At 62.8% G+C, this 56,895-nt stretch carries 48 protein-coding genes (2 of these 48 running past the window's edge); 18 read left to right on the top strand and 30 right to left on the bottom strand.

Annotation, left to right across the window (positions count from 1 at the left end):
* Together kdsA and BGO64_RS16420 are read left to right on the top strand one after the other, a co-directional pair.
* Positions 1 to 693, top strand: the 3' portion of a protein-coding gene (kdsA, locus tag BGO64_RS16425) for a 3-deoxy-8-phosphooctulonate synthase (protein WP_039039605.1). The gene continues 162 nt to the left of window position 1, outside the view; 693 of the gene's 855 nt are visible here — the last part of the coding sequence; its start codon lies beyond the left edge, outside the window; it ends in the stop codon at positions 691 to 693.
* 289 nt (positions 694 to 982) lie between these two features.
* Positions 983 to 2,266 carry a dicarboxylate/amino acid:cation symporter gene (locus BGO64_RS16420; protein ID WP_103243557.1) on the top strand — a complete coding sequence of 428 codons (1,284 nt, stop codon included), beginning with the start codon at positions 983 to 985 and terminating at the stop codon, positions 2,264 to 2,266.
* Positions 2,267 to 2,346: 80 nt separating this feature from the next.
* Here BGO64_RS16420 and grcA read toward each other — a convergent pair whose 3' ends face one another.
* Positions 2,347 to 2,727, bottom strand: coding sequence for an autonomous glycyl radical cofactor GrcA (grcA, locus tag BGO64_RS16415; RefSeq protein ID WP_286701030.1), 381 nt, complete (start codon positions 2,725 to 2,727; stop codon positions 2,347 to 2,349).
* Positions 2,728 to 3,341: 614 nt separating this feature from the next.
* On the opposite strand from grcA, the gene ung reads away from it, so the two are divergent.
* Entirely contained in the window at positions 3,342 to 4,022 is a 681-nt protein-coding gene (gene ung, locus BGO64_RS16410; RefSeq protein ID WP_010673856.1) for a uracil-DNA glycosylase, read from the top strand.
* 160 nt (positions 4,023 to 4,182) lie between these two features.
* Positions 4,183 to 4,728: a hemerythrin domain-containing protein gene (locus tag BGO64_RS16405; protein WP_041212588.1), complete on the top strand. Its 546-nt coding sequence runs from the start codon at positions 4,183 to 4,185 to the stop codon at positions 4,726 to 4,728.
* A 96-nt stretch (positions 4,729 to 4,824) separates the two neighbouring features.
* Here the strand turns inward: BGO64_RS16405 and BGO64_RS16400 are convergent, their stop codons facing one another.
* Together BGO64_RS16400 and tal are read right to left on the bottom strand one after the other, a co-directional pair.
* Complete coding sequence (locus tag BGO64_RS16400) at positions 4,825 to 5,004, bottom strand: DUF3545 family protein (protein WP_010673858.1); 180 nt, start codon at positions 5,002 to 5,004, stop codon at positions 4,825 to 4,827.
* Positions 5,005 to 5,184: 180 nt separating this feature from the next.
* Positions 5,185 to 6,135: a transaldolase gene (gene tal / locus BGO64_RS16395; RefSeq protein WP_286701029.1), complete on the bottom strand. Its 951-nt coding sequence runs from the start codon at positions 6,133 to 6,135 to the stop codon at positions 5,185 to 5,187.
* A 724-nt stretch (positions 6,136 to 6,859) separates the two neighbouring features.
* Between tal and BGO64_RS16390 the strand changes: the two genes are divergently transcribed.
* The 4 genes from BGO64_RS16390 to yidZ all read left to right on the top strand — a co-directional run bounded on the left by BGO64_RS16390 (position 6,860) and on the right by yidZ (position 12,131).
* Complete coding sequence (locus BGO64_RS16390) at positions 6,860 to 8,290, top strand: alanine/glycine:cation symporter family protein (protein WP_043155782.1); 1,431 nt, start codon at positions 6,860 to 6,862, stop codon at positions 8,288 to 8,290.
* 179 nt (positions 8,291 to 8,469) lie between these two features.
* On the top strand, positions 8,470 to 9,621 hold the full coding sequence (blaMOX, locus tag BGO64_RS16385) for a CMY-1/MOX family class C beta-lactamase (RefSeq protein ID WP_286701028.1): 1,152 nt from the start codon (positions 8,470 to 8,472) through the stop codon (positions 9,619 to 9,621).
* 292 nt (positions 9,622 to 9,913) lie between these two features.
* Complete coding sequence (locus BGO64_RS16380) at positions 9,914 to 11,080, top strand: MdtL family multidrug efflux MFS transporter (protein WP_286701027.1); 1,167 nt, start codon at positions 9,914 to 9,916, stop codon at positions 11,078 to 11,080.
* Between the two features lie 10 nt (positions 11,081 to 11,090).
* Positions 11,091 to 12,131 (top strand): HTH-type transcriptional regulator YidZ, encoded by a 1,041-nt coding sequence (gene yidZ, locus BGO64_RS16375; RefSeq protein ID WP_286701026.1) that lies wholly within the window; start codon positions 11,091 to 11,093, stop codon positions 12,129 to 12,131.
* Here the strand turns inward: yidZ and ruvX are convergent.
* The 7 genes from ruvX to metK form a co-directional block, all read right to left on the bottom strand.
* The gene (ruvX, locus tag BGO64_RS16370) at positions 12,128 to 12,550 is read right to left on the bottom strand and encodes a Holliday junction resolvase RuvX (RefSeq protein ID WP_010673863.1); all 423 of its coding nucleotides are present in this window, start codon (positions 12,548 to 12,550) and stop codon (positions 12,128 to 12,130) included. The two genes, yidZ and ruvX, sit on opposite strands and share 4 nt — an antisense overlap.
* A 109-nt stretch (positions 12,551 to 12,659) precedes the next feature.
* Positions 12,660 to 13,214: a YqgE/AlgH family protein gene (locus BGO64_RS16365; protein ID WP_286701025.1), complete on the bottom strand. Its 555-nt coding sequence runs from the start codon at positions 13,212 to 13,214 to the stop codon at positions 12,660 to 12,662.
* Positions 13,215 to 13,368: 154 nt separating this feature from the next.
* Positions 13,369 to 14,319, bottom strand: a complete 951-nt coding sequence (gene gshB, locus BGO64_RS16360) for a glutathione synthase (RefSeq protein ID WP_286701024.1) — start codon at positions 14,317 to 14,319, stop codon at positions 13,369 to 13,371.
* Between the two features lie 123 nt (positions 14,320 to 14,442).
* The gene (gene rsmE / locus BGO64_RS16355) at positions 14,443 to 15,174 is read right to left on the bottom strand and encodes a 16S rRNA (uracil(1498)-N(3))-methyltransferase (protein WP_010673866.1); all 732 of its coding nucleotides are present in this window, start codon (positions 15,172 to 15,174) and stop codon (positions 14,443 to 14,445) included.
* Positions 15,175 to 15,303: 129 nt separating this feature from the next.
* The gene (locus tag BGO64_RS16350; protein WP_039040144.1) at positions 15,304 to 15,996 is read right to left on the bottom strand and encodes an endonuclease; all 693 of its coding nucleotides are present in this window, start codon (positions 15,994 to 15,996) and stop codon (positions 15,304 to 15,306) included.
* Between the two features lie 73 nt (positions 15,997 to 16,069).
* Positions 16,070 to 16,609, bottom strand: a complete 540-nt coding sequence (locus BGO64_RS16345) for a SprT family zinc-dependent metalloprotease (RefSeq protein WP_286701023.1) — start codon at positions 16,607 to 16,609, stop codon at positions 16,070 to 16,072.
* Between the two features lie 68 nt (positions 16,610 to 16,677).
* Positions 16,678 to 17,829 carry a methionine adenosyltransferase gene (gene metK / locus BGO64_RS16340; RefSeq protein WP_010673869.1) on the bottom strand — a complete coding sequence of 384 codons (1,152 nt, stop codon included), beginning with the start codon at positions 17,827 to 17,829 and terminating at the stop codon, positions 16,678 to 16,680.
* Between the two features lie 340 nt (positions 17,830 to 18,169).
* Between metK and tkt the strand changes: the two genes are divergently transcribed.
* Positions 18,170 to 20,161, top strand: a complete 1,992-nt coding sequence (gene tkt, locus BGO64_RS16335; RefSeq protein WP_151027453.1) for a transketolase — start codon at positions 18,170 to 18,172, stop codon at positions 20,159 to 20,161.
* A 302-nt stretch (positions 20,162 to 20,463) separates the two neighbouring features.
* Positions 20,464 to 20,754: a hypothetical protein gene (locus tag BGO64_RS16330; RefSeq protein ID WP_183148792.1), complete on the top strand. Its 291-nt coding sequence runs from the start codon at positions 20,464 to 20,466 to the stop codon at positions 20,752 to 20,754.
* Between the two features lie 88 nt (positions 20,755 to 20,842).
* Here BGO64_RS16330 and BGO64_RS16325 read toward each other — a convergent pair whose 3' ends face one another.
* Positions 20,843 to 22,108: a RidA family protein gene (locus BGO64_RS16325; protein ID WP_286701022.1), complete on the bottom strand. Its 1,266-nt coding sequence runs from the start codon at positions 22,106 to 22,108 to the stop codon at positions 20,843 to 20,845.
* A 1,070-nt stretch (positions 22,109 to 23,178) separates the two neighbouring features.
* On the opposite strand from BGO64_RS16325, the gene BGO64_RS16320 reads away from it, so the two are divergent.
* On the top strand, positions 23,179 to 24,051 hold the full coding sequence (locus BGO64_RS16320; RefSeq protein ID WP_041212597.1) for a hypothetical protein: 873 nt from the start codon (positions 23,179 to 23,181) through the stop codon (positions 24,049 to 24,051).
* A gap of 375 nt (positions 24,052 to 24,426) precedes the next feature.
* Positions 24,427 to 24,828, top strand: a complete 402-nt coding sequence (locus BGO64_RS16315; protein WP_233721082.1) for a hypothetical protein — start codon at positions 24,427 to 24,429, stop codon at positions 24,826 to 24,828.
* Between the two features lie 112 nt (positions 24,829 to 24,940).
* On the opposite strand, the gene BGO64_RS16310 is transcribed toward BGO64_RS16315, so the two are convergent.
* Positions 24,941 to 26,065, bottom strand: a complete 1,125-nt coding sequence (locus BGO64_RS16310; RefSeq protein ID WP_286701021.1) for an anhydro-N-acetylmuramic acid kinase — start codon at positions 26,063 to 26,065, stop codon at positions 24,941 to 24,943.
* A 242-nt stretch (positions 26,066 to 26,307) separates the two neighbouring features.
* Positions 26,308 to 27,618: a peptidoglycan DD-metalloendopeptidase family protein gene (locus BGO64_RS16305; RefSeq protein ID WP_069784477.1), complete on the bottom strand. Its 1,311-nt coding sequence runs from the start codon at positions 27,616 to 27,618 to the stop codon at positions 26,308 to 26,310.
* A 114-nt stretch (positions 27,619 to 27,732) separates the two neighbouring features.
* On the opposite strand from BGO64_RS16305, the gene tyrS reads away from it, so the two are divergent.
* Positions 27,733 to 28,932, top strand: coding sequence for a tyrosine--tRNA ligase (gene tyrS / locus BGO64_RS16300; RefSeq protein ID WP_039040151.1), 1,200 nt, complete (start codon positions 27,733 to 27,735; stop codon positions 28,930 to 28,932).
* Positions 28,933 to 29,010: 78 nt separating this feature from the next.
* On the opposite strand, the gene ygjK is transcribed toward tyrS, so the two are convergent.
* The 4 genes from ygjK to BGO64_RS16280 form a co-directional block, all read right to left on the bottom strand.
* Positions 29,011 to 31,491, bottom strand: coding sequence for an alpha-glucosidase (ygjK, locus tag BGO64_RS16295; protein WP_286701020.1), 2,481 nt, complete (start codon positions 31,489 to 31,491; stop codon positions 29,011 to 29,013).
* Between the two features lie 184 nt (positions 31,492 to 31,675).
* Complete coding sequence (locus BGO64_RS16290; protein ID WP_286701019.1) at positions 31,676 to 32,488, bottom strand: helix-turn-helix transcriptional regulator; 813 nt, start codon at positions 32,486 to 32,488, stop codon at positions 31,676 to 31,678.
* An 11-nt stretch (positions 32,489 to 32,499) separates the two neighbouring features.
* Positions 32,500 to 33,033, bottom strand: coding sequence for a YbhB/YbcL family Raf kinase inhibitor-like protein (locus BGO64_RS16285; RefSeq protein WP_039040154.1), 534 nt, complete (start codon positions 33,031 to 33,033; stop codon positions 32,500 to 32,502).
* Positions 33,034 to 33,210: 177 nt separating this feature from the next.
* Positions 33,211 to 34,467: an adenylosuccinate synthetase gene (locus BGO64_RS16280; RefSeq protein WP_010673886.1), complete on the bottom strand. Its 1,257-nt coding sequence runs from the start codon at positions 34,465 to 34,467 to the stop codon at positions 33,211 to 33,213.
* 175 nt (positions 34,468 to 34,642) lie between these two features.
* On the opposite strand from BGO64_RS16280, the gene BGO64_RS16275 reads away from it, so the two are divergent.
* Positions 34,643 to 35,545 carry a LysR family transcriptional regulator gene (locus tag BGO64_RS16275; protein ID WP_041212603.1) on the top strand — a complete coding sequence of 301 codons (903 nt, stop codon included), beginning with the start codon at positions 34,643 to 34,645 and terminating at the stop codon, positions 35,543 to 35,545.
* Positions 35,546 to 35,608: 63 nt separating this feature from the next.
* Here BGO64_RS16275 and BGO64_RS16270 read toward each other — a convergent pair whose 3' ends face one another.
* Entirely contained in the window at positions 35,609 to 36,964 is a 1,356-nt protein-coding gene (locus BGO64_RS16270) for a TAXI family TRAP transporter solute-binding subunit (RefSeq protein ID WP_286701018.1), read from the bottom strand.
* 148 nt (positions 36,965 to 37,112) lie between these two features.
* Entirely contained in the window at positions 37,113 to 38,252 is a 1,140-nt protein-coding gene (locus tag BGO64_RS16265; protein ID WP_010673889.1) for a MalY/PatB family protein, read from the bottom strand.
* A 164-nt stretch (positions 38,253 to 38,416) separates the two neighbouring features.
* Between BGO64_RS16265 and BGO64_RS16260 the strand changes: the two genes are divergently transcribed.
* Entirely contained in the window at positions 38,417 to 39,589 is a 1,173-nt protein-coding gene (locus BGO64_RS16260; RefSeq protein ID WP_041212605.1) for an MFS transporter, read from the top strand.
* 71 nt (positions 39,590 to 39,660) lie between these two features.
* On the opposite strand, the gene BGO64_RS16255 is transcribed toward BGO64_RS16260, so the two are convergent.
* On the bottom strand, positions 39,661 to 40,545 hold the full coding sequence (locus BGO64_RS16255) for a LysR family transcriptional regulator (protein WP_049637266.1): 885 nt from the start codon (positions 40,543 to 40,545) through the stop codon (positions 39,661 to 39,663).
* A gap of 89 nt (positions 40,546 to 40,634) precedes the next feature.
* Complete coding sequence (locus BGO64_RS16250; protein WP_042880314.1) at positions 40,635 to 41,390, bottom strand: YciK family oxidoreductase; 756 nt, start codon at positions 41,388 to 41,390, stop codon at positions 40,635 to 40,637.
* Between the two features lie 224 nt (positions 41,391 to 41,614).
* Between BGO64_RS16250 and sohB the strand changes: the two genes are divergently transcribed.
* Positions 41,615 to 42,622: a protease SohB gene (sohB, locus tag BGO64_RS16245; protein ID WP_039040521.1), complete on the top strand. Its 1,008-nt coding sequence runs from the start codon at positions 41,615 to 41,617 to the stop codon at positions 42,620 to 42,622.
* Positions 42,623 to 42,786: 164 nt separating this feature from the next.
* On the opposite strand, the gene astB is transcribed toward sohB, so the two are convergent.
* A complete protein-coding gene (astB, locus tag BGO64_RS16240) occupies positions 42,787 to 44,124 on the bottom strand; it encodes an N-succinylarginine dihydrolase (RefSeq protein ID WP_041215599.1) in 1,338 nt (445 codons plus the stop codon).
* 360 nt (positions 44,125 to 44,484) lie between these two features.
* Here astB and topA point away from each other — a divergent pair, with 360 nt between their 5' ends.
* Together topA and BGO64_RS16230 are read left to right on the top strand one after the other, a co-directional pair.
* Positions 44,485 to 47,106: a type I DNA topoisomerase gene (gene topA / locus BGO64_RS16235; protein WP_010673895.1), complete on the top strand. Its 2,622-nt coding sequence runs from the start codon at positions 44,485 to 44,487 to the stop codon at positions 47,104 to 47,106.
* Between the two features lie 115 nt (positions 47,107 to 47,221).
* Positions 47,222 to 47,392: a hypothetical protein gene (locus BGO64_RS16230; protein ID WP_164882089.1), complete on the top strand. Its 171-nt coding sequence runs from the start codon at positions 47,222 to 47,224 to the stop codon at positions 47,390 to 47,392.
* 83 nt (positions 47,393 to 47,475) lie between these two features.
* On the opposite strand, the gene BGO64_RS16225 is transcribed toward BGO64_RS16230, so the two are convergent.
* The 8 genes from BGO64_RS16225 to BGO64_RS16190 all read right to left on the bottom strand — a co-directional run.
* Positions 47,476 to 47,826 (bottom strand): MGMT family protein, encoded by a 351-nt coding sequence (locus tag BGO64_RS16225; protein WP_039040524.1) that lies wholly within the window; start codon positions 47,824 to 47,826, stop codon positions 47,476 to 47,478.
* 66 nt (positions 47,827 to 47,892) lie between these two features.
* Positions 47,893 to 49,446 (bottom strand): methyl-accepting chemotaxis protein, encoded by a 1,554-nt coding sequence (locus BGO64_RS16220; protein ID WP_102983948.1) that lies wholly within the window; start codon positions 49,444 to 49,446, stop codon positions 47,893 to 47,895.
* 192 nt (positions 49,447 to 49,638) lie between these two features.
* Positions 49,639 to 51,495, bottom strand: coding sequence for a beta-N-acetylhexosaminidase (locus BGO64_RS16215; protein WP_253584543.1), 1,857 nt, complete (start codon positions 51,493 to 51,495; stop codon positions 49,639 to 49,641).
* A gap of 67 nt (positions 51,496 to 51,562) precedes the next feature.
* Positions 51,563 to 52,435 (bottom strand): glucosamine kinase nucleotide-binding domain-containing protein, encoded by an 873-nt coding sequence (locus BGO64_RS16210; RefSeq protein WP_010673900.1) that lies wholly within the window; start codon positions 52,433 to 52,435, stop codon positions 51,563 to 51,565.
* 104 nt (positions 52,436 to 52,539) lie between these two features.
* Positions 52,540 to 54,267: a glycoside hydrolase family 9 protein gene (locus BGO64_RS16205; protein ID WP_286701017.1), complete on the bottom strand. Its 1,728-nt coding sequence runs from the start codon at positions 54,265 to 54,267 to the stop codon at positions 52,540 to 52,542.
* A gap of 107 nt (positions 54,268 to 54,374) precedes the next feature.
* Positions 54,375 to 55,373, bottom strand: coding sequence for an ABC transporter ATP-binding protein (locus BGO64_RS16200; RefSeq protein WP_039040529.1), 999 nt, complete (start codon positions 55,371 to 55,373; stop codon positions 54,375 to 54,377).
* 11 nt (positions 55,374 to 55,384) lie between these two features.
* The gene (locus tag BGO64_RS16195; RefSeq protein ID WP_151027466.1) at positions 55,385 to 56,407 is read right to left on the bottom strand and encodes an ABC transporter ATP-binding protein; all 1,023 of its coding nucleotides are present in this window, start codon (positions 56,405 to 56,407) and stop codon (positions 55,385 to 55,387) included.
* Positions 56,404 to 56,895, bottom strand: the 3' portion of a protein-coding gene (locus tag BGO64_RS16190) for an ABC transporter permease (protein ID WP_010673904.1). Its footprint extends 414 nt past the window's final position; the window shows 492 of its 906 coding nt (coding positions 415-906); its start codon lies beyond the right edge, outside the window — the gene reads right to left on this strand; its stop codon occupies positions 56,404 to 56,406. Before BGO64_RS16190 ends, BGO64_RS16195 begins: the two co-directional genes overlap by 4 nt.

Here is a 56,895-nt window from a genome sequence, read left to right as displayed (position 1 = left end):
AAGGCGAGCTGGGACAAGGCCAACCGCTCCTCCATCCACTCCTATCGCGGCCCGGGTCTGGAAGAGGGGATGAAGATCTTCCAGGAGCTGAAAGCGACCTTCGGCATGCCGGTGATCTCCGATCTGCATGAGCCCCATCAGGCCAAACCGGTCGCCGAGGTGGTCGACGTCATCCAGCTGCCCGCCTTCCTGGCGCGCCAGACCGATCTGGTGGAGGCCATGGCCCGCACCGGCAACGTCATCAACATCAAGAAGCCGCAATTCCTGAGCCCAAGCCAGATGAAGAACATCACCGACAAGTTCGAGGAGTGTGGCAACGATCGCCTGATCCTCTGCGAGCGCGGTGCCAACTTCGGCTATGACAACCTGGTGGTGGACATGCTGGGCCTGGGCGTCATGAAGAAGAGCACCGGCGGCTATCCGGTCATCTTTGACGTCACCCACTCCCTGCAGTGCCGCGATCCCCTGGGAGCGGCCTCCGGCGGTCGCCGCGAGCAGGTGACCGAGCTGGCCCGTGCCGGCATGGCGGTGGGCCTCGCCGGTCTGTTCATTGAATCTCACCCGGACCCCAAGATTGCCCGTTGCGACGGCCCGAGCGCGCTGCCGCTGGAGAAGCTGGAAGGCTTCCTCAAGCAGATGAAGGCCATCGACGATCTCGTCAAGGGCTTCGAGCCCCTCGATACCTCCGCCTGATCGCGATTTTTACTATCAAAAATGCCCCGCCATGCGGGGCATTTTTATTTCCGTCATTTTCATTTGGTGCTCTTCGGCGTCCATTGCGACCATGTTTCCGTGGTGTTAATGATGTTAAATATATTGTGTGATTGATGTCTCTTATTTGCTTCTTATGACATGCAAAAGTAGCGACCGTCAGGATGGCAAAAAGGTATGAAGCGGGTGAGATAACCCTATTTCTCGCCGCAGACTGCTGCATACGTTATTTGCTGTCAGTGGAGTCACACTTATTAACAGGACGTTGAGCATGCACAAGAAAATTGTCAGTAGCCTCTATTTTCAGGTGATATTGGCAATCACCATCGGAATATGTCTGGGACATGTCTATCCGAGTCTAGGCGCAGATATGAAACCCCTTGGTGATGGCTTCGTTAAATTAATCAAGATGATCATCGCCCCCGTCATTTTCTGTACTGTGGTTACCGGTATTGCCGGCATGGAAAGCATGAAGGCGGTGGGCAAAACCGGTGCCATTGCGCTGATCTATTTTGAAGTGGTGAGCACCCTGGCCCTGATCATCGGTCTGTGCGTGGTCAACGTGCTGCAGCCAGGGGCCGGTATGAATGTGGATCCCTCCTCACTCGACGCCAGCGCCATCTCCGTCTATGCGGATCAGGCCCAGTCCCAGGGGATAATTCCCTTCCTGCTGGATGTGATACCGGCCAGCGTCATCGGTGCCTTTGCCGGCGGCAATATACTCCAGGTGTTGCTGTTTGCCGTCCTGTTCGGATTTTCCCTGCATCATATCGGGGAGAAGGGAAAACCCATCTTCAATATCATCGATGGTTTCTCCCAGGTTATTTTCGGCATCATCAACATGATCATGAAACTGGCGCCGATCGGGGCATTTGGCGCCATGGCATTCACCATAGGGAAATACGGTATTGGTTCTTTGGTTCAGCTGGGACAATTAATTGCTAGCTTCTATCTGACCTGCCTGCTGTTTATTTTTCTGGTGCTCGGCAGTATCGCCAAAGCCAATGGCTTCAGCATTGTGCGCTTTATTGCCTATATCCGGGAAGAGCTGTTGATCGTGCTCGGAACATCCTCGTCGGAATCCGTATTGCCGCGCATGCTGGTGAAAATGGAGGCGCTGGGCTGCAAGAAATCGGTGGTGGGTCTGGTGATCCCGACCGGTTACTCATTCAACCTGGACGGCACCTCCATCTATCTGACCATGGCCGCCGTCTTCATCGCCCAGGCGACCAACACCCCGCTGGACCTGTTCCATCAGCTCACCCTGCTGGTGGTGCTGCTTATCTCCTCCAAGGGGGCGGCCGGAGTCACGGGGAGTGGCTTCATCGTGCTGGCAGCCACCATCTCGGCGGTAGGGCATCTGCCGCTGGCCGGGCTGGCGCTGATCCTCGGGATTGATCGCTTCATGTCGGAGGCGCGCGCCCTGACCAACCTCATTGGCAACGGGGTGGCGACCCTGGTGGTGGCCCGTTACTGCGATCAGCTCGACGAGGCCACCATGCAGGACGCCCTGGCGAAACCTGTGGCGGTCATGCCGGTGGACCTGCGAAGCTGACCCAGGTTCCGGCGGCGATCATCACCCATGAAAAAACGGCCCGAGGGGGCCGTTTTTTTAATCTCTTTACGCAGGGCGCCTTACAGGCTCTGGGTGAAGGTGCGGGTGACCACGTCACGCTGCTGCTCCGGGGTCAGGGCGTTGAAACGCACGGCGTAACCGGAGACGCGGATGGTGAGCTGCGGGTATTTTTCCGGGTTGGCGATGGCGTCTTCCAGGGTTTCGCGGCGCAGTACGTTGACGTTCAAGTGCTGACCCCCTTCGACCACAGGCTCTTGCTGAATCGGCAGTTCACGATATTCGAATTGACCCAGGTCGGAGAGGCTGACTTCCTGATCGGCGGCAAAGCTGTCGCCCTTGGCGCAGATGCAGCGAGCCTGTTGTTTCTCTTCGTCCAGCAGCCAGAAAGAGTTCAGCAGAGCGGCGTTGGCGGACTGGGTGATTTGGATGCCCTTGATCATGGTATGACTCCTCATAGGAAAGCGGATTCAACGGTAAGCACATTACCCTGATGTTTTTAAACCACCTCTTGGAAGGAATGATTTAACGGGGCCTTGCCTTACACCTTTACTTCGTTGGGGCCATATATACCACGACGGTAATATTACGAAAATTGATCCAAATCAATAAAACCCCATTTTGCGTGCATTGAAAGGGATTAAATCATTGAGTTGAATCAAAAACAGATCATTTTTCTGTTTTTGTAAGATATATGAATTATGCATTTTTTATTATTCGTATCTAGTAATTTAACTACACCTTTAGGGTTTATTTCTGGCGTCAGAGAAAACCGGCCTGCCCATGAGGCTTGTCCGAAGGACGTCCTGTTATTCCTGTGTCGACGCAGCCCCGGTCATTGCCCGTGAACGCCGCCGCCACTTCCCAGGCTGGCAAGGCTGAGCCTGACCTCCATGCGGTTGCGTCTTGGGGGCGAGGACCCTATCCTGAGCCCCTTGCTCTATTGACCGAGGAGATAGCGGTGCCAAGCTGGACAGAAGGCGGGGAGTGGGGAGAGGGAGAGGCTGGCATGCCAGCCAGGATGGAAGGAGTGGATTCGCAACGAGAGGAGACGGGTGTGCTGACCTGGAAAGATGTGATTGGTTCGGAGAAAGAGCAGGCGTATTTCATGGACACCCTGGCCACCGTCAGGGCTGAGCGGGAGGCGGGCAAGGTGATCTATCCCCCGGCGACCGAGGTCTTCAATGCCTTCAAACTGACCGAGCTGGATGACGTCAAGGTGGTGATCCTGGGGCAGGATCCCTATCACGGCCCGGATCAGGCGCACGGCCTCTGTTTCTCCGTCTTGCCCGGAGTGCGCACGCCGCCGTCCCTCGTCAACATCTACAAGGAGATGCAGCGGGATCTGCCGGGTTTTGTCACACCCAATCACGGATTCCTGGAATCCTGGGCCAGACAGGGAGTGCTGCTGCTCAATACGGTGCTGACGGTACAGGCGGGCATGGCGCACTCTCACGCCCACCTGGGGTGGGAGACCTTTACCGATCGGGTCATCGAGCGGATCAATGCCCATTGCCAGGGAGTTGTCTTCCTGCTGTGGGGCGCTCATGCCCAGAAGAAAGGGCGCTTCATCGACCGGTCGCGCCACCATGTGCTGAGCGCCCCCCATCCCAGCCCGCTCTCTGCCCATCGCGGTTTCATCGGTTGCGGCCACTTCTCCGAGGCCAATCGCCTGCTGGTCCAGCAGGGACGCAGTCCCATCGACTGGCTCTCGGTCTGCGCCGATCCGGCGGCCTGACGCCGTAAATGCACAGGGGAAATGGTCTCCCCTGTGCCCCCTGTGGTGAGAGGCTGGTGCAGCCGCTGTCTGCATCCGACTTGATTGAGTGCAAAGTTCAGGCAATAAATGACCGTATACTCGAGACAGACGTTTTCTCATTTCAGTGCAAGGAGTGCCCATGTTATCCAGTCTGCATAAGGACCACCTCAACATCACCCGGTTGCTGACGCTGCTCAAGCAAAAGCTGGCGGCCATTCGCAATGAGCAGCCGGTGAGCTACTTCCTGCTGCGGGATGTGGTGGATTATCTGCGCGAGGTATCCGACAAGTACCACCACCCGAAGGAAGACATGATTTATGACTACTACCTGAAATACAGGGTGGTGGAGGGGGAGGTGGCCAACCGGCTGCACGAGGAGCACGCCCGTCTGCTGGATGCAGGGACCGAGCTCAAGGAGATGGTGGAGATGATCCTGATGGATGCGGTCATCCCGCTGGATCAGTTCGTGGCCCGTCTGGAGCAGTTCATCGAGCAGCAGGAGGCGCACATGAACTATGAGGAAGGGGTCATCTTCCCCCATCTGCGCGACTCCCTGACCGAGGATGACTGGCGTCATCTCGAACAGCTCTGGCAGAACCGGGCCATCAATGATCCCCTGTTCGGGGCGGAGGTGAGCCAGCATTTCCAGGCGCTGGCCAAACAGCTCTCGCTGCCTGCAGCCTGACAGGAGGTTCACCCATAAAAACAGCGCCCCGGTCAATCCGGGGCGCTGTTTTTATGGCTCCACTCGCTGGAGTGAAACATGGGCGACGTGGGCGTATCAGAGCTCCAGGTCGTCCGATCCTTCATAGGCGATGTCGATGGCCTGCAGCTCCTTTTGCAGGCGGTGCTTGTCTTTAAGCGCCTCAATCTCACGCCATTTGCGTTTTTTTCCCGTTGTCCCGCGGCTACGTGAACCCAGCTCAACGACCTCGTCAAAATCGAAGTTGAACATGTCCATGGCTCCCTCCTTGGTTTTATGGTTTTCACCATCCGTATAACACGACGCCTTTGAAAATAAAACGTTTTTATGACGAAGTTGTGACAACCGGAAACAGGCACAAAAAAACCGGGCTGCCCTTTCGGGAGCCCGGTTTTTGCGGCGCCACTTCGCTCTGTGAGAGCCGTGTGGCGAGCGGCCTTACAGGTGGCTTGCCAGCATGGTTTCCAGCTTGCCCTGGTCGATGGCGAACAGGCGGATGCCTTCCCCCAGTTTCTCGACGGCCATGGCGTCCTGGTTCAGCTCCCAGCGGAATTCGGCTTCGGTCATCGGGGCCGGTTTGGCTGTGCGCTCGCCGGTGTAGTCCAGCTTGCGCACCACGGCGCCTTCGGCCTTGCTCAGCTCTTCCAGCAAAGCGGGGCCAATGGTCAGGCGGTCGCAGCCGGCCAGTTCCAGGATTTCGCCGGTGTTGCGGAAGCTCGCGCCCATGACCACGGTCGGGTAGTCGTGCTGCTTGTAGTAGTTGTAGATGGCGGTGACGGAGACCACGCCCGGATCTTCACTGGCGGTGTAATCACGGCCGTTCTTGGCCTTGTGCCAGTCGAGGATGCGACCGACGAAGGGGGAGATGAGGAAGGCGCCGGCTTCGGCACAGGCACGGGCCTGGGCGAAGGAGAACAGCAGGGTCAGGTTGCACTGGATACCCTCTTTCTCCAGCACCTCGGCGGCACGGATCCCTTCCCAGGTGGAGGCAAGCTTGATCAGGATGCGATCATTGCTGATGCCGGCTTCGTTGTAGAGGCGGATCAGCTTGCGGGCCTTGGCGATGCTGGCATTGGTGTCGAAGGAGAGGCGGGCGTCCACTTCGGTGGAGATGCGGCCCGGAACGATTTTCAGCACTTCGAGGCCGATGTTGACCGCCAGCTTGTCGCCTGCGTCGATGATTTGCTGTGCCTTGTCCTGGCTCTGGGATTTGGCCCAGGCAATGGCGTCCTGGATCAGGGCTGCGTACTCGGGGATCTCGGAGGCCTTGAGTACCAGAGAGGGGTTGGTGGTGGCATCGATGGGCTGGTAGCGCTTGATGGCTTCGATGTCGCCGGTGTCGGCAACCACTGTGGTCAGGGCTTTCAGCTGGGTCAATTTATCGGCCATGGCAAATATCATCTCTTTATGAGGGAGCAATCCCAGGGTGGTGGGCATGAGACGGCAGTTCTGAAATTAAATTACAAGATCCCGGCGGCTCAGGCTCAGAAAGGGGCGATGGGCAGGCCCCATCGTCATTGCCTGCCTAATTAATACGGATGTGGCGCATCCTGCAATAGGGGGGCTTGTATGCGAATCAGCCAGGTGGTGAAAGCGGTACCGGCTGTCGAGTGAAAGTGTTTGATAAAAAACGAGTTTTATTCATGGTGTGGCGGCTGGCTCCGACATGGAAAAGCGCAATTATTTTGGTGGATTCATGAATTTGTGCGGGAGGTCACATAAATAGTTCTGTCAGCTACTTGAAATTTAATTACGTGTAAAACGTTTTGCGTTACAACCCCTTGCCGATGAGGCATGAGAGGCAAACGCTTGTCTCCCTGATGTCGTTTCACTCAGCGGTTTTTACCCCCATGGGATGAGTTGTAAAATGGTTCTCTATTGGCTCTAATTTGTGAGGGGCTGGGTTGCACATCAATTTTTGTTGATTTATTGCGTGCTAAATGAAGCTTTTTTGCATCAAATTGCTCGTTTTTTGTCTCCCCAGTGAGCCCTGTCACTATTCTGAATTCCCTCGCTATGCTAGATTCCGCCCCTTCGGCGCAATGCTGGTTCGGAAATTGACAGAGAGCGGTCAGCGCAGACTGGCCATGGATGTGATAACAACGAGAGAATTATGGACACCTTGATTGCAATGATTAACGACCTGATGTGGGGAGCCGTGCTCATTTACCTGCTGATCGGGGTCGGTATCTTCTTTACCTTCCGCCTGGGCTTTATCCAGATCCGCCACTTCGGCCACATGTTCTCGGTCCTGCGCAACAGTCGCAAATCCGACAGCGCTGGCATCTCCTCCTTCCAGGCTCTGTGTACCAGCCTGGCGGCTCGCGTCGGGACGGGCAATCTGGCCGGTGTGGCCGTCGCCATCTATCTGGGTGGCCCTGGCGCCGTCTTCTGGATGTGGCTGATCGCCTTCATCGGCATGGCCACCGCCTTCGTGGAAAGCACCCTGGCCCAGCTCTACAAGGTCAAGGATGAGGATGGCAACTATCGGGGTGGCCCCGCCTACTACATGGAGCGCGGCCTCGGCATGCGCTGGATGGGGGTGGTCTTCTCCCTCTGCCTGCTGCTGGCCTTCGGTCTGGTGTTCAACGCGGTGCAGGCCAACTCCATCAGCCTGGCCATGAACGTCGCCTTCGGCATCCCTGACTGGGTGAGCGGTCTGGCCCTGGTGGTGCTCTCCGGTCTCATCATCTTCGGCGGCATTCGCGGCATCGCCCGCTTTGCCGAGCTGGTGGTGCCCTTCATGGCGATCGCCTATATCCTGATGGCGCTGTTCGTGGTGTTCATGAACATCAGCGAGCTGCCGGGTATCTTCGCCCTCATCATCAAGTCTGCGTTCGGCATCGAGCAGGCAGGTTCCGGCGCCATGGGCTATGCCATCTCCCAGGCGATGATCAACGGCATCAAGCGCGGCCTCTTCTCCAACGAGGCGGGCATGGGCTCTGCCCCCAACGCTGCTGCCACCGCCACCCCCTATCCGCCGCACCCGGCCTCCCAGGGTTATGTGCAGATGCTGGGGGTCTTCCTCGATACCATCGTCATCTGTACCTGTACTGCCGCCATCATCCTGATGTCCGGCCAGTTCGAGCCGGGTTCCGGCGTGACCGGTGTCGAGCTGACCCAGCGCGCGCTCTCCTCCCAGGTGGGCGGCGGTGGCAACATCTTCATCGCAGCGGCCATCTTCTTCTTCGCCTTCACCTCCATCGTGGCGAACTACTCCTATGCGGAGACCAACCTGGTGTTCCTCGAACACAACCACAAGGGTGGCCTGATGCTGTTCCGGATGTTCGTGCTGGGCATGGTGATGTTCGGATCCGTGGGCGAACTGCCGACCGTGTGGGCTCTGGCGGATGTCTCCATGGGGCTGATGGCCATCGTCAACCTGGTGGCCATCCTGCTGCTCTCCGGCGTCGCCATCAAGCTGGCCAAGGACTACAACGACCAGCTCAAGGTGGGCCGCGTGCCGACCTTCGATGCCAACAAATACCCCGAGCTGCGCAGCCAGCTGGAAGAGGGGATCTGGGACAACCCGGGCAAGAAATAAGCCTGCGTTGCAAGGTGATTGAAGGGGAGCCATGGCTCCCCTTTTTCATGGGTAAAAAGAGGGGGCGGCTTCACACTGACTTCACAGAGCCTCATCGGCAGCACACCTCGCGGGACTATGCTGGGTTCATCACTCGCCGCCATGGCGATACCTTGCTAACGACAGTCAGGAGACATGCAATGCAACAACGACAATCCATCCTGTGGGGCGCTCTGGCCACCCTGATGTGGGCCGGTCTGGCTCATGCCGGTGACAAGGCGGCGACCGATCCCCTGCGCCCCGTGGTGGATGCCAGCATCCGGCCGCTGCTCAAGGAGCACAGGATCCCGGGCATGGCGGTGGCCGTGCTCAAGGATGGCAAGGCCCACTATTTCAACTACGGTGTGGCCGATCGGGAGCGCGCGGTCGGTGTCAGCGAGCAGACCCTGTTCGAGATAGGCTCCGTGAGCAAGACCCTGACCGCGACGCTGGGGGCCTACGCCGTGGTGCAGGGGGGCTTCGAGCTCGATGACAAGGCGAGTCTGTTCGCCCCCTGGCTCAAGGGATCCGCCTTTGACAACATCACCATGGGGGAGCTGGCTACCTACAGCGCGGGCGGCTTGCCGCTGCAATTCCCCGAGGAGGTGGATTCGCTCGAGAAGATGCAGGCCTACTACCGCCAGTGGACCCCAGCCTACTCGCCGGGTTCCCATCGCCAGTACGCCAACCCCAGCATCGGGCTCTTTGGCTATCTGGCGGCGAGCAGCATGAAGCAGCCGTTCGATCGCCTGATGGAGCAGACGATCCTGCCGGGGCTTGGCCTGTACCATACCTACCTCAATGTGCCCGAGCAGGCCATGGGGCACTACGCCTACGGCTACTCGAAGGAGGACAAGCCCATCCGCGTCACTCCCGGCATGCTGGCGGACGAGGCCTACGGCATCAAGACCAGCTCGGCGGATCTGCTGCGCTTTGTGAAGGCCAACATCAGCGGGGTGGATAATGCGGCCATGCAGCAGGCCATCGATCTGACTCACCAGGGCCAGTATGCGGTGGGGGAGATGACCCAGGGACTGGGCTGGGAGCGTTACGCCTATCCCGTCAGCGAGCAGACGCTGCTGGCGGGCAACTCCCCGGCGATGATTTACAATGCCAACCCGGCGGCGCCCGCGCCCGCTGCGGCAGGGCACCCTGTGCTCTTCAACAAGACCGGCTCGACCAATGGCTTCGGGGCCTATGTGGCCTTCGTGCCGGCCAAAGGGATCGGCATCGTCATGCTGGCCAATCGCAACTACCCCAACGAGGCGCGCATCAAGGCGGCCCACGCCATCCTGACGCAACTGGCCAGGTAATGGAGCGCCTTCGCTGAGCCTTGAGGGCACGTCGCATCGCGGCGTGCCCGTTACTTCGGACCCGACCCCTCAAGGGCGACCTGGCAGGGGGCGGGTCGATGAGCATGCCAATCCGGACCTCTCCTGCGGGAGATGTCCGGATTGGCATCCACCGAGTGCCATCTCGTCACTAGGCCCCGGCAGGCCGCCCGCTCTATAGTGCCTGGCATCTTCCTCTGCTTTTGCAGGATTGAGTTGTCCATCTCGCTGACAGCGCACCTGTGATGGTGAAACCTGCTGCTATGGAGCCTTCATGGGTATGTTTCTGCTGTGTACTTTTCTGATGATCATCCTCTATCCCCTCGGGATCGATCTCTATCTGGTGGCCGTCCCCCGCATTGCGCAAACCCTGCAGGGGAGCGAGGCGCAGATCCACACCGCTTTTTCCATCTATCTGCTGGGCATGGCGGCTACCGTGCTGCCGGGGGGCATGCTGGCGGATCGCCATGGCAGGCGCCCCGTGGTGCTGGGGGGCGCCCTCATCTTCGTGGTCGCCTCCCTGGTGGCGGCGGAGGCGACCGGCATCGCCCAGTTTTATCTGGGGCGTTTCTGGCAAGGGGTGGGCGCTGGAGCGCTCTACATCATGACCTTCACCGTGCTGCGGGATGTGCTGAGCCAGGCGCGCCTCGCGATGGCTCTCTCCCTCATCAACGGCGTGATCTGCGTCATTCCGGTGCTGGCTCCCGTACTCGGTTATCTCATCCTGTCGCACTTCGAGTGGCGCGGCATCTTCGTGGGCATGGCGCTGGTGGCCGCCATCAGTGCCCTGGTCAACCTGCGACTGCTCAAGGAGACCCGCCCCGCCCGCCAGCCTGCGGGGGCATCGCCGCTGGCCCTGCTGGGCACGGCCCCCTTCATGCTGCGCGCCTTGCTGACCAGCGCCAGCGTGACCGCCATCCTAGTCTATGTGAGCGTCTCGCCCCTCGTCCTGATGACCACGTTCGGCCTGTCTCCCGAGCAGTACACCCGGCTGATGATGGCGATGGCCGGGGTGAGCATGTCCGCTTCCTTCCTGACCCCCTTGCTGCTGCGCTGGCTCGGCAAGGCAAGGGTACTGGCGCTCTCCCATCTCGCCTACCTGCTGGCCTTGCTCGCCCTGCTGTGCAGCAGCGGGCCCGAAGGCGGCCTGCCCTGGCTGCTGGCGGGGTGTGCCCTGGTCTGTATCGGGTTTTCCTGCGGGTTCGGGGTGGCGATGGGGGAGGCGCTGGATGTGTGCGGTGATCAGGTGGCATCGGCCAGTGCCCTGCTCTGCATCATGCAGATAGGGTTGTCCGGGCTCTTCATCTGGGGGATGGGCCATCTGGGGATGCCTGCGCTCTGGATGCTGATCCTGGCACTCCTGCTGGCGCTGCTCGGTTACCTGGTGGTCAAGGTGCTGCTACCATGGCGTGCGATCCGGCGAGTACGGGCTCGGGGATAGGAGAGAAGCGATGCGCAATCTGGGTGAACTCGATTTGAACCTGCTGGTGGTCTTCAGGCACCTGATGCAGGAGCGCAGCGTGGCGGGGGCGGCCAAGAGGCTGTGTGTCACCCCGTCGGCGGTGAGCAAGGCGCTCGGCAAGCTGCGGGACTGGTTCGGGGACCCCCTCTTCGTGCGCGTGCGTCAGGGCTTGCAGCCGACCAATCTCTCCCTGACCCTGGCAGAGGAGCTCAAGACCTGGTTCCAGCTCACCGAGAGCATCAGCACCCTCAACAGCGAGGCGATCCCCGAGGGGGCCCGCTTCAGTCTGGTGATGGAGTCCCCCTTCGGCATCAGCTTCCTGAGCGAGCTGCCCACGACCATCTACCAGAAGTACCCCCACTCCGTGGTCAGGATGCTGGGCTGGGATCACCACTCTCTCAACGACATCGTCAACGGGGAGGCGGATCTCGGCTTCTGTGCCCGGGAGACCCACGGCCGCTCCCATGCCAGGGTCAACCGGCTGCCCTATTACATCGATCACGAGGTGCTGTTCTGCGATCGTCCCGTGGTGTTCCTGCGCAAGGATCACCCCTTGCTCGGGCAGACGTGGTCGCTGACCCGCTTTCTGGCCTGCCCCCAGGTGAGCGTGGTGTGGGAGGCCAGCGACAGCTGGGCACTGGATGATCTGCTGGAGGACGAAGGCCACAGGCGGCAGGTGCCCATCATGGTGGCGAGCTTCGAGCAGGCGCTGCACATCGCCGCCCAAAAGAGCCACGAGCTGATCGCCGTGGTGCCTTCATATTGCGCGGACTATGCCGCCAGACATCACCCCGGCCTCATCCCCATGCCGTTGCCGCTGGAAGAGTCTCTCTATGCCCAGCTGGAGATCGCCTTCATCCTGCTGTGGCACAAGCGCCACAATCAGGATGCCAAGGTGATGTGGTTGCGGGGGGAGATCCGGCGGCTCTATGGCCTGGCCGCGGCGGGGATGACGCGTTTTGCCTGGGGCGGGCCCATGGAGAGCGGGGAGGCGAAAGAGAAGCAAGGTGGAGGAGGCACCCCGGTTTAGTCGTACTGCTCTTCCATCCAGGCTTCGACGATGAGCTGGGCGGAGACGCCGTCCACGCTCCCCTTGTCCAGCGCCTTGTAGCCGCCACGTTCAAACAGGCGGGCGCGGGCATCCGTGGTGGTGAGCCGCTCGTCCTTGAACTCCACCGGTTTGCCGAAGCGACCGTGCAGGCGATTGCCGAACTTGCGGGCCCGCACCGTGATCTCCTGGTCCGTGCCATCCATGTTGAGCGGCAGACCGACGATCAGCAGATCCGGTTGCCACTCCTTGATCAGCTTCTCTATCTCGTCCCAGTTGGGGATGCCGTCGTTGGCCTTGAGGGAGCGAAGGGGGCGGGCGCTGCCCGTGAGCTCCTGGCCGATGGCGACACCGATGCTCTTGGTGCCGTAGTCAAAGCCCATGATGCTGCGTGATGACATGGGGTCTCCTCGAAATGGATGGATAAATGAAGGGGGAAGCCCCCTCCCTGTCTCCCCCTGCTCGTGAGGGGGGAGCGTGCCGCCTCCCCCGGAGGGGAGGGCCGGGGTGTCAGCTATGCCCCACCTGGCTGGAGAGGTGCAGGGGGTTGACCCCAATGCTCGCGGCGGCTTGCTGCCAGCGCAGGTGGATGGGGGTATCGAAGACCAGCTTGGGATTGGGGGGGATCACCAGCCAGGCGCCATCCACCAGCTCCTGCTCGAGCTGGCCTGCACTCCAGCCGGCGTAACCGAGCGCCACCAGCCAGTGGTCTGGCGCCTCGTCGGTGCCCAGGGTCTCCAGGATGTCCTTGGAGGTGGTGACCATCATCTCGTCGCTCACCTGCAGGGTGGAGTTGAACCCCGGGCGGAAGCTGTGCAGCACAAAGCCGCGATCCCCGTGCACCGGGCCCCCCTGCAACACCGGCTGTTTCATCTCGGCGGTGGCGGGGGGATTGAGGTTGAGCTTGGGCAGCATGGCGTCCAGGGACATGTCGACCGGAATGTTGACCACCAGTCCCATGGCGCCTTCGCTGCTGTGTTCGCACAGATAGACCAGGGAGCGCTGGAAATAGGCGTCCGTGAGGCTCGGCATGGCGAGCAGAAAGTGATTTTGCAGTGTTTGCATGGAGCGTATGTATCTCTTAGCGTGCAAAGGTATTTGGGGTGATTATGGCAGTTGATGGCGGCGGGCAAAACCGCTTTTTGCCGGCAGGAGGGCGGTAGTCAAAGGGGCCCTCACGGCCCCTTGTGTGTGTGTCCTCGCCGCAGCAACGAAGGGGTCAGCGGCCCAGTCGGCGCTCGATGGCGTCCATCAGCATGCCGGTGATGGAGACGTCGAAGGCCGCCTCAATCTCGCGGATGCAGGTCGGGCTGGTGACGTTAATCTCGGTCAGGCGATCGCCGATGATGTCGAGGCCGACGAAGATGAGCCCCTTCTCTTTCAGGGTCGGGCCTACCGCGCGGGCGATGGCCCAGTCCGCGTCACTCAAAGGGCGCGCCTCACCACGGCCGCCGGCCGCCAGGTTGCCACGGGTCTCACCCTGGGCCGGAATGCGGGCCAGGCAGTAGGGCACCGGCTCACCGTCCACCACCAGCACCCGCTTGTCGCCATCCTTGATGGCGGGCAGATAGGTCTGCGCCATGCAGTACTGGCTGCCGTGAGAGGTTAGTGTCTCGATGATGACGCCGACGTTGGCGTCATCCTCCTTCATGCGGAAGATGGAGGCGCCGCCCATGCCGTCCAGCGGTTTGAGGATGACGTCCTTGTGCTGGGCGTGGAAAGCCCGCAGCTTGTCTGCTCTGCGAGTGACGAGCGTGGTCGGGGTGTGCTCGGCAAACCAGGCTGTGTAGAGCTTCTCGTTGGCGTCGCGCAGGCTCTGGGGCTTGTTGACGATGAGGCAACCCTCATCCTCGGCCCGCTCCAGCATGTAGGTGGCGTAGATGAACTCGGTGTCGAAGGGGGGATCCTTGCGCATCAGGATCACGTCCAGGCTGGAGAGCGGCTGATCCACCACCGCGCCGAGGCTGTACCAGTCGGCATAGTCATATTTGACGGTGAGCGGACGCATGGTACCGAAGGCGCGACCGGCCTCCATGTAGAGATCCTTCATCTCCAGATAGAACAGCTCGTAGCCGCGCTTTTGCGCCTCTTCGAGCATGGCGAAGCTGGAGTCCTTCTTGATATTGATGGCCGAGATGGGGTCCATCACGATGCCGAGTTTAATGGTCATCCGAGTTTCCTTCCTAATGGCTCGATGGGATGTGATGACCCCCTCCCTGCCTCCCCCTTCACAAGGGGGAGGGGCCTGTTGCTCCCTCCCCTGCGAAGGGGAGGGCCGGGGTGGGGTCGGCTGTCAGGCCAGATCGCCAAAGCGGCACTGAAGCGCAGTAATCGCCGTCAGGGCGGCGGTTTCGGTGCGCAGCACCCGCGGCCCCAGCAGCATCTCCTTGAAATCTTCCTGCACGGTACGGGCGATCTCGTCGCTGGACAAGCCCCCTTCCGGGCCGATCAGCAGGCGCACGCCGTGCTCGGGGATGGGCAGGGTGTTGATGCTGTAAGGGGCGCGCGGGTGCAGGTTGAGCTTGAGCTCCTGAGTCTCTTCCGCCAGCCAGGCGTCCAGCTCCATCGGCATGCGCACCTCGGGCACGGTATTGCGGCCGCACTGCTCGCAGGCGCTGATCACCACTTTTTGCCACTGCTCGCGTTTTTTCTCCAGCCGATCGGCGGGCAGCTTGACGCCGCAGCGCTCGGAGAAGAGGGGCGTGATGCAGGTGACGCCGAGCTCCACGGATTTCTGGATGGTGAAGTCCATCTTGTCGCCGCGGCTGATCACCTGACCCAGGTGGATGGCAAGGGGGGACTCCACCGAGCGGGTCTCGCAACTGTCGATGGTCACTTCCACCGACTTCTTGCCGACGTTGGCGATGGTGGCGGGGTACTGGTTGCCGTCGCCGTTGAACAGCTCGAGCTGCTGGCCCGGCTGCATGCGCAGCACGCGGCCGATGTGATTGGCACCGTCTTCCGACAGGGCGAGGGTCTGGCCAACCTGCAGGCTGGCCGGTTCATAGATACGTGGAATGCGCATGGCTGATAGTCAGTCTCTTGCTTGGAAACCCTTCAATACCCTACTGCACGGCGGCGAGCAAGGCTCGCGAGACAGAGAGTGAAGGGATTCAGGAGGAGGGGGACGCTCCCCCTCCCTGGTCAAATGGGGTTATTGGCACTGCTTTTCAATGAAGGGATTGGTATTGCCCTGCAGCTTGCCGATACGGCGGTTGCGCTCGCACTCCCAGCGATCAGCCGGATACTGCCTGTCCCAGGCTTCGTAAAGCTTGCGCTGCTGGGCTGCCAGACGCAGTCCGTACTGCTGGCTCATGTAGAGGTAGGCGCGTGCGATCTGGCCACGCACCGGCCCCTTGGGCGGCTGCACCTGGCGCTCCTTGAAATCCACCAGCATCTGGCACTTGCCGTACTGGTTCGGTTTGCCGTTCCAGTCGCTGAAGCGGAAGTTCGCCCGATCGCCGTTCACCTCGCCGATGGCAGGGAAGAGGTTGTGCATGTCTCCCTCCATCCTGTTGAACTCGTCGCTCTTGCCGCAATTCTTGCGACCCCCGTCCTGCCAGCACTGGAGCTGGTGGCCGAACTCCCAGGCGGGCACCACGTGCTCCCATTCGATGCGGGAGGCCCGCTCGGCCTGCTTGCGCGGCAGGTAGCCGCAGCTCTCCCAGTCGGGGGCCATCTTCTTGCCGCTGAACTTGATGTTGCAGCCGCAGTAGAAGGTGACGGGGTGGCTCTGGTAGAGCTTGTTCAGATCCTGCTTGGCGGCGCGAAAGGTCTGGATGTTGTCGGCATGAGCCGGGGCGCTGACCAGCAGGGCCAGGCAGAGAGAGAGCAGAGGGCGAAACATGAATATCCTTGGCAATGAGACAGTTGAATGAAGTAAGTGCGCACCCTATCACAGGAGCGCGACACGGGGTGACTCAATCCGCCGTCGTGTCGCGCTGCCACACCAGGGGCTGGCGACAGCGGCGGCAGTGATAGCGGGCCTCGCCGCGCATCACCTTGTTGTGGCGGCGCACCGAGAGGGGATGCTGCTGGCAGGCGCAGGCATACGCGAAGGTGCGCTGGGCCAGCACCCCCAGATCGAAGCTGTGGGTGGTGCTGGGTACGAGATCGAACAGCTCCCGCATCACCGACTGCCACTGGCGACCGTGGGGCAGTACCCGGCTCTTGCCGCGCCCCTCTCCCCAGAGCGCATAGACCAGCAGGTGCGCCACCTCGTGGGGCACCACTTCCCTTAAAAACGCCTGCTGATTGGCCTGATAGAGCGCCGGATTGAAACGCAGCTCCCAGGTTTGCAGCCGCGCCGACCCTGCCGCCCGGCCCCGCATGTTGCAATGGACTTGCGGGCGGGGGAAGGTGCGGCCAAGGCGCGTTTCGGCCTGCACAAAGCAGGCTTCGACGCGCGCGAGCAGCGTCTCGATGAGGGCGGGGTCAAGCCGGGTGGCAGTGGCAGGCATGGGATCCTCGGGACAGGACACAAAAGCAAAAGGGGAGCCAGGCTCCCCTTTTATCACAACCTCGAGCCTTACAGGCCGGCGGCAGCGCGCAGCAGCTCGGCCTTGTCGGTCTTCTCCCAGGGGAACTCGTCGCGGCCGAAGTGGCCGTAAGCGGCGGTTGCCTGGTAGATCGGGCGCTTCAGATCCAGCATCTCGATGAGACCATAGGGGCGCAGCTCGAAGAACTCGCGCACCAGCTTGACCAGCAGGGCTTCGGCCACCTTGCCGGTACCGAAGGTTTCGACGCTGATGGAGGTGGGCTCGGCCACGCCGATGGCGTAGGAGACCTGCACTTCACAGCGATCCGCGAGACCTGCGGCCACGATGTTCTTGGCCACGTAGCGGGCGGCATAGGCGGCAGAGCGGTCCACCTTGGACGGATCCTTGCCGGAGAAGGCGCCACCACCGTGACGGGCCATGCCGCCGTAGGTGTCGACGATGATCTTGCGACCGGTCAGACCGCAGTCACCCATGGGGCCGCCGATGACGAAACGACCGGTCGGGTTGATGAAGTACTTGGTGTCCTTGTTGATCCACTCGGCGGGCAGCACCGGCTTGATGATCTCTTCGCGCACCGCTTCCACCAGATCGCTGTGGCTGATGGAGTCGCAATGCTGGGTGGAGAGCACCACGGCATCGACACCCAGGATCTTGCCTGCGTCGTCGTAGGCGAAGGTCAGCTGGCTCTTGGCGTCCGGACGCAGCCACGGCAGGGTGCCGTTCTTGCGCACTTCTGCCTGACGCTTCACCAGCAGGTGGGAGTAGGTGATGGGCGCGGGCATCAGCACGTCGGTTTCGTTGGTGGCGTAGCCGAACATCAGGCCCTGGTCACCGGCACCTTGCTCCAGCGGGTCGGTACGGTCGACGCCCTGGTTGATGTCCGGAGACTGTTTGCCGATGGCGTTCAGCACGGCGCAGGAGTCGGCGTCGAAGCCCATGTCGGAGTGGGTGTAACCAATCTCGCGCACGGTGTCGCGCACGATCTGTTCGATGTCGACCCAGGCAGAGGTGGTCACTTCGCCGGCTACCATCACCATGCCGGTCTTGACCAGGGTTTCGCAGGCGACGCGCGCCTTGGTGTCCTGCTGCAGGATGGCGTCCAGCACCGCATCGGAGATCTGGTCGGCGATTTTATCGGGATGGCCTTCGGAGACCGACTCGGAAGTAAACAGCTTTGCCATGTTTGGTTCTCGATTCGTAAGGGTTATCGCCTTGGCCATAACCGGATAATGACAGGATGACTGTAGAGGTATCTACATCTGGACGTCTATTTTAAATAGGTCATCCGGTGATTGCCAGCACTATTTGGGGGTGGAGCCGCCCGGGGCGGGATGGGGAAGGGATCCACCTCCATGGAGGTAAGGCAGGGGGTGGATTGAATCGTTTTCCCCGCCCAGAAAAGCGATTGTGCTCCCAAAGCCACTTTATTCGCCCAGATAATATTTGCACGCCGCGCCCCCTGCTGGGACAATAACGCGCCTTAATCTTGGCCATCAAATGAAGCAATCGCAGGAGATACAGATGCCTTCTCGTAAAGAGCTTGCCAATGCCATTCGTGCATTGAGTATGGATGCCGTTCAAAAAGCCAACTCCGGTCACCCGGGCGCCCCCATGGGAATGGCGGATATCGCTGAAGTGCTGTGGCGCAGCCACCTCAAACACAACCCGAACAACCCCAAGTGGGCCGACCGCGACCGTTTCATTCTCTCCAACGGCCACGGCTCCATGCTGCTGTACTCCCTGCTGCACCTCTCCGGTTATGACCTCTCCATCGACGATCTGAAAAACTTCCGCCAACTGCACTCTCGCACCCCGGGTCACCCGGAGTATGGTTATGCGCCGGGCGTTGAAACCACCACCGGTCCGCTGGGTCAGGGCATCACCAACGCCGTGGGCATGGCGATCGCCGAGAAGGCCATGGCTGAGCAGTTCAACCAGCCGGGTCACGACATCGTCGACCACTACACCTACGCCTTCATGGGCGACGGCTGCCTGATGGAAGGTATCTCCCACGAAGCCTGCTCCCTGGCCGGCACCCTGGGTCTGGGCAAGCTGATCGCGTTCTGGGATGACAACGGCATCTCCATCGACGGTCACGTAGAAGGCTGGTTCACCGACGACACTCCCAAGCGCTTCGAAGCCTACGGCTGGCACGTCATCCCGGCCGTTGACGGTCACAACCCGGAAGCCATCAACGCCGCCATCGAAGCCGCCAAGGCCGAGACCGGAAAGCCTTCCTTAATCTGCTGCCGCACCATCATCGGTTACGGTTCCCCGAACAAGTCCGGCTCCCACGACTGCCACGGCGCACCGCTGGGCAATGACGAGATCGCCGCCGCCCGTGCTTTCCTGAAGTGGGACCACGCGCCGTTCGTCATCCCGTCCGACATCGCCGCCGAGTGGAACGGTCAGGAAAAGGGCGCCAAGCTCGAATCCGACTGGGCTGCCAAGTTCGCCGCCTATGAAGCCGCTCACCCGGCCCTGGCTGCCGAGTTCAAGCGCCGCACCACTGGCGAGCTGCCGGCCAACTGGGCTGCTGAATCCGCCAAGATCATCGAAACCCTGCAGGCCAACCCGGCCAAGATCGCGACCCGTAAAGCGTCCCAGAACTCCCTGGAAGCTTTTGGCAAGCTGCTGCCGGAATTCATGGGCGGCTCTGCGGATCTCGCGCCGTCCAACCTGACCATGTGGTCCGGCTCCAAGTCCCTGACTCCCGAGAGCGCCGCAGGCAACTACATCCACTACGGCGTGCGCGAGTTCGGCATGTCCGCCATCATGAACGGCATCGCCCTGCACGGTGGTTTCATCCCCTACGGCGCCACCTTCCTGATGTTCATGGAGTACGCCCGCAACGCCCTGCGCATGGCCGCCCTGATGAAGCAGCGCGCCATCTTCGTCTACACCCACGACTCCATCGGTCTGGGTGAAGATGGCCCGACCCACCAGCCGGTGGAGCAGATCGCCTCCCTGCGTCTGACCCCGAACATGAGCACCTGGCGCCCGTGTGACCAGGTAGAGTCCGCCATCGCCTGGAAACACGCCATCGAGCGTACCGACGGCCCGACCTCCCTGATCTTCTCCCGTCAGAACCTGGCCCAGATGGACCGCACCGCCCAGCAACTGGCCGATGCCGCCAAGGGTGGTTACGTGCTGAAGGATTGCGCCGGTACCCCGGAACTGATCCTGATCGCCACCGGTTCCGAAGTGGAGCTGGCCGTGGCTGCCTATGAGCAGCTGACTGCCAAGGGCCGTGCCGTGCGCGTGGTCTCCATCCCGTCTACCGACGTGTTCGACGCTCAATCTGCCGAGTACAAAGAGTCCGTCCTGCCGGCCGCCGTCACCAAGCGCGTGGCCATCGAAGCGGGCATCGCCGACTACTGGTACAAGTACGTCGGTTTCGGCGGCAAGATCATCGGCATGCGCACCTTCGGTGAGTCCGCCCCGGCCGAGCTGCTGTTCAAGGAATTCGGCTTTACCGTGGAAAACGTGGTTGCGACCGCAGAATCCCTGTAACAGCCCCTGTAATCGCTGAATATTGGGCCGCCCAGGCCCAATAGCCAGAACGATAAAACGCCCTCCATCGCAAGATGGGGGGCGTTTTTTATATTTTTTTCGTTGTTAACTTGAATGAGATCGGACTTTTAAGTAAAACGCATATTCTGTAAGCAGAATTGCCTTTATATCAATTAACTCATTGAATTCATAAATTAATATTTTTCTCCATGAAATACATTTCAAATTCTGTGATTATGGTCACCATTGAGTCTTTTGGGATGGAGTAGTATTCCTGCTTATTTTATCAAGGAGAGATATATATGATTCGTGACTTGATTGATGCAATAAATAGCCGAAAAGAAATAGAGTTTACATATAGTGGTTATGTTCGAAAAGCTAAACCTGTTGCTGTAGGGGTGTCCCGTAAAGACAATGTCGTATTACGTTGCTACCAAACTGAGGGAATGCATGTAACTCCAGGGCATGAGTGGGATTTATGTCTGGTCGATGACATATCTAATCTCGTAGTTACAAACAATGTTTTTCATGTCGACCCTCCCGGCTATAAGAAAGGAGATAAGCACATGAAAGATATATACGCTGAGTTATGACACTATCAGTGTGCATGTGTGCATGAATGGGGAATAGAAAAAGACACCGGCCTGAAGCCGGTGTCTTTTTTACTATTAGCAACAACCCTTACACCTGCGGCGGGGTGCTTTCGGCGTTGGACATCACCGCATCAATCTGCACCAGGGCGCCGGCGGGCAGCTCGCTCACGCCAATCACGGTGCGGGCAGGCAGATAGGCCGGGAAGTACTTGGTGTATATGGCATCCACCTCCGCCAGATCCGCGATGTTGGCAAGCTGGATATTGACCTTGACGATATCGTCCATCACATGGCCGATGCTCTCGACGATGGTCTTGATATGGCCGAGGCACTGGGCGGTCTGCTCACGGACGCAACCGGTCAGCACCTTGCCGGTGGTCATGTCGAGCGGCAACTGGCCGGCGATATGGTTGTAGTGGGAGAAGGCGACGCTCTGGGTATGCAGCGGGCTGCGCGGCGCCTTGTCGGTATTGCGGGCACGGATCACCAGGTTGTGCCTGTCTTCCACCAGCTGGGGCGGGGTGCCGTCACCGTGGGAGATGACCGCATCCATCTGCACCCGGGCACCCAGCGGCAGGGCAGAGGCCGCGATCACGCTGCGGGCCGGCAGATAGGCGACGGCACGGGCGATGGCGGAATCCGGGAAGAAGGTGGTGTAGACCTCGTTGACGGCGTCCAGATCGACGAGGTGGGTCAGATAGACAGTCACCTTGACGATGTCGTCGAAGGGCACGTCGATGCTCTCCAGCACGGTTTTGATATTGCGCAGGCACTGGGCCGCCTGCTCGCGAATGCCACCGTCAACCAGAGCGCCGGATGCGGGGTTGAGGGGCAGCTGGGCACCGATATTGTTGTAATGGGAGAAGGCGACGCTCTGGCTGGAGAGCGGATCCTGCGGGGCGTGGTCGCTATTGCGGGCGAGTTTGAGCAGCGGGCAGGGAGCCTGGGGGAAGGTGCCTTCCCCGTTGGAGAGCAGGGCGTCCATCTGCACCCTGGCGCCGAGCGGCAGACTGGCGACGGCGAGCACTGTGCGGGTCGGCAGCGAGTGGGGGAAGAATGCCCGATAGACGGCGTTGACGGCATCGAGGTCGGCGATGTCCGCGAGGAACAGGGTCACCTTCACCATGTCCTCCATGCCGTGGCCAATGCTCTCGACGATGCCCTGGATATTGGTGAGACACTGTCTGGCCTGCGCCTGGATATCCCCTGCGACCAGCGCGCCCGTTTTCGGATCGACCGGGAGCTGGGCGGCAATATTGTTGTAGTGGGAGAAGGCCACGCTCTGGGTATAGGGCCCCAGATCCTGAGGCGCATTGGGGGTATTTCTGGCTGACTTGATGATGGTACCACTCATGGCGATACTCCTTTTTCGTTTTTGATGTAGGGTCCGGGCCGCATTGTTCTTCCCTGGCCGAATACGGCACGCTGATGACTCGTGATATTGCGGCAACAGTTGCCCGTTCCCGCCGCAGGGCGACGGAGAAAAGGAGAACGATCATCACAGTGTCGAGCCCTGTTTCGATGCAGACAGCGCGTGCAACAGACAAGGGAGAGAAGTTGGCCTGGTGATTCAGACGGGAGAATTCTAGGGGGCGGTTATCCGGGGATGCAAACCGGGATCCTGTTTCTATGAAGTGGCTCAACAGAGTGAAATATATTCATTTTGCGATTCAATTCATGACGGGTATGGCAAATAAAGGTGATGATGATCCCGCTTTACCATGAAAGTGGAACCAGATAGCGCCATATTGTCGCGCATCAGGGTTACAGCCTGTGAATCCTCCGTTAATACTTTTGGCGAAATTGCAGCTTATTCTCCCGGTTTTGCATAGCTATCTATTTATCGCTCTCTCGACGCCCTGTTCAGCGCCGCCAAAATATGCTGTGGCGAGCACACTGAAATAACATTCACCCTCTTTGCATGGCCACAGGTCATGACATAAATACGGGAGAAAGAGAGGGCGCATTTTAGCCCCTGCGGCGGAGGCTGACATGGGCGGGTCGCCACATCGCCTATGCCATATCTTTTCAGCGGCGCGAACGCACCCCGCCAACAAGGCTCATAAGCAAGGGGAGGGGGCCTTCCCCTTGCCTGCCCCGACTTGCCGCCCCCCGATGCATATCACTCCTGTCATGACCCTCCCTGTGAGGGGGCCCCGGAGTCCGCCCTGCTTTGCCGCCCTGACGTATCCCGCACTCCTTGCGATGCAGCCAGCTCATCTTCCCCGCACCACCCTTATTTGTGCTTTTTGTCATCAACTGCCGTTATTGCGACCTGGGTCGGGGTTTGGGTGGATTATTAACTTTATGATTAATAATGAAATCAGGGACCCTGCCGACGAGCAGCACGGATCGGCACTCATCTGCCCGGGAGTGGCACATGCGATCGCATCGCGATCCCCGTCATCTGACTTCGGAGGTTTTATGCTTGGATTCATTCTGGGTGACATGTACAGCCGCACCAGCGGGTTTCGGCCACCCCCCCGCCTAGGCAAGCACTTCCCCCTCGCCCCCGACTATCAACTGCGCGGTCGCACCGGTGCCGCCATCCTGACCATGGAGACCCTGCTCGATACCCCCTATCCCCAGAAGAAGTTCAGGGCCCTGATCTATGGCGCCTTTATCGAGCGCCAGCGTCGCCTCTTTGCCGAGCAGGTGGTCATCGGCCGGATGGAGGAGGGCCAGGACCTGGCGATCGCCATTGACCTCGCCTTTATCAGCACGGCGGTGCCCATCGGTCTGCTCGCCATCTCGGAGGAGATCGCGCTGCTGACCACCCCCCGTCCCACCCAGACCCATCCCCATCAGGCGGCCTTGAGCCAGGCGCTCGACTGTACCGCCATGCTGATGTTCTATGCCAAGGTCATTCGCCAGCGCAATGCAGTGCTTGAGCACATCGGCCACCAGTTCGGCTACAGGCCGCAGGCCGGGCTGGTGGCCAGGGTGGGCCACGGCGGGGAAGATGACTATGCCGCCTTCATGGTCAATGTGATGACCTGCATCGCCCATTCGGGCTCCTTCAAGGAGGCGCTGGAGAATGGCGTCAGGATGGGCATGCACGAGCCCGCTTTCTTCTGTATCGTCGGCGCCCTGGCCTCGACCCTGTGGGGAGTCCCCAAACCCTGGGCCCATGAGATCTCTCGATTCATCCAGCGCCAGCACCCCCACTATCTCCAGATCCTGCTGCGGGGCGAAGCCAGGGTGGGCCGCAGACAGATCAACCTGGAGCCTCCCAAACCGCCGCTCTGTGCACCGGTCAAGCGCCAGGTAAACCGCTTCCTGAAGTGGGCCTTCTAGGGCCATGGGAGTGCTCTCGAGGGGCGGGCCTATGGCGCCATCCCATCGGCCCGCCCCTCCTGAGGGTCATCACGGGGCTGTAATCTCACTGACCCCTGATCCCCCGGCTACCTTGCCCATGAGAGGATGGCCAGAAAAGCCAACGGCTGCACGGGGGACAAGGGGTGGATAGAAGGTGATCCACCTCGCCTTTTGATTTGAACGTCTTTTGATGTTTGGCGCCATACGATACCATGCGCAGCGTGTGTTCCTGTTGGGGGAGGTGCCGCCCATCACCCCGTGGCTGGCTGCTGGTCCGTCATGATCATGGGATGCACAATCCGGGGCCGCCACGGCAACCCCTTATCGCCATAGCCAACAGGACGGAGTATCAGGATGGCCATTGCCATTGAACAGTCGGACAACACACTGAGGGTGAACAAGGATCGCTACGATCTGGACCGCATCGTCGGCGTGCAGGTAAAAGCACTCGGCTGGATGGATAGGCTCAAGAAGACCTTGTTGCTGGGGGTGGTCACCTCCAGTGTGCTCTTTTACTTCACCCCTTCCTACGAGCAGGCGGGCAACTGGCTCATCGTGCTCTTCCTGCCCCTGGTGGGTTTTCTGTCTGGTGCGCTGATGGGGCTGCTCTCCAGCGCGAAATATGAGTTTTGCATCGAATTTTCCCACGCCGACGAGACGGGCGTGCAGTGGATCACCGCAGCCAGGAGCCGGCATGTCGCCGATTATGAGACCTTCAAGGCGCAGGCGGCCAGGTTGAAAGATCGGCTCGGGTAGGGAGCACAGAGTGACGGGTCTGCGCCATCTGGCGCCAGGCATAACAACAAGCCCGATCAGGTGCACCTGTTCGGGCTTGTTCCATTAGAGGGGAGGGCGCTCGGGAAGCGGCTCAGGCGGGATAGAGGGCGCCCAGCACCGCCGGGCGGCTCGCACCGGTCACCGCAGGCAGGTTGCCCGGCTTTCGCTGGATAAAGCGTTGTGCCAGCCAGGCAAAGGCGGCCCCTTCCACCCAGTCCGGTGCAAGGCCGAGCTGGGCGGTGCTGGTCAGATGCCAGTCGGGCAGCAGGGCAGCAAGCTCCGCCAGCAGCGGGGCGTTGTGGGCGCCGCCGCCGCAGACAAACAGCTCGGGCCGGGTTGGCGCATCACGGTGGGTGGGCAACTGGCGGGCGATGCTGTGGCAGGTGAGGGATTGCAGGGTACGCTGCACATCAGCGGGGGCGTATGCGCAGCCGTCCAGCTCGCCGTCGAGCCAGTCGAGGGTGAACATCTCACGCCCCGTGCTCTTGGGGGCGGGGGCGGCGAAGTAGGGGTGAGCCAGCAACTGCTCCAGCAGCGCAGGAATAAGCTTGCCGCTGGCGGCCCACTGGCCACCGTCGTCATAGCTGTCACCGTGTGGATGGTGGCGGCGATACCAGCCGTCGAGCAGGGTGTTGGCGGGGCCGGTATCGAAGCCATATACCCCTGAACCCGCCCCCCCGTCGGCCTGGCCGGGCAGCACCGAGATATTGGCAATGCCGCCGAGGTTCAGCACCACCCGCAGGGCACCGGGGCGGGCAAAGAGCGCCTGATGGAAGGCGGGCACCAGGGGCGCCCCCTGACCGCCGAGGGCCATGTCCATGGTGCGAAAATCGGCCACCACGTCGATGCCGGTCAGGGCCGCCAGCAGGGCCGCGTTGCCAATCTGCAGGGTAAAACCGAGGGCTGGGCGGTGGCGTATGGTCTGGCCGTGACTGCCGATGGCGCGAATCTCCTTGGGAGTCAGCGCCGCCTTGGCGAGCAGGGCCTGGGTGGCGGCGGCAAATTCGCGGGCCACCAGGTTGTCGGCGACCCCCATGCGGTCGATTTCGTTCTCCCCCGGGGTGCAGAGGGCGTGCAGCTCGTGGGCGGTCTCCGCTGGCCAGGGATGGCACAGCGCCGCCTCTACTCGAAGCGCTTCCCTATCCATCGTCACCAGCACTGCGTCGATACCATCCATACTGGTACCGGACATCAAGCCTATATAGCGTTCAGTCATGACAACCCCTTTCAATGATGCGGGGGAACGGTTCGATACCATGCCCCGCTCTGGTACCGGACATCCAGCCTATATAGCGCTCAGTCATGACAACCCCCTTTCAATGATGCAGAGGAACGGTTCGATACCGTGTTCCGCGTTGGTCCCCGACATCAATCGGATATAAGGCCCGCTCATGACAACACCTCTTCGGTGGTGCAGAGGAACGGTCTGATACCGTGTTCCACCTTGGTCGACAGCGCTCAGCTGTCGTCGCCGTTGCCCTTGTTTCTGGCCAGTTGCAGCTCGGGGCTGTCCAGCTTGGCCAGCTGGGGCATGGCCTGGGCCTTGAAGCTGGCCAGCGCCCGCCCGCTGAGAGACTCCGCCTGGGGCAGGTTGAGGGTGCGCGGGTTCTTGTGCACGCCGCCCACCACGAATTCATAGTGCAGGTGCGGGCCTGTGACCCGGCCGGTGCCGCCGAGCAGGCCGATGGTCTGCCCCTGCTTGACTCGCTGCCCCTTGTTGACGGTGCGCTTGGAGAGGTGCAGGTACTTGGTCACGTAGTTGCCCGCGTGCTTGATGAAGACGTAGTTGCCGTTGAACTGGTTGTAGCCGGCGGCCACCACGCTGCCGCCGCCCGCCGCCATGATGGGGGTCCCCACCGGCGCCACGTAGTCGATGCCGTTGTGGGGCCGCACCTTGCCGGTGACCGGGTGAAGGCGGCGCGGATTGAAGTTGGAGCTGATGTATTTGAAGTTGACCGGCGCGCGCAGGAAGCTCTTGCGCATCGCCTTGCCGTCCGGGGTGTAGTAGTTGCCATCCTCATTCAGCACGGCGCGGTAGATGGCCCCCTGGTTGATGAACTCGGCGGCCAGGATGTCGCCGGAGGCAACCCGCTCGTCATCCTGGTATTTGTCCTGGTAGACCACCCGGAAGCTGTCCCCCGGTTGCAGGTCCTGGGCAAAGTCGATGTCCCAGCCGAAGATGGCGGCGAGATCCATGATCTGGTCTTCCGTCATGCCCGCTTCGACGGCGGCGCCCCAGAAGCTGGAGCGGATCTCCCCCTGGGCCACCTGTTCGCGGGTGTCGAGCTCGATCTTCACCGGCCTGGCCACGAAGCCGTCATCCCGGCGGTTCACCTTGAGCGCCTGCTCCAGGCTGTGGGGGTAATAGAGGCTGTGCAGCTCGCCGCCCTTGGTGAGCTTGAAGGTGAGCTCCTGACCGGGTTTGAGCAGGCGCAGGGTATCCGTGCCCTCGAGCTGGTCGATGAGGTGCAGATCCGTGGTACTGAGGCCGAGGCGCTGGAAGATGACCCCCATGTTGTCGCCGCTGCGCACCTTCACCTGTCTGGTGACATAGCGCGGTTTGGGCGGGGTGACGGGCTCGGCCCGTGCCAGCTGGGCCTCCTCGTCGACCTGCTGCTCGACGGCCAGTTCGTTGTCGTTGTCATCGACCCGGGTGGCGACTGCCTGTTCGCTCGGCCAGGCCGCCAGCATCATCACCATGATGCTCAGGATCAGCACCATCTTGCGGTGCCAGTGAGGGAGAGAGTTGAAGGCGTGCCAAAGGACCATGAGAAGCAGACAAAGTTGAACCCGGAAGAAGGTCGGAGTTTACCGCCTTTCCAATTGGCCCGCCATTCCAGTAATATGTCTGGCCCTGTGGAATCGTGATTGGAGAGTCAAAAAATGTCCCAGCTCGAGGTGGCGCTAGCCGAGATCAAGCGCGGAGCGGAAGAAATTCTGGTTGAAGAAGAACTGATCGCCAAGTTGAAGGAAGGGCGCCCCCTGCGCATCAAGCTGGGGATGGACCCGACCGCGCCGGACATCCACCTGGGTCATACCGTGATCCTCAACAAGCTGAAGACCTTCCAGGATCTGGGCCATGAAGTGATCCTGCTGATCGGTGACTTCACCGCCATGGTGGGTGACCCCTCCGGCAAGAACGCCACCCGTCCGCCGCTCTCCGAAGAGGCCATCAAGCACAACGCCCTCACCTATGCCGAGCAGGCGTTCAAGATCCTCGACCCGGCCAAGACCCGCATCGAGTACAACTCCACCTGGCTGAGTGAGCTGGGCGCGACCGGCATGATCAAGCTGGCGGCCAAGCAGACCGTGGCCCGCATGATGGAGCGCGACGACTTCAAGAAGCGCTACAGCAACGGCCAGTCCATCGCCATTCACGAATTCCTCTATCCGCTGCTGCAAGGCTATGACTCGGTCGCGCTCAAGGCGGACGTCGAGCTCGGCGGTACCGATCAGAAGTTCAACCTGCTGATGGGTCGCGAGCTGCAAAAAGATGCCGGCATGGCGACCCAGTGCGTGCTGATGATGCCGCTCTTGGTGGGCCTGGACGGTGTCAAGAAGATGTCCAAGTCCGCTGCCAACTACATCGGCGTACACGACGCCCCGGGGGAGATGTTCGGCAAGATCATGTCCATCACCGACGATCTGATGTGGAACTACTACGAGCTGCTCTCCTTCCGTCCGCTGGCTGAAATCGAAGAGTTCAAGGCAGGCATTGCTGCCGGCACCCTCAACCCGCGTGACGTGAAGATCTGGCTGGCCAAGGAGATCATCGCCCGTTATCACGACGAGGCGGCGGCCGAAGCGGCCCACGAAGACTTCACCCAGCGCTTCTCCAAGAACGCCATTCCGGACGACATGCCGGAAGTCGAGCTGGCACTGGAAGGCGAAGGGCTGGCCATCGCCAACCTGCTCAAAGACGCCGATCTGGTGGCCACCACCTCCGAAGCGCTGCGGATGATCAAGCAGGGCGCGGTCAAGGTGGATGGCGAGAAGCTGGACGATGGCAAGGCACTCATCGGTGCCGGTACCGCCGTCTACCAGGTCGGCAAGCGCAAGTTTGCCCGGGTGACCGTGAAGTAAGTCGCCACCTGTGGCGCTGCCATAAGAAAGGCCTCCCTTGCGGAGGCCTTTTTGTTGGCTCATTGCTGCAAAGAGGGATCAGCCCTCGGTTTTCAGGAAGTTGCGATAGAGCATGTAGAGGTGGGCCGAGCTCCAGCTGAAGTTGCTGGCCCCCTGCATGGCACCGGTCTCCGGGTTGTAGTTCTCGCGGATGGGGCCGCTGCCCGCCAGCCCCTCGGCATTGCTAAACAGCTTGTTGACGAGCTGTTGGGCATCGCTGCGATAGCCGTAGTTCTCCAGCCCCTTCACCCCGAAGTAGAACTGATCCAGCCAGACCCGACCGCGCCAGTAGATGTCGGGGTCATAGGCCGGGTTGGTCAGTGCCGCCGTGCCGAGCGGCACCTTGGTGTTGAACTCCTGGGCATTGAGCATCACCTCGCGCACCCGCGCCGCCTTCTCTTTGTCTGCCACCTCGGCCCAGAGCGGGCTCCACCCTTCCGGGCCGCGGCCGCGGGCTGTCAACAGCTTGCCGACGCAGCCGTTGGCGTCGGGCAGATCCCCCTGGGCTATCTGGCGGTCGTAATAGAAGCCGGAGGCCTCATCGAACAGGCAGCTGTTGATGTAATCGGCCAGCTGGGTCGCCCCTTCGCGGTAGCGGCTCGCCTCGTCCGGCTTGCCGAGCAGCTCGGCCATGTCGGCCAGGATGCGCTTCTCCTTGGCGAGGAAGGCGTTGAGCTCCACCGACTCCTGATCGATGGAGAAGCCGATGAGGTTGCCGTCGTCCTGATGGTTTTCAAAGAAGAAGACGTTCCAGTCCTGGCGCGCCTTGGCCATGTCGCCGCCATAGGTCTTGTCGGCATAGCGCTTGAGCTGATCCGGCTCGATAAAGCCGAAGCGGGCGGCGTTGTCCATGCCGGACTCCCAGCCGGCACCGTGCTGGGCGCCGATATCCATGTCGGCGTAGCCGCCAACGCTCAATACCTGCTGATAGAGCGCCATGCCGGCGCAGCCATACCAGCCATCTCCCTCATTGGTACAGCTCGACAGATCCAGCCCGACCGGTGCCCCCGTCGGGTACTGCACCTTGAAGGTGATGTTGCCGAACTCGTCGTTGTGCTCGACGTGGCGGGTGGCGCCATATTCGATGATGCCGTTGCGGTTGTTGTCCCGCGCCCGATACCACCAGTCGTGATAGGCCTGGATCTTCGGGTACATCTCGGCGATGAAGGCCTTGTCCTGGGTGGCGCTGTAGATCTCCCAGATGGCCCAGGCGGAGAGGGGCGGCTTGGTGTCCCGCTCGTTCCAGTTGCCGCCGTCGCCACCCCGATCGGCGAGCTTGTTGTAGAAGACGGCGTCGATCACCATGCCGGCATCCTGCGGCCGAACCGGGTCATCGGCCTGGATCTGGTAGTCATACATGGCGCGCACGTTGTTCTTGGCTACCTCGGGGTTGAAGTGGGCCATGGCGTAAGCGTGCTTCCAGCTGTCCCAGGCCCAGACCCCGTCGAACCAGCGGGCGGTGTTGGAGGGGGTCACCCCGTCGTGCAGGATGGCACCGGCCGGCGAGCGCCAGTTGCCGTTGAGGGTCTCCATCGCCTTGACCGCGATGCGCCGCTCCGATTCCGGGATCCCCTGATTGGAGAGGCCGCGCGCCAGGTAATCCTCCCAGCGACGGATGGCGTCGTCGAAATGGCTGGCGGGGTCGGCCAGCAGGTCCTGGCGGCTCTGCTCGAAGCGGCTCGCGTCAGCACTGCTGTGGACATAGCTCTGCAGGGTGTAGATATCCTGCTGGCCCTTGGCGGCCAGGGTGAGGCTGGCCTCGCTCACGTAGCCGAGCCCCTGCTCGTCGAGGGTGGTGCTACTCGGCAGGGTGCGATCGATGCGGTAGCTGGCGCTGCCGCTTTGCATGATGTTCCAGGTGCTGCGCAGTTTGCCGAACTGGAATGCCACGCCGCGCTCGGTCTGGCTGATGGTGCGGGTCCAGGCGGGGTACTGCTCGGCGACCGTCTTGTTGGCATCCCACTGCTTGAGCAGCTCCCCCTGCCAGTTGAGCTTGAGGGTGAGGGGGGCGTCAGTGTGGTTGATGAGGCGGGTGCGAACCAGCGCAGTGCGGGCATCGCCGTAGCGCAGCTCCAGCTCCAGGGTGAAGGGGTCGAATTCGAAGCGCTGCACCAGCGCCCCCGGGATGGCATACAGCGCCTGCTTGCTGGCGCTGGTGAGCGGGAAGGCGCGGCCGCTCTCGTCGCTCAGGGTCAGCTTGTCCAATTCGCTTGCGAAGAACAGGCTGTACTCCTCGGCGATGACCATGGGACCGGTAAAGCCGCCCCATTCGCTGTCGCTGGCGGGCAGCAGGAAGCCGTGCCAGGCGCCGAGATCGAGCAGCGGGTTGTATTTGAGGTTGGCGTAGCTGTCAAAGTCACGGAACTGGAGCGGGGTGCCGCTGCGGTCGATCACGTTCTGATACTGGTTCGCCAGGGTGGCGCTGGGGGCGGCCGGGCTGCTGGAGTCATTGCCGTTGCAGGCAGTGAGGCCGAACAGGGCGACGCTCAGGGTGATGGAAAGTAAATTTTTACGAAACATCTCTCGCTCCAATGACAGTTTTTGTAGATTAAGGAAGGTATTTTTTAGTGATTCTTTTAGTGAAAGCGTTTGCGAGAGCCATTGTAGGGCGATTTTGGCGGGATTATTGGCGCTGTGTCACAGTGCAGGAGGGGCGAGTGTGAGCCGGATCACCCGGTTACACGAGGTTACATAGTCTTGTATTTTAGTAATTATTTACTTTCGTGGTGGCAGTCAGCGAGAGAGAGGAGGGGCAGGTACGCAGGTATTGGTGGGGGGTCAGGCCGAACTCCTCCTTGAAGCGCGCGGCAAAGCGGCTGGGGGAGTCGTAGCCACAGGCGAGGGCGGTTTGAAGCGGCGTGAGCCCCTGTTGCAGCAGGGTGAGGGCGTGCCCCAGGCGTACCTGGGTCAGCACCTGGCGAAAGCTGCGCCCCTCGGCGGCCAGCTTGCGGACCAGGGAGGCGCGGCTCATGGCGAAGTGGGTCGCTACCGTCTCCAGCCGGTGATCGAGACCAGGCTCCACGCTGAGGTAACGGGCCAGCCGTTCCCCCAGGGTCATGGTGGTGGCAGGAAAGAGCAGGCCAAGGCCCCCCGCTTCCCTGAGCTCGCCATAAAACCCTTGCAGCAGCTGGGTCTGGGCCGTCTCGCAGAGCTGCCGCTGCGCCATGGTGGTGACGAGATCGAAGCAGAAGGCGAGGGCCGACGTCACCCTGATGGCCGGTGGCTTGAGGAGATCGAGGGTGCTCTCTGCCAGCCACTCGGCCGGTGGCGGGGCCAGCAGGGTGAGCGCCTGGGAGCGAAACGTGCCCTGCTCCGGCTGGTTGACGAAGGTGAGCCGGTGACCCGCCGGGATCAGCAGCCAGCTCTCCTTGTCAAAGGAGAGGCGCTGCTCCCGCCACCACAGCTGCTTGCGGCCCTGCTGCACCCAGATGAGGGTCGGCGCGTAGATGAGCACCCGGCGCAGGGGCTGCTGGCGGATCCCGAAGTAGTGATTCAGTTGCAGCAGGGGCGTGCTCATCGGGCGGGCTCCTAGGGGGTGGTGAAGGTGGCGGTCAGGGTGGCCTTGCCAAGGGCCAGGCTGTTGAGCATGTAGCCTACCATGGCGGGCGGGGTGTTGGCCTTCACCTCCAGCGCCTTGGGCAGGGCCCAGACGGTGAACTGGTAGCGGTGCATGCCGTGACCGGCGGGCGGGCAGGGGCCGCCATAACCCTGGGTACCGTAGTCGGTGCCAAGCTCCAGCCCCTGCTTGATCTTGCCGGAGGCATTGCTCGGCAGCTCGCTCTGGCTGGCCGGCAGGTTCACCACCAGCCAGTGCCACCAGCCGCTGCCGGTGGGGGCGTCCGGGTCATAGGCGGTGATGGCGACGCTCTGGGTGCCGGCGGGCAGGCTCTGCCAGCTCAACTGGGGGGAGCGGTTCTCGCCGCTGCAACCAAAGCCGTTGAAGCTGAAGACCTTGTCCATGGGTTCACCCTCGCGGATGTCGGTACTCTTGAGGGTCATGGCGCCGGCGGGCAGGGCCGCGAGGCAGAGCAGGGGCAGCAGCGGGATAATGGGGGATCTCATGATGGGCACTCCTTTGTGTGAATATGGCATTCACTCTAAGGGGGCTGGCTCAAAACAGAGTGCCCGTATGGCTCAAATTATGCCATGGAGGTGGCTTTTGTGAGCTGTTCGGGGCTTTTGAGGGGCATAAAAAAACCGGCATCCTGGGATGCCGGTTTTTGGGAGAGGCGAGGGGCCTTAGCGCAGGATCATCTCGTCACGGCCCGGGCCGACGGAGACCATGGGCACCGGCACGCCCAGCAGGGCTTCGATGCGCAGCACATAGTCCTGGGCTGCCTTGGGCAGCTCGGCGAAGGTGCGGCAGCCGCTGATGTCTTCGCTCCAGCTCTCCATCTTCTCGTAGACGGGGGTGAGGGCGGCGGTCTGCGGCCAGATCGGGTTCTCGGTGTGAGCACCTTCGTAGGCCACGCAGATCTTCAGATCCGGCAGACCGGTCAGGCAGTCCAGCTTGGTCAGGGCCACTTCGGTGGCAGCCTGCAGCTCGACGCCGTTCTTGGTGGCGACGGCATCGAAGTAACCCACGTCACGGGGACGGCCGGTGGTGGCGCCGAACTCGTTGGTGATCTTGCGGAACTCGTCCTGGTTCTCCATGGCGGTCAGCAGGGTGCCGGTACCGACGGAGGAGCTGAAGGCCTTGGCCACGGCGATGACGCGCTCCGGGCGCAGGCCCGGCAAACCGCCACCGATGCCGGCGTAGGCGCCGGAAACGTGGGAGGAGGTGACCCAGGGGTATTCGCCGTAGATGAGATCACGGCCGGCACCCAGCTGGGCTTCGAACAGCAGGGTCTTGCCTTCGGCTTGCAGTGCCTTGAGGGGCATGCTGACGTTGCAGACGGCGTCCAGCCAGGGAGCGGACACTTCCAGCAGCCAGTCGGCCATCTCCTGGGCGGTCTGGGTGAATTCGAAGTCCGGATAGAGAGCCTTCATCTGCGGCAGTTTCCAGTCCAGCATGAACTGGATGCGCTCGACCAGCACGTCCGGCTGTTTCAGCCAGCCCACCAGGATCGCCTTTTTCATGACCCGATCACCGTAAGCCGGGGCGATGCCCTGACGGGTGGAGCCGTAGGCGCCGTCACCCAGGCGTTGCTCTTCCAGGGTGTCTTCCAGCGCGTGCAGCGGCAGGCAGAGGGTGGCACGGTCAGAGATGGCGAGCTTGGGAATGACGCCGGAGGCCTTGACCTCTTCCAGCTCGACGGTGAGCTTCTCGGGGCTGATCACCATGCCGGGGCCCAGCACGACCAGGCAATCCGGGTTGAAGACGCCGCTCGGCACCTGGTGCAGCTTGAAGGTGCCCAGATCGTTGACCACGGTGTGGCCGGCGTTGTTGCCGCCCTGGAAACGAATACTGGCGCCAGCCTGGCCTGCCAGATAATCGACGATGCGGCCTTTGCCTTCATCACCCCAGTTAGCACCTACGACTACGATAGACGACATGACTCTTTCTCCTAAGACGTTAGGCGTCCATCCTAGGAGCCCCGTGAGGATTAGAAAAATTAATTATCTTTATAATTCCGATAAGGAAGCCATATAATTCCGGTGCCATTATCGACACCGCGCTCCCTTGTGTGATGCCCGTGCCCTGCCATCGACCCGGGAGAAGAGGAACCCCATGCTGGACATTCACTGGCTGCACACCTTCGTCACCCTGGCCCGGTTGCAGCACTTCGGCCAGACAGCCACCGAACTGCACATGACGCAACCCAATGTGAGCCTGCACCTCAAGAACCTGGAGCAGGCGACCCGGGTCAAGCTGGTGGAGCGCAGCCCGTTTCGCCTGACCCAGGCGGGGGAGCGGCTGCTGCAAAGCGCCGAGCGCGCCATCAACGAGTTGCAGCTCTGCCAGTCCGATCTCAATGCCCTGAGCCAGTTGAGCCAGGGGACGCTCGCCATCGCCGCCAGCGACATCATCTCGCGCCTGCTGCTCATCCAGCCGTTCCAGCGCTTCAAGCAGGCCTTCCCCGGCATCGACCTCACCCTGTTCAACACCACCTCGGATCAGGCGGCGGATCTGGTGCGGGCGGGCAAGGCGGATCTGGGCTTCGTGATGGCACAAAAGCGCAGCGAGCCGCTCTTCTACACCGAGTTGCAGCAGGTGACCTGGTGTGCCCTGGGGCACGGCCTGGCCCGCTGGCAGGCGCGGGCCAGCTCAGGAGAGAGCGATCCTCTGGACGAGCCGACCCTGATCCTGCTGGGGCACGACACCCGGACCCGGGCATTGATCGACCCCTCCCTGCCCCTGCTCGGTCTGCCGAGCTGCCGCATCATGGAGGTGGGGAGTGTGGATGCCCAGCTCGACTGGGCCGAGGCGGGCTTTGGCGTCGCCATCGTGCCGGATTTCTCCCTGCACCCCAGGCTCAAGCTGACCGCCCCGGTGACCCGGCTCACCGATTTTCCCGGTACCAGCCTGGGGTACGTGGTGCGCCAGAACCAGGTGCTGTCGCGGGCCATCAAGCAGCTGCTGCACTGGGTGGAGGAGGAGATCCAGAATCCGGCGCTGCTGCTGGCGCCGTGACAGGCCAGGCGCCCGTTCCCGATAACCAAGAGGCCACCCCTGGGGTGGCCTCTTGGTTGGTGTTCATTGCCCGGCGGGGGCTGTGGTCCCCACCGCGTGGCTGGGCGGGCTGGCCGGCATGGCCTGCGGTGATGGCGCCTCCAGTGGCGTTGCCGACGAGGCGGGCGCCTCAGGCGGGGTCAGGGGATGGCCTGGTGCCAGGGTTGCGCTGCCCGGTGTGGGCGGCTCGGTCAGGGCCGGGGCCTGGTTGGTGGAGGCCGCCCCCGAACTGGTTGAGAGGGTCGCGGCGGCCGGCTGCTCCGGCAAGGTGTCGGACCCCTCCAGTGGCGCGGTGCCTTCCTGGGGGCCTGCCCCATCGGTCGGTGTGGCCGCGCTGCTCGCCGGGGGCAAGGTTGGCAGGGCACCCGAGGTCGCCACGGCACCGGATGCCGTGAGGGTGTCCGCAGGGAGGGTGGGCACGGCATCCAGCATGCCGGGATGGAGCAGGGCGATGCTGCCCGCCTGCATGCCTTCCCAGGTGAGGGTGGTCAGTGCCGGATGCAGCCGGGTGAACTGCTTGAGCCGCTCGTTCAGCACGTCCCGCAGGGTGCGCACCTCGCTCTCGGGCAGGCTGGCCAGCGCCACCAGTTCGGCGGTGACGGCGAAGGTATTGACGCCGCTTGTCTGCCCCGGATAGAGGTTGGCGCCGATGCGGCTGCGATCGTAGTAGGGGTGCTGCTTGAGCAGCTTGTCCACCTGTTCCCCCTCGATGGGAATGAGGCGGGCCTGACAGCGGCCGGTGAGATCGCCGATGGCCTGATTGGGGTGACCGGCGACCACGAAGGCGGCATCCAGGGTGCCGTCACAGAGCCCCTCCAGCCGGTTGCCCGGGGAGATCACTGGCGGGCGGCTGAAGTCGGCGACCCGCCACCCCATGGCATCGAGCAGGGCCCGGCTGGTGACCCTGTCCCCGGAGTTGGGGGCGCCGACATCGACCCGCTTGCCCTTGATGTCGGCCAGGGTGGTGATGTTGCTGGTGGCGCTGGCAATCAGGGTCAGGGACTCCTTGTGGAGCCGCAAGAGGCTGCGCAGCTGATCGTCCGGGGCCTGGCCCGCGAAGGGGCCGGTGCCGTGCACCGCATGGTAGAGCACATCCGACTGCATCAGGGCGAGCTGTACCTCCCCCTTGGCGAGGGCCGCCAGATTGGCGATGGAGCCCGAGGTACTCTGCACCGTGCAGTGCAGGCCGTGGCGGGCACTCTCCTCGTTGAGCAGGCGGCAGATGGCCCCCCCTGTGGGGTAGTAGACGCCGTTGAGGGCTCCCGTACCGATGGTGACATAGGCGGGAGAGGCGAAGAGGGAGGGCGCCAGCACGGCCGCAAGCCAGGGCAGGGCGGTACGTGACAGACGCAACAGGGCAGAGAAGGCGAATGGGCGCATAGTGGACCGAAACCGTGGCTGAACATGAGGAGGAGGCGGGCTCATCCGGTGATGAGCCTCATCTTATCCGTATCAGACGGGAAGCTGAACGGATTTTACCGCTTTCGCGCGCACCGGGCGGCCTGGGGCCGCCGCCCGGGACGGTTCGCTAGCGGGTCTGGAGAATGGCTTTCTCCATGCGGGCCAGGGCCTCGGTGAGACGGGCCCGGGTGCAACCAAAGTTGAGCCGCACGAACTGGCCGTTGCCGAACTGGGCACCGGGGGAGAGACCCACGCCCGCCTGTTCGAAGAAGGCGACGGGATCGTCCAGGCCCAGGGCGCTCATGTCGATCCAGGCGAGGTAGGTGGCCTGGTTGCGGGCCAGCTTGACGCCGGGCCAGCGGGCCACGGCCTGCTCGATCAGGGCCAGGTTGCCGGCCAGGTAGTCGAGCTGTTCATTCAGCCATTGCTCGCCCCCCTCATAGGCCGCCTCGGCCGCCACGAACCCCAGCAGATTGACGTCGGCGCTGATGCCGCGCATCGCCTGTTGCAGCTTGAGCCGCAGGCGGGCATTGGGGATCACGGCGAAGGAGCAGCACAGTCCCGCGATGTTGAAGGTCTTGCTCGGCGCCATCATGACGGCGGAGCGCTCGGCCGCCTCCGGGCTCAGGGCACCATAGGGGATGTGGCGGGCATCCTTGTCCAGCAGCAGGTCGCAGTGGATTTCGTCGGAGCAGATCACCAGGTTGTGGCGCTCGGCGATGGCGTCGATGGCCAGCAGCTCTTCCCGGGTGAAGACGGTGCCGCCCGGGTTGTGGGGGTTGCACAGCAGCAGCAGATCCGCCGAGGGGGCCTGACGCTCAAGCTCTTCGAGATCCAGCACCCAGCGACCTTCTTCCTCCACCACGGGGACGGTGAGCAGGGGGCGGTCATTGAAGCCCGGTGCCTGCAGGAAGGGGTAGTAGACCGGCTTGGGGGTGATGATGCCGCGCCCGTGCTGGCTCCAGGCCTTGCAGGCGAGATTGAGGCCCGGCACCACCCCGGGCAGGAAGACGAGCCATTCGGGCTGGATGGTCCAGCCATAGCGGCTGGCCAGACGCGATACGATGAGTTCGATGAGCCGGGGAGAGGGGCGCGAATAGCCGAAGATGCCGTGGGCGACCCGTTTGGTGAGGGCCTCCAGTACGGCGGGGGGAGATACGAAGTCGGTGTCTGCGACCCACATGGGCAGGACATCCTGACCCTTGTATTTGTCCCATTTCAGGCTCATGGTACCGCTGCGATCTATTTCCCGGTCAAAATCAAACATGTTAAATCCTTGTACTGGCGCTGGATGGGCTTCCAATGTACGGACTTGGACGCCCCCCCGCAACCCTTGAGGTGGCTGTTGATAATGGCATAAAATAGCCGCCGCCATACGCCAAGCCCGCCCGCATCTGGCTCCTTTTTTTCTTCCATATCAATGGTATCTCTATGAGTTTGCTGTCTGCTGCCCGCAAGAGGCCGGATCCCGTCTCTCTCTCGTTTCTCGCCGTGACCTTCATGACCGGGGTGGCGGTGGCGCTGCAGGTGCCGACCTTGAGCCTGTTTTTGGCCGAGGAGGTGCAGGTGCGCCCCTTCCTGGTGGGGCTCTTCTACACGGTGAATGCGGTGATCGGCATCCTCATCAGCCAGTGGCTCGGCCACCGCTCCGACAACAAGGGGGATCGCAAGCAGCTGATCCTGCGCTGCTGCTTCGCCGGCATCGTGCTCTCCCTGCTGTTTGCCTGGAACCGGCAGTACTGGTTGCTGGTGAGCCTGGGGGTGCTGCTGGCGAGCCTGACCGCCACCGCCAGCCCGCAGCTGTTCGCCCTGGCGCGGGAATACGCCGACAGCCGCAACAAACAGGCCGACATGTTCAGCTCGGTGCTGCGGGCCCAGTTCTCCCTGGCCTGGGTGATCGGGCCGCCCATCGCCTTCGCGCTCGCCATCGGCTACGGCTTCAAGGTGATGTATCTGGCCTCGGCGCTGGCCTATGTCATCTGCGCCTTCGTGGTGTGGCGCTGGCTTCCCTCCCTGCCGCTGCCGGTGATGGACAGCGAGGTGGAACGGGTGAGCAGCTGGCGGGATCCGTCGGTGCGGGCGCTCTTCATCGCCTCCACCCTGATGTGGACCTGCAACAGCATGTACCTCATCAACATGCCCCTCTACATCACCCGTGAGCTGGGGCTGGAGGAGAAGCTGGCCGGTTTGCTGATGGGCACGGCGGCGGCCCTGGAGATCCCCTTCATGCTGCTGGCGGGCTACTACACCCGGCGCTTTGGCAAGCGGCCCATGATGCTGCTGGCGGTGCTGGCCGGGGTCGGTTTCTATGGCGGTCTCGTGACCCTGTCGAGCCAGCATGCCCTCATTGCGCTGCAACTGCTCAATGCCATCTTCATCGGCATCGTGGCCGGCATTGGCATGTCCTATTTCCAGGACCTGATGCCGGGGCGCGCCGGGGTGGCGACCACGCTCTTTTCCAACAGCATCCGCACCGGCTCCATCATGGCGGGGGCCATCGCGGGGACGGTGGCGGAGCTCTGGAGCTTCCACGGGGTCTTCATGGTGGCGGCAGCCCTGGCGCTGATGGCGCTGGCCGCCTGCTGGCGGGTCCCCAACGTATAGGGGATGCGAAAGGGAGCTGATGCCCGGATGTGCCGGCACCAGTGCCCCGGTCGTGCGGGGAAGAAGCGGCCTTACCTGGGGTTGTCTCCCTGGTATTCGATGCGCAGGCAGCGCAGCAGCAGCTCGGCCGCCGGCCCCAGCGCCTCCACCGAGGGGGTGAGCAGGTAGGTGTAGAGATAGCGCTCGCTGCCGCCGGTGAGATCGAGCTGCACCAGCGAGCCCTCGGCGAGCTCCTCCTGCACCAGGTGGCGGGGCACCCAGGCGTAACCCATGCCAAGGCGCACCATGTTGAGCACCTCATGATAGTGGGTCGCCTTCCAGCCGGTGTCGTCCGCATCGTTCCAGTCCACCGAGCGGTGGATGGGGGGATGCAGGCTTATCTGGTTGTGGCTGGCCAGCACCTCGGCGGTGATGGGCTCTCCCTGCTCCGCAAGGGGGTGGCCCGCTGCGCACAGAGGAAGCAGACAGACTTCGTCCAGCGGCAGGCCGGTGCGATCCTGGGGCAGGTGCTCGGAGAGCATCAGATCTCCCGCCTGCAGCGCATTGAAGTGGCAGTGGATCCGCTCGTGCAGGTTGATGCGGCAACCGCGGCTGCGGGGGTAGAAGTGGGCCAGCGCCCGGTAGAGGCGCTCCCGCGGCTGCACCACGGACACATAGAGGTTGATCTGCGGCTCCCACTGCCGCTCCAGGTTGTTGGCCAGGTTCTCCAGCTCTTCCACCTGCTGGCTGAGCTGGCGCGCCCGCTTGAGGAAGATCTCCCCCGCCGGCGTCAGCACCGCCTTGCGTCCCCGCACCTCCAGCAGGGCCACCCCCAGACTCTGTTGCAGCTTGGCAACCGCATGATTGAGGGAGGATTGGCTCTTGTTCAGCGCCTCGGCAGCCTGGGCATAACCGCCGCAGTCCACCACCGCCTGAAAGATCCGCCATTGCTCAAACGTGCTCTTGGGACGAAACATAGTGCAACCTGTCTGGGGCCGATGGGATTCAACAGGGCGCGCCTTGGCACCCCCTCTTCACTGTAATCCCATCCGGTTGATTTGTTGATTTATTTGGGCTGGGCCACGAAGGTCTTGCCGCTCTGGCCCTGACTGTCACGCCCCATCAGGTAGAGATAGAGGGGCATCAGATCGGCCGGGGTCTTGAGGGTTTGCGGATCTTCCGCCGGGAAGGCGCTGGCCCGCATCCTGGTGCGGGTGCCGCCCGGGTTCAGGGTGTTGACCCGCACCCTGGTGTTCTCCAGCTCGTCCGCCAGCACCTCCATCATCCCCTCGATGGCGAACTTGGAAATGGCATAGGTGCCCCAGTAGGCGCGCCCCTTGCGGCCCACGCTGGAGGAGGTGTAGACGATGGACGCCTCGCCGTGCTCCTTGGCGGTCTGGCGAATGAGGGGCAGCAGCGCCTGGGTCAGCAGGAATTCGGATTTGACGTTGACCTGCATCACCTCGTCCCACTCCTGCTCCTGAATGTGTTCGAACGGCGACAGGGTGCCGAGCAGCCCGGCGTTGAACAGCACGCCGTCGAGGCGGCCGAACTGCTGGGCGAAGGTCTCCGCCATGCCGCGGTAGTGGGCGGCAGTAGCCCCTTTCAAGTCCACTGGCACGATGGCGGGCAGGGGGTGACCGGCCGCTTCAATCTGGTCGTAGACCGCCTCCAGCTTGGCACTGGTACGCCCGAGCAGGATCACGGTGGCACCGTGGGCCGCATAGGTGAGGGCCGCTTCGCGGCCGATGCCGTCACCGGCACCCGTCACCAGAATGACCTTGTCCTTGAGCAGATCACGGGGGGCCTGATAGTCGAGCATGTGGACTCCTGTTAACAATGCCTGGCGGCTTGGCGCAACGAATCGAGTGGGCAAGTGTACTGATCCGGCCCGGCAGTTGACCAGTATGAGACGGCAAAAATGTGAATAAAACAGGGCGATAGCATCGATCCCTCCGCCCTTGGCACGGGGGGTGGCAGAGTTTTTGCGCGAGGGGGGCAAACTCCTTACTATGTGAAAAAACCGGACATTGAGCGGAGCATCAAGTGGCATTTTTGACCGAATACGGCCTGTTTCTGGCCAAGACCCTCACCTTCCTGCTGGCCATCGGCGCCGTCATCCTGATGGTGGCGAGCAGCCGCCAGCCCAAATCCCGCAAGGGGGAACTGGTGGTGACCGATCTCTCCGGCGAGCTGGAGCAGGGGCGCCATCAACTGCAGGCAGCCCTGGCGGGCAAGGCCGAGCGCAAGCAGATGGAGAAGACCCGCAAGGCCGAGCACAAGGCCAAAGCCAAGGGGGAGGATGAGCGCAGCCGGCTGTTCGTCATCGACTTCAACGGCAGCATGGATGCCAAGGAAGTGGCCTCCCTGCGGGAAGAGGTGAGTGCCGTGATCGGCGTGGCCCGGCCCGGGGACGAGGTGCTGCTGCGCCTCGAATCCGGCGGCGGCGTGGTGCACGGCTACGGCCTGGCCGCCTCCCAGTTGCAGCGGCTGCGGGACAAGGACATCACGCTGACCGTGGCCATCGACAAGGTGGCGGCGAGCGGTGGCTACATGATGGCCTGCGTCGCGGACAAGATCCTGGCGGCGCCGTTCGCCATCGTCGGATCCATCGGTGTCATTGCCCAGATGCCGAACTTCAACAAGCTGCTCAAGAAGCACGACATCGAATTCGAGATGCACACCGCAGGCCAGTACAAGCGCACCATCACCATGTTCGGCGAGAACGACGATCTGGGGCGGGAGAAGTTTCGCGAGGAGCTGGGGGCCATCCACGAACAGTTCAAGGCCTTCGTGGCCGAGCACAGACCCGGTCTCGACATCGACAAGGTGACCACCGGCGAGCATTGGCTGGCGAGCCAGGCCAAGCAGCTCGGACTGGTGGATGCGCTTTGCACCAGCGATGACTACCTGCTGGCCCAGGCCAGCCATCACAAGGTGGTCGGCATCCGCTACAGCAAACCCAGGAGCCTGACCCAGAAGCTTGGCAAGCAGGCGGCACTGGGGCTGGAGGCCGGCCTTGGCCGGCTGTGGCAGCAGAGCCCCTGGCGCTGAGGCGTCTTGTTGAATGAAAAAAGAGAGCCGGGCATTGCCCGGCTTTTTGATGGCTTTGTGGCGGCTTGGCACCTGTCTACGAGCTGTCGCGAGAAGCCGTCAGCAAGATAAAGAGCAGTGCAGGAGTCTTGAACGCGACCTGGCAGTCAGATCGTGACAGATTCTCAGCGCTGGAAGGGGTAGACGGAACCCAGTTTCAGGATCTGGGTCAGCTCGTCCAGGGCGGTGCGGGTCTCCAGCACCAGGGACGGGTCGCGCAGATCGTCAAGCGCCAGGCTGTCGCGATAGTGCTTCTCGACCCACTGATCCAGGCGGGCAAACTGGCTGTCGGTGATGAGGCAGGCCGGGTTGACCGCGGCGAGCTCGGTGTCGTTCATGGCAACCCGCAGACGCAGACAGGCGGGGCCGCCGCCGTTTCTCATGCTCTGCTTCACGTCCATGTAGTGGACGTCCTTGATGGGGGTGCCCAGTGTCACCAGCCTGGCCAGATAGGCGGACACCGCCGGGTTGTCGCGGCATTCGGTGGGGGCGATGATCGCCATCTCGCCGGATGGCAGGGTGAGGATCTGGGTGTTGAACAGGTAGGATTTCACCGCATCCTGCACCGACACTTCACTGGTCGGCACTTCGATGAAGTGCAGTTCCCCGTCGCCGAACTTGGTACGCACCTCGGCCAGCGCCGCCTCGGTATGGAGGAACGCCTGCTGGTGGAAGAACAGCACGTTCTGGTTGCCCACCGCGATGACGTCGTTGTGGAACACCCCCTGATCGATCACGTCCGGGTTCTGCTGAATGAAGACCGCACTCTCATCCCCCAGGCCATGCAGGCGGGCGATGGCCTGGCTCGCCTCCAGGGTCTGGCGGGCCGGATAGCGTTTGGGGGTGGGCTGGGAGACGTCGAAGGCGCTGCGGCCATAGACGAACAGCTCGACCCCCGCTTCGCCATAGGCGCGGCACAGCCGGGTGTGGTTGGCGGCGCCTTCATCACCGAAGTGGTCGTTCTCCGGCAGATGCTGGTGGTGATAGAAGTGGCGATCGTTGTTAAACACGGCCCGCAGGATGCGCCCGGTCACCTCGGGCTCCAGGGAGCGGTGGAACTTGTTGGTCAGGTTGGCGGGGGTGAAGTGGATGCGGCCATCCTGGGTGTCGGCGCTCGGGGAGACGGTGGCGGCGTTGGCGGTCCACATGCTGGAGGCGGAGTAGCAGGCGGCCAGCACGGCGGGGGCCTGTCTGGCAGCCTGTGCCAGGACGCTGGCATCGTTGCCGGTGAAGCCCAGGCGGCGCAGGGTCGCGAGATCCGGCCTCTCCTGTGGCGCCAGCACGCCCTGCACCATGCCGAGGTCGGTCAGCGCCTTCATCTTGCGCAGCCCCTGCTTGGCCGCTTCCTTGGGGTTGGAGGCCTCTTTGGCGTTGCTCTGGGAGGCGACGTTGCCATAGGAGAGGCCGGCATAGTTGTGGGTGGGGCCGACCAGGCCGTCGAAGTTGACCTCGAAGTGCTTCATGATCACATCCTTTCGATTTTTATATGGGGAGCGGTTCCTTCCGCGCACAAAGCTGCGGTGTGCGGCCATTATAAAGAGATTTCATCCTTTGTAACAAGCTGATAACCAGAATGGGTTTTTATGTCACAAGGGTGGCTGGATATGTCATTTCCAATCTAAAAAAGGGGGGGATATAGCATAAAAACAAAAAAGCGGTTGCTTCCCGCGCCCCGGCTTCGCATTAATAAATAAAGAAGCAGGGCGGTTCGGGCTGTCGGGCAAATTGACCCGCAAGATTGCTTTTTCCCGTCAAATCTCTTATACAGCCCCACAAAACCGCACGCCAACCCCGTCGGGTGCAATGAGGATAATAGTTACAGCATGGGCAAATCACTGGTCATCGTGGAGTCTCCGGCCAAGGCCAAGACCATCAACAAATATTTGGGCAAGGACTACGTGGTGAAATCCAGCGTAGGCCACGTGCGCGATCTGCCGACCAGCGGCAGCGCCAGCACCGAGCCCAAAAAACCTGTCATTCGCGGCATCAAGCTCAGCGAATCCGAGAAGGCGGCCAAGGATCGCAACGCCCTGTTCTCAAGGATGGGCATCAACCCGACCGCAGGCTGGCAGGCCAACTACCAGATTTTGCCCGGCAAGGAAAAAGTGGTCAGCGAGTTGCAAAGTCTGGCCGCCAAGGCCGACACCATCTATCTCGCAACCGACTTGGATAGAGAGGGGGAAGCGATCGCCTGGCACCTGCGCGAGATCATCGGTGGCGACGACAGCCGCTACAAGCGCGTGGTGTTCAACGAGATCACCAAGAGCGCCATCCAGGAGGCGTTCGCCCAGCCGTCCGAGTTGAACATTCATCGCGTCAACGCCCAGCAGGCCCGTCGTTTCCTCGACCGGGTGGTGGGTTACATGGTCTCCCCGCTCTTGTGGAAGAAGCTGGCCCGCGGCCTCTCCGCCGGTCGGGTGCAATCCGTCGCGGTGCGCCTCATCGTCGACAAGGAGCGCGAGATCAAGGCGTTCGTGCCGGTGGAGTTCTGGGATCTCAACGCCGACCTGCTCACCGCCGAGAAGAGCGAGCTGCGCATGGAAGTGGTCAGCCGCAACGGTGCCGACTTCAAGCCGGTGACCCAGGCCGAGACCTTCGCCGCCGTGGCGGCCCTGGAAGGGGTCGACTACAAGGTGGTCAACCGGGAAGACAAGCCGACCGGCTCCAAGCCGTCCGCTCCCTTCATCACGTCCACCTTGCAGCAGGCCGCTTCTACCCGTCTGAGCTTCGGGGTCAAGAAGACCATGATGATGGCCCAGCGTCTCTATGAAGCGGGTTACATCACCTATATGCGTACCGACTCCACCAACCTCAGCAAAGAGGCGGTGGACGCGGTGCGGGAATACATCGGCGAGCAGTATGGCGCCGCCTACCTGCCGAGCGAGCCGAACCTCTACGGCGCCAAGGCCAATGCCCAGGAGGCCCACGAGGCGATTCGCCCCTCCAGTGTCCAGGTGACTGCCGAGATGCTGGAAGGGATGGAGCCCGATGCCATGCGGCTCTATGACCTCATATGGCGCCAGTTTGTCGCCTGCCAGATGACCCCGGCCCAGTACGACTCCTCCACCCTGACCGTCAAGGCAGGGGAGTTCGAGCTCAAGGCGCGCGGTCGCACCCTGCGCTTCGCCGGCTGGACCAAGGCCCTGCCGCCCATGGGCCGCAAGGGTGAAGACAGCCAGCTGCCGGCGGTGACCGTCGGTGAGGTGCTGAAACTGGTCAAGCTGGATCCGCGCCAGCACTTCACCAAGCCGCCCGCCCGCTTCACCGAAGCGGCCCTGGTACGCGAGCTGGAAAAGCGCGGCATCGGCCGTCCGTCCACTTACGCCTCCATCATCTCCACCATCGTCGACCGTGGGTATGTGCGGGTCGAGAGCCGCCGCTTCTTCGCCGAGAAGATGGGGGAGATCGTCACCGACCGCCTGGTGGAAAACTTCGTCGAGCTGATGAACTACGAGTTCACCGCCAAGATGGAAGACAAGCTCGACGGCATCGCCGAGGGGAGCCTGGAGTGGAAGAAGGTGCTCGACGCCTTCTACGCCGAGTTCACCCAGGAGCTCGAGCAGGCCGACAAGCCCCATGAAGAGGGGGGCATGCGTGCCAACCAGATGGTGCTGACCGACATCGACTGCCCGGATTGTGGCCGCAAGATGGGTATCCGTACCGCCACCACCGGCGTCTTCCTCGGCTGCTCCGGCTATGCCCTGCCGCCCAAGGAGCGCTGCAAGAAGACCATCAACCTGGTCAGTGCGGACGAGTTCGTCTCCGCCACCGACGGGGACGAGGCGGAAACCGATGCCCTGCGAGCCAAGCATCGTTGCGGGATCTGCGGCACCGCCATGGACGCCTACATCATCGACGACAGCCGCAAGCTGCACGTCTGCGGTCGCAACCCGGATTGCGATGGCTACGAGGTGGAGCAGGGGCAGTTCAAGCTCAAGGGCTACGAAGGGCCGAGCATCGAGTGCGATCGCTGCGGCTCCGAGATGCAGCTCAAGAACGGCCGTTTCGGCAAATACATGGGTTGCACCAACGAGAGCTGCAAGAACACCCGCAAGATCCTGAAAAATGGCGACATTGCGCCGCCGAAAGAGGATCCGGTACCCCTGCCCGAGCTGAAATGCACCCAGTCCGACGCCCACTTCGTGCTGCGGGACGGCGCCGCCGGCCTCTTCCTGGCCGCCAGCAACTTCCCCAAATCCCGCGAGACCCGTGCGCCCCTGGTGGAGGAGCTCAAGCGCTTCCGTGATCGCCTCTCCCCCAAGCACCAGTACCTGGCGGACGCCCCGGCGTCAGATCCTGACGGAAACGCCTCCGTGGTGCGCTTCAGCCGCAAGACCAAGGAGCAGTACGTGATGACCGAGGTCAACGGCAAGGCGACCGGCTGGACAGCCCATTACGACAACGGAAAATGGCAGGAGAGCCTGCCCAAGGCGAAGAAAGCCTGATGGCGACGCCGCTCACAGCATGATGAAAGAGGCCCCTTGCGAGGGGCTTCTTTGTTGGTGGATGGCGATATACTGGAATGGCTGCATGGATGGCAGCGCAAGACAGGGAGTTGTCATGGAGATACATGAAATACGGCCGGGCATGACCTGCCTGACCCGTGAAGGGACGGCCTATGTGCTGGAGGTGGACAGACAGAGTCTGCTGGTGCTCTTGCAACGGGAGGATGAGACCATCCCGGTACAGGTGCGCAGCGATGACATTCTGGGACCCATTGCCAGCGACTAGGGAAGAGAGCGTGACGGAGGGCGATCACAGAGGCCCTCCCTTTGTTGCAAGAGCCCCCATCCCTTCGGGACGTGCCAGCCTCGTCAGAAGGGAACCAGAAAGAGCAGCTCGGCCAGGTCGGGCTGCCACTGCCACTCCCGCATCCTGACCCGCCCGCCAATCACGGGCACCCCCTCTTCCTGCAGCAGCCCCGCTTGCTTGTCAAAGCCTGCGGATCCTTTTGGCAGCGAAATGGTGCCTGCCGCCCCCAGCACCCGGTGCCAGGGCAGCACCTTGTCGGTCTCCCGCAAGACTTTTCCCACCAGTCGTGCCCGTCCGGGCAGGCCCGCGAGATCCGCCACCTGGCCGTAGCTCACCACGCGGCCGGGGGGGATCAGGGCGAGGATCGCCTCGATGCGGGCCGTCTTGTCCAGGGGGGGCGCGTTCGTTCTCATGATGATGGCTCGTCAAAAACAGCAGAAGCGCCATTGTGGCGCTTCTGTCATGGGGCTTGCAATCTGTCAGCCGAAGGTCTGGCTCAGTCCCCTGAGCTCGCGGGCCCGCCTGAGCAGCTCCTGGCTGGAGTCGTCCACCGCCTGGATCTTCTGGCTGTTGGCGCGGGAGTATTCGGAGATCTGGTGGATGTTGCGGCTGATCTCCTCCACCACCACCTGCTGCTGCTCCGCGGCGGCGGCGATCTGGGTGGAGAATTCGGTCACCTGATCGATTTCACCCAGCACCAGGTGCAGGTTGCCTGATCCCTGGCGGGTCATCTCGACGCATTCGCGGGTCTGGGCCAGGTTGTCCTGCATCATGCCCTGCCAGCGCTCCAGGGTGTGCTGGATCTGGCTGATGCTGCCCTGGATCTGCTCGGTCGCCTTGTGGGTACGGGTCGACAGGGTGCGCACCTCGTCCGCCACCACCGCAAAGCCGCGCCCTTGCTCGCCGGCACGGGCGGCCTCGATGGCGGCGTTGAGGGCCAGCAGGTTGGTCTGCTCGGCGATGCCCTGGATTTCACCCATCACGCTGCCAATGCGCTCCGACTCGCTGGCGAGCTCCACCGCGGAGTGGAAGGCCTGCTCCGCCTGGCTGGCCAGCCTGGTCATCTGCTGCTGGGTCTGGTCCAGCTGTTCCACCGTGCTCTGGCAACTGCTGCGCGCCTCGGTCACCTGGCCGTTGGTGTCCTGGATGTTGCGGGCAATCTCGTGGGCGGTGCTGGCCATCTGGGTCATGGCGGCCGCCATCTGCTGGGTCTGGGCATCCTGCTCGTTGATGTCGAGGAAGGCGCGGTGTGAGGAGTCCTGCAGATCGGTTGCCAGGGCCTGAAGCGGATGGGTGGCATCGTCGACCCGCCCCAGCACGGTGCGGATCCGGGCCTGCAGCATCTTCAGGTGAAAATCGGCGATGGCACCCGGGGCATCCCCCGAATAGACCAGCCGGGTCAGGCTGTCATATTGCTGACCGAGCTGCCTGAGATAGCGGGGCAGGGCGATGAGCTCGCGCCAGTAGGCGCCCGCGATGGCGAGGGGGGGGAGCAGCATCAGCAGCGCGGTGAGGGGGCCCTGGGTGAGGGCGGCCCACACCAGCAGCGCCAGCAGCGGCAGGCCGAGCATCAGCGGCCTGAAACGGCGCAGCGAGGGGCGGGCCGGGGTGCCCCGTTGCTCGGCCGAAAGCAGGGCCCGATAGGCCTGGGCGGCAGCCTGCTTGAGCTGGGGGTCGGGCTTGCAGCGCACCGACTGGTAGCCGCTTATCTTGCCGTGCTCGTAGATGGGGGTGACGTAGGCGTCGACCCAGTAATGGCGGCCATCCTTGCAGCGGTTTTTCACCACTCCCCGCCAGGGGTTGCCCTCCTTGAGGCGATCCCAGAGGTCGGCGAAGGCGGCCTTGGGCATGTCGGGGTGGCGAACCAGGTTGTGGTTGTGGCCGACCAGTTCATCGACCTGGTAACCGGCGATGCGGCAGAAGGCGGGGTTGGCGTAGGTAATGACGCCGCGCAGATCCGTGGTGGAAACGAGTTGCACGTCGGCGGGAAATTCCACTTCACTGTCCACGACCTGGGCGTGTTTGCGGGCCATAAGGGTAAGCTCCGATCTGTTTGCTGATTGTTATTGTGGCGGAACCGCAGGGAGGTGCATCCCCTGTCTGGTTTCATCGGGGGCCTTATTTTGCCAACAAAGGCAGATGAAAAGTAGGGGCTAGGTTGGGTTTTTGTTGTTGATGGGTAAAAAAACGGCGACCAAAAGGTCGCCGAAAAGAAAAAGATAACACTACCTCTGTGGCACCCGGTAACGCACTTGCAACTGGTCGAGGATGTGCAGCTGGCCGGGCAGACGGGCGACAAAGTGCTCCCACACCTTGCGGGCGGGAGTGCTCCAGGCCACCTCTGCCGTGGCCAGCATGCGCGGGAACAACATGTAGTCGAGACGATCGCGAGAGGTGATCAGTTCCGACCACAAGGGGCTCAGCACCCCCAGGATGTTATCGTTGGCATGGAAATCGGCCGGGGCAGGATCGCATGCATGCACCTGCGCCAGGTTGAGGGTACCCGCCCAGTAGAGTCCCGGCTCGTGGATGTCCTGACTCCAGGCGAGATCCAGATAGAGGTGCTGGGCAGGCGCCATCACCACGGGGTAACCGGATGCGGCGGCATCCAGGCCGGCCTGGAAGCTGGTCCAGGCGAAGACGGTGGCCTCCCGGCTCACCTTGTCACCGTGCAGTATCTCCTCCCACCCCAGCATCTGTTTGCCCTTGCCAGCCAGGTAGTGCTGGCAGTGGCGCAGCAGGTGGCCCTGCAGCTCGCGGCAATCCTGATACCCTTGTTCGGCCATCAGCTGCTGGCAGGCGGGACTGTCGGTCCAGACGCCGGTGGGCACTTCGTCCCCCCCCATGTGAACCTGACTCCCGGGGAAGAGATCGCACACCTCGTCCATCACGGCGTCCAGGAACCGGTAGGTGCCGGGCAGGGCCGGGTTAAGCACGTTGTCGTCGAAATATTGCACCGAGAGGTAGCGGGAGCGGTCTGCCTCTTCCACCAGCAGCTCGGGCAGCGCCTTGATGGCGGCGTGACAGTGCCCCGGGATGTCTATTTCCGGAATGATGGTGATGCCAAGCCCGGCGGCGTAGGCGACCAGCTCGCGCACCTCGCTCTGGGTGTAGTAGCCGCCGTAGGGATCGGGGCCGCCGCTCAGCTGGGGCCCCACCGCCAGGCCATGGCCGCGCCAGGCTCCCACGGCGGTCAGCTGGGGGAAGGCCTTGATCTCCAGGCGCCACCCCTCGTCATCGGTCAGGTGCCAGTGGAAGCGGTTGAACTTGTAGAGGCTCATCTGTTTGAGCAGGCGCTTGAGGGTGGCGATGGAGTGGAAGTGGCGGGCACAGTCGAGGAAGATGCCGCGAAAACCGAAGCGCGGTGCATCCCGCACCGTCAGGCAGGGCAGGCTCTCTCCGTGTTGCAGCGCCCACTGGGCCAGGCTCACCAGCCCGTGGCGCCAGCCCGCCTCGCCGGCGGCCCGGATGACGATCTCCTCAGGGGTGATGGTGAGCTCATACCCCTCGGGGGGAAGTGTCGCCTCGACGAGGTGGATCTCCGCATCGTGATCCTGGGTCAGGGCCAGGCCTGTCAGCTCGTTGAAATGGGCGAGCAGGGAGGCGAGGGGTACGGGGCCGTCGACGTGGGCCCGCTCGGCCAGCCGGAAGTTGCCTTCTGTATAAATCAGGTGGGCGGGCTGGGGCACGAGGCCGTTGACGGCCTCCACCTGTGGCAGGTCGGGGCCCGGGGAGGGCGGGTTGGTCAGGCCAAGGTCTTCCCCCTCCAGCACCAGGGGTTGCAGCTGTCCCTTGCTCTCCAGGCTCAGGAAGAAACCCTTGGGCATATCGGAGTCATGCTTGAGCGGGGTGTTGCGACAGCAGAAGCGCAGCTCGCTCACCCCCTCATGGGGCACCATGACCTTGTAACTGCCGCTCTGGCGCTCCAGGGAGCCCCCTTCGATCGAGTGGGGATCGATCTGGCGGGCGAGGCAGAAGTGGAGTTTCCAGGGGGCTGCTGGCAGTTGGCTCAGGGTGAAGCGAAACCAGACATCGTCACCGTCACGGTGATCGACCCGGGTGTGGATCAGGGGTGCGGACATGGGAATTCCTCTGATGGGGTGAAGGAAACGGGAGCCTGTCCCGTAGGTGTTGTCGGCCCGGCAAGGCTCAGGGATGCAGACATGGCAGCGCCTCCGTCCTGGCAAACAGGATGGCCCCCTCCAGCGCGTCGCGCTTGGGGGCGACCAGATGGAAGTGGCCCAGACGGGGGGCGAGGCGCGTGCCGATGCCGCCCAGCAGGGCGATCCGGTCTGCCCCGAGCTGGGTCATGCCCTCCAGCAGCATGCCGAGCTGGGCACAGGTCTCATCCAGCAGGGCGGTGGCGAGATCGTCCCCGTCGCTCGCGGCATCGAACACCCAGGGGGCGAAGCGGCCATAGTCGGCCGGGATGGCGCGCGCAGCCCAGCGCACCACCTCGGCCTGATCCCGCTTGAAGTGATCCATCAGGCGCACCGCCAGGGTGCTGGGGGGCAGGATGCCGTCGTGGCAGAGCAGGGATTGCTGGATGGCGCGCAGCCCGAGCCAGGCGCCGCTGCCGAGATCCGAGACGGGGAATCCGCGACCCGAGCAGGTGCGAAGGCGTCCCTCCCGGTAGATGAGCCCCGCCGAGCCGGTGCCCGCGATCAGGATGGCCCCCTCCTGGCCGTCGAAGGCGCCGAGGCAGGCACCAAAGGCATCGGAGGTGAGCTTCACCCGCGCAAACGGGAAGGGCATGGTCAGCATGGCGTGGTAGCAGTCGGCGAGCTCGGCGGAGGCGAGTGCGAGCCCGACTCCCATCCGCTGTTCGCTCTCCCTGGGCAGACCCGCGTCGATGCGGGCCTGATCGATGGCAGCCAGTACATGGCCGTGGGCGAGGGCGATGCCCAGCTCCAGATTGGAGCCGGCGGCGCGCCCCTCGCCGAGCAGCTTGCCTGCGTTGTTGCGAATGCGGGCCCGGGTGTGGGTGCCGCCGCCGTCCACCCCGACCCAGAACTCAATCATGGGGGCCTCCCTGCGCGCTTTGCCAGGTGATGGCCAGGGTAAACCTGGCTGGCGGTATGGAGGATCCAGGGCTCTCCCCGGTGCCAGTGATGTGTGAACCGCTCTCAATCATGGTGGCCTCCTTGTGCGCTCTGCCAGGTGATGGCCAGGGCGAACCAGGCGGCGTGCGGGATCCATTGCTCCCCCCAGCGCCAGTTCTGATCCAGCCGATCCTTGTACGCCTCTGGAATAAAGGCCACGTCATTTTCGTCATCGAAGCCTGCGGTGATGCCGTTGCAGATCCCCCCCTGCGCATTGGGGTAGCCGGCGGTGTATTCCGGGTTGTTGATGCCCTGACCCGCCAGCATGCAGGCGTTGAAGGGGTTTCTCCCCAGGATCCAGTCGAGCTGCTGCTGGCCGAAGGTGCGCAGCAGTGCGCTCTGCCCGGGCAGGTGCTGTGCGGCAGCAAATGCTATGGTGGCGAGTGATGCCAGCCGGGCGTTCTCCCCCTGCCACCAGTAACCCGACTCGTTGTGATGGGGCATAAAGAAGCTGACCCGGGGCGCCTCATCGACCCCTTTCACATACTGGCGGGCGAGGGCGAAGGGATTGCCTGCCCGGGCCGCGAGGGCCATCTCGGCCGCCAGGGCCTGCTCGGCGACGGTCCGGGCCGCCCACTGGCGCGCCGGATCCGGCTCGATGGCGAGATACTCCAGCAGCGCCAGCACCGGCAGGCCCGCCTCGGCGGCGTGGTAGTAGGGGCGAGAGCCATCGTCGTTGGCGGCCCAATGGTGGCCGAGATCGGGGTGGGCGCGCTGGCGGGCGCACAGCCGGCCGGCCCGATCCCGTGCCTCGGCGAGCCACTCGGCGCCCAGCGTTCTTGTGAGCTCGACCGCCGCCAGCAGGGCGCAATAGTCGTCGATGATGTTCTCGACCCCGTCGTCCAGGTAGGCGAGGTTGTGCTCGCGCAGGTGCAGGTAGCCGCGTCTGGCCGCTTCGGCGTACTGGCTTGTGTCAAGGTCGCCGCCACTCGGTTCCCGGGCGGCGCGGGCCAGGGCGGCGATGGCCATGCCGCCCCCCTGGCGAAAACCCGCCTGCCAGCGGGGGGACTTGATCCCCTGCTGGGTCGAATAGGCGCACAGCTCCCGCTGCTCGGGATCCTTGCTCCACTTGTCGAACAGGGTCATGTAGAAGAAGCCGCTCTCGTCCTGCATCCGGCAGAGAAAATCTGCCCCGTACAGCCCCTCGTCATTGAGCCGTTTGCACAGGTTCATCCCGTCGATGTCGCGACGTGTCGCCAGGAGTTCCCGGCACTTGAGCAGGGACCAGACCACCATGGGGGTCTGCTGGGGATTGAGGTAGTTGGCGTAGGAGAGGTGACTCAGGTACTTGCTCATGTCGCCGCTGGCGTCGAACCAGCCGCCATGTACGTCCCGGCGCTGATCGGTGCCAAACAGGCGTGCCCTGCGGTCCGCCCGATCGAAGGTGCCGCTGGCGCGTTGTCCCTTGAAGTAGTGGATCACATCGGAAAGGCAGCGGCGCGCCAGCAGCCCCCGGCCGATGGCAAAGGGGGGGGAGCGCACCAGGCGCTCCTGCGCTTCCGTGGTCACGACGGCCTCCAGCCGGTAGTGGCCGGGCTCGGTGAAGGCGGAGAAATCGGCCCGCCAGTAGTGGCGGCCCTGCCAGCCGGGGACGCATCCCGCCGCCACCAGCGGCGTCTCCAGCAAAAGGTGGTCGTCCTCCTGGCGCAGCAACCTGACGTGGCCGCGGATATCGAGGTCGGCGCCGCACTGCAGCAGGGCGCTCTTCTCCCCGTCACATTCGTAACCCACCTGGTTGATCAAAAGTTCCATCAAGGTCTTACTCCGAAGGCTCGCCCCTGGCGGGCGAAGCTCATTGCGGGGCCTTGCGGCCCCGACGCGAGGCATGGCCGGGCGACGGCGCCCGGCCGCGGGCCTGCTTACCCCTGTTCGTGGAGGTAGCAGCGCACGAAGTGGTTGTCGGCGAGACGGGTCACCGGCGGCAGGCTCTCCTTGCAGCGGGGCATGGCCTGATGGCAGCGCCCGGCAAAGGGACAGCCACGGGATTCCGGGGTCCAGAGCGGGATTTCCCCCTTGCGGCCTCCCTCCAGCTCGGCGTGGATGCTCTTCTCGGGGTCCGGCACCGCCGAGATGAGCAACTGGGTGTAGGGATGCTGGGGGTGGTGCAGGATCTCGTCCACCTCTCCCCACTCCACCATGTGACCCACGTACATCACCGCCAGATCTTCCGCCACGTAGCGGGCGGTGGCGATGTCGTGGGTGATGTAGAGCATGGAGACGCCGAGCTCGTTCTTCATCTGCTCCATCAGGTTGAGGATGCCGATGCGAATGGAGACGTCGAGCATGGAGGTGGGTTCGTCCGCCAGCACCACTTCCGCCTCCACCGCCAGGTTGCGGGCGATGTTGACCCGCTGGCGCTGGCCGCCGGAGAGCTGGTGCGGGTACTTGGCCGCGGTCGCCTTGGCGGGGGTCAGCCCCACCTTTTCAAGGAGGCCATAGACCATGTCGGGCAGATCCCGCTTGTCGCTCACCTTGCTGTGCAGCAGCAGGGGGCGGGCGATGTGGTGGTAGATGGTGTGGGTCGGATTCAATGAACCGAACGGATCCTGCCACACCATCTGCACGCTCTGGCGATAGTCCAGCAGGGCGGTGCCCTTGTTGAACTCCTCCAGGTCGCGGCCACGGTAGAGGATGCGGCCGTTGGAGAGCTTGTACATCTTGGCGATGATCTTGGCGATGGTGCTCTTGCCGGAGCCGGATTCCCCCACCACTGCCAGGGCGCGGCCCCGGTGCAGGTTGAAGGTGATGTCGGACAGCGCCCGCATCTTGCCGCTCTTGATGGCGTTGGAGTTGACGGCGAAGTCCTTGTAGAGGTGCTGGACCTCGATGATGGGCGCGTCGGTTTGGGCGATTTGCATGACAGACATCCTTAACAGCCAGCGGCCTTGTCCAGATGGATCGGAAGATCCGGTTGTTCCTCTGCTGCCTCATGAAGGTGACAGGCAGCTTGTTGGCCGGGCCGGATCTCGGCCAGCCGGGTGTATTCCTGGCGGCAGCGCGCGTGCACCTTGGCGCAGCGTGCCTGGAAGCGGCAGCCCACCGGCACCTCCAGCAGATTGAGTGGGCTGCCAGGGATCCCCTCCAGCACGGTCTTGGGCCCGTGCAGGGGGGGGAAGGAGTTGCCAAGGCCCCGGGTATAGGGGTGCAGGGGCGCGGTCAGGATCGCCTTGGCCGGCGCCACCTCCACCAGCTCTCCCGCGTACATGATGCCGATGCGATCGCAGAACTCGACCATGAGCGAGAGGTCATGGGTGATGAAGAGGATGGAGAAGTTGAACTTCTCTTTCAGGGCATAGACCTTCTGCAGGATCTCTCGCTGCACCACCACATCGAGCGCCGTGGTGGGCTCGTCCATGATGAGCAGCTCGGGGTTGAGGGCCATGGCGATGGCGATCACCAGCCGCTGGCGCATGCCGCCGGAGAACTGGTGCGGGTAGTCCTTGAGCCGGCTCGGGTGGATGTCGACGATCTCCAGCAGCTCCTGGGCGCGCTTGATCGCCTCATAGCGGGTCATGCCGGGGTTGTGGGCCAAGAGCACGTCGCAGAACTGCTCCTCCATGCGCAGCACGGGGTTGAGCGCATTCATGGCGGACTGGAACACCACGCTCGCCTGGCGCCAGCGGTAGCTGCGCAGTCGCTCGTCATCGAAGGCGAGGATGTTCTCTCCCTTGAACAGGATCTCGCCGCCGCTGATGTAGGCGGGCGGCTTGTGCAGCCTAGCCACCGAGAAGGCGACCGTGGACTTGCCGCAACCGGACTCGCCGGCGAGGCCGAACACCTCACCCGGCATGATGTCAAAACTGACCGAATTGACGGCGCGCACGTCGCCGCTCTCGGTGATGTAGTCGACGCAGAGCTGGCGCACCGACAGCAGGGGTTGTTGCGGCTTCATGCTGTCTTCTCCTGAGCAGTGATGGGAGTGGCAAGCTGCTTCCAGCGACGCAGGCCCTTGTGGGAACGAAGTTGCGGGTTGGCGATCTCGTCGATGGCGAAGTTGAGCATGGCGAGGCCCGCCCCCAGGGTGGCGATGGCGAAGCAGGGGGCCAGGATCTCCCACCAGGCGCCCACCAGGATGGCGCTCGAGGTCTGGGCGTTGTAGAGCATGATGCCCCAGCTGACCACGGTCGGGTCGCCGAGCCCCAGGAACTCCAGGGTCGCCTCGGTGACGATGGCGTAGATGATGGACCCGATGAAGCTCACCCCGATGATGGAGATGAGGTTCGGCAGTATCTCCACCAGGATGATGCGCCAGGCCGGTTCACCCAGCACCTCGGCGGCGATGACGAACTCTTTCTCCCGCAGGGCCAGGGTCTGGGCGCGGATGACCCGGGCACCATAGGCCCAGGAGGTCAACCCTATGATGAGGGCGATCACCATGGG

Source organism: Aeromonas sp. 62-46 (assembly GCF_001898585.1).
Taxonomy (GTDB): Bacteria; Pseudomonadota; Gammaproteobacteria; order Enterobacterales; family Aeromonadaceae; genus Aeromonas; species Aeromonas caviae.
This window is presented reverse-complemented; position numbering and strand designations above follow the sequence as displayed.

Excerpts from the sequence above, each read along its gene's own strand:
- BGO64_RS16420 (WP_103243557.1), top strand. The coding sequence starts at position 983 with ATGCACAAGAAAATTGTCAGTAGCCTCTATTTTCAGGTGATATTGGCA.
- grcA (WP_286701030.1), bottom strand. The coding sequence starts at position 2,727 with ATGATCAAGGGCATCCAAATCACCCAGTCCGCCAACGCCGCTCTGCTG.
- BGO64_RS16405 (WP_041212588.1), top strand. The coding sequence starts at position 4,183 with ATGTTATCCAGTCTGCATAAGGACCACCTCAACATCACCCGGTTGCTG.
- BGO64_RS16400 (WP_010673858.1), bottom strand. The coding sequence starts at position 5,004 with ATGGACATGTTCAACTTCGATTTTGACGAGGTCGTTGAGCTGGGTTCA.
- tal (WP_286701029.1), bottom strand. The coding sequence starts at position 6,135 with ATGGCCGATAAATTGACCCAGCTGAAAGCCCTGACCACAGTGGTTGCC.
- BGO64_RS16390 (WP_043155782.1), top strand. The coding sequence starts at position 6,860 with ATGGACACCTTGATTGCAATGATTAACGACCTGATGTGGGGAGCCGTG.
- blaMOX (WP_286701028.1), top strand. The coding sequence starts at position 8,470 with ATGCAACAACGACAATCCATCCTGTGGGGCGCTCTGGCCACCCTGATG.
- BGO64_RS16380 (WP_286701027.1), top strand. The coding sequence starts at position 9,914 with ATGGGTATGTTTCTGCTGTGTACTTTTCTGATGATCATCCTCTATCCC.
- yidZ (WP_286701026.1), top strand. The coding sequence starts at position 11,091 with ATGCGCAATCTGGGTGAACTCGATTTGAACCTGCTGGTGGTCTTCAGG.
- ruvX (WP_010673863.1), bottom strand. The coding sequence starts at position 12,550 with ATGTCATCACGCAGCATCATGGGCTTTGACTACGGCACCAAGAGCATC.
- BGO64_RS16365 (WP_286701025.1), bottom strand. The coding sequence starts at position 13,214 with ATGCAAACACTGCAAAATCACTTTCTGCTCGCCATGCCGAGCCTCACG.
- gshB (WP_286701024.1), bottom strand. The coding sequence starts at position 14,319 with ATGACCATTAAACTCGGCATCGTGATGGACCCCATCTCGGCCATCAAT.
- rsmE (WP_010673866.1), bottom strand. The coding sequence starts at position 15,174 with ATGCGCATTCCACGTATCTATGAACCGGCCAGCCTGCAGGTTGGCCAG.
- BGO64_RS16350 (WP_039040144.1), bottom strand. The coding sequence starts at position 15,996 with ATGTTTCGCCCTCTGCTCTCTCTCTGCCTGGCCCTGCTGGTCAGCGCC.
- BGO64_RS16345 (WP_286701023.1), bottom strand. The coding sequence starts at position 16,609 with ATGCCTGCCACTGCCACCCGGCTTGACCCCGCCCTCATCGAGACGCTG.
- metK (WP_010673869.1), bottom strand. The coding sequence starts at position 17,829 with ATGGCAAAGCTGTTTACTTCCGAGTCGGTCTCCGAAGGCCATCCCGAT.
- tkt (WP_151027453.1), top strand. The coding sequence starts at position 18,170 with ATGCCTTCTCGTAAAGAGCTTGCCAATGCCATTCGTGCATTGAGTATG.
- BGO64_RS16330 (WP_183148792.1), top strand. The coding sequence starts at position 20,464 with ATGATTCGTGACTTGATTGATGCAATAAATAGCCGAAAAGAAATAGAG.
- BGO64_RS16325 (WP_286701022.1), bottom strand. The coding sequence starts at position 22,108 with ATGAGTGGTACCATCATCAAGTCAGCCAGAAATACCCCCAATGCGCCT.
- BGO64_RS16320 (WP_041212597.1), top strand. The coding sequence starts at position 23,179 with ATGCTTGGATTCATTCTGGGTGACATGTACAGCCGCACCAGCGGGTTT.
- BGO64_RS16315 (WP_233721082.1), top strand. The coding sequence starts at position 24,427 with ATGGCCATTGCCATTGAACAGTCGGACAACACACTGAGGGTGAACAAG.
- BGO64_RS16310 (WP_286701021.1), bottom strand. The coding sequence starts at position 26,065 with ATGACTGAACGCTATATAGGCTTGATGTCCGGTACCAGTATGGATGGT.
- BGO64_RS16305 (WP_069784477.1), bottom strand. The coding sequence starts at position 27,618 with ATGGTCCTTTGGCACGCCTTCAACTCTCTCCCTCACTGGCACCGCAAG.
- tyrS (WP_039040151.1), top strand. The coding sequence starts at position 27,733 with ATGTCCCAGCTCGAGGTGGCGCTAGCCGAGATCAAGCGCGGAGCGGAA.
- ygjK (WP_286701020.1), bottom strand. The coding sequence starts at position 31,491 with ATGTTTCGTAAAAATTTACTTTCCATCACCCTGAGCGTCGCCCTGTTC.
- BGO64_RS16290 (WP_286701019.1), bottom strand. The coding sequence starts at position 32,488 with ATGAGCACGCCCCTGCTGCAACTGAATCACTACTTCGGGATCCGCCAG.
- BGO64_RS16285 (WP_039040154.1), bottom strand. The coding sequence starts at position 33,033 with ATGAGATCCCCCATTATCCCGCTGCTGCCCCTGCTCTGCCTCGCGGCC.
- BGO64_RS16280 (WP_010673886.1), bottom strand. The coding sequence starts at position 34,467 with ATGTCGTCTATCGTAGTCGTAGGTGCTAACTGGGGTGATGAAGGCAAA.
- BGO64_RS16275 (WP_041212603.1), top strand. The coding sequence starts at position 34,643 with ATGCTGGACATTCACTGGCTGCACACCTTCGTCACCCTGGCCCGGTTG.
- BGO64_RS16270 (WP_286701018.1), bottom strand. The coding sequence starts at position 36,964 with ATGCGCCCATTCGCCTTCTCTGCCCTGTTGCGTCTGTCACGTACCGCC.
- BGO64_RS16265 (WP_010673889.1), bottom strand. The coding sequence starts at position 38,252 with ATGTTTGATTTTGACCGGGAAATAGATCGCAGCGGTACCATGAGCCTG.
- BGO64_RS16260 (WP_041212605.1), top strand. The coding sequence starts at position 38,417 with ATGAGTTTGCTGTCTGCTGCCCGCAAGAGGCCGGATCCCGTCTCTCTC.
- BGO64_RS16255 (WP_049637266.1), bottom strand. The coding sequence starts at position 40,545 with ATGTTTCGTCCCAAGAGCACGTTTGAGCAATGGCGGATCTTTCAGGCG.
- BGO64_RS16250 (WP_042880314.1), bottom strand. The coding sequence starts at position 41,390 with ATGCTCGACTATCAGGCCCCCCGTGATCTGCTCAAGGACAAGGTCATT.
- astB (WP_041215599.1), bottom strand. The coding sequence starts at position 44,124 with ATGAAGCACTTCGAGGTCAACTTCGACGGCCTGGTCGGCCCCACCCAC.
- topA (WP_010673895.1), top strand. The coding sequence starts at position 44,485 with ATGGGCAAATCACTGGTCATCGTGGAGTCTCCGGCCAAGGCCAAGACC.
- BGO64_RS16230 (WP_164882089.1), top strand. The coding sequence starts at position 47,222 with ATGGAGATACATGAAATACGGCCGGGCATGACCTGCCTGACCCGTGAA.
- BGO64_RS16225 (WP_039040524.1), bottom strand. The coding sequence starts at position 47,826 with ATGAGAACGAACGCGCCCCCCCTGGACAAGACGGCCCGCATCGAGGCG.
- BGO64_RS16220 (WP_102983948.1), bottom strand. The coding sequence starts at position 49,446 with ATGGCCCGCAAACACGCCCAGGTCGTGGACAGTGAAGTGGAATTTCCC.
- BGO64_RS16215 (WP_253584543.1), bottom strand. The coding sequence starts at position 51,495 with ATGTCCGCACCCCTGATCCACACCCGGGTCGATCACCGTGACGGTGAC.
- BGO64_RS16210 (WP_010673900.1), bottom strand. The coding sequence starts at position 52,435 with ATGATTGAGTTCTGGGTCGGGGTGGACGGCGGCGGCACCCACACCCGG.
- BGO64_RS16205 (WP_286701017.1), bottom strand. The coding sequence starts at position 54,267 with ATGGAACTTTTGATCAACCAGGTGGGTTACGAATGTGACGGGGAGAAG.
- BGO64_RS16200 (WP_039040529.1), bottom strand. The coding sequence starts at position 55,373 with ATGCAAATCGCCCAAACCGACGCGCCCATCATCGAGGTCCAGCACCTC.
- BGO64_RS16195 (WP_151027466.1), bottom strand. The coding sequence starts at position 56,407 with ATGAAGCCGCAACAACCCCTGCTGTCGGTGCGCCAGCTCTGCGTCGAC.